At 65.4% G+C, this 56,041-nt stretch carries 54 protein-coding genes (2 of these 54 cut by a window edge); 30 read left to right on the forward strand and 24 right to left on the reverse strand.

Annotated elements, in window-relative coordinates; translation table 11 throughout:
* Together RBB31_RS11865 and RBB31_RS11870 are read right to left on the reverse strand one after the other, a co-directional pair.
* On the reverse strand, window positions 1-48 hold the 5' portion of the coding sequence (locus RBB31_RS11865; protein WP_306129510.1) for an SDR family NAD(P)-dependent oxidoreductase. Its footprint begins 720 nt before the window's first position; 48 of the gene's 768 nt are visible here — the first part of the coding sequence; it begins with the start codon at window positions 46-48; its stop codon lies beyond the left edge, outside the window.
* The gene (locus RBB31_RS11870) at window positions 45-830 is read right to left on the reverse strand and encodes an MBL fold metallo-hydrolase (RefSeq protein ID WP_306129511.1); all 786 of its coding nucleotides are present in this window, start codon (window positions 828-830) and stop codon (window positions 45-47) included. The genes RBB31_RS11865 and RBB31_RS11870 overlap by 4 nt, the downstream gene beginning before the upstream one ends.
* A gap of 172 nt (window positions 831-1,002) precedes the next feature.
* Between RBB31_RS11870 and RBB31_RS11875 the strand changes: the two genes are divergently transcribed.
* From RBB31_RS11875 to RBB31_RS11885, 3 genes are all read left to right on the forward strand, one after another.
* A complete protein-coding gene (locus tag RBB31_RS11875) occupies window positions 1,003-1,935 on the forward strand; it encodes an ABC transporter substrate-binding protein (RefSeq protein ID WP_306129512.1) in 933 nt (310 codons plus the stop codon).
* Between the two features lie 78 nt (window positions 1,936-2,013).
* The gene (locus RBB31_RS11880) at window positions 2,014-3,096 is read left to right on the forward strand and encodes a glycine betaine/L-proline ABC transporter ATP-binding protein (RefSeq protein ID WP_306129513.1); all 1,083 of its coding nucleotides are present in this window, start codon (window positions 2,014-2,016) and stop codon (window positions 3,094-3,096) included.
* Window positions 3,093-5,156: an ABC transporter permease subunit gene (locus RBB31_RS11885; protein ID WP_306129514.1), complete on the forward strand. Its 2,064-nt coding sequence runs from the start codon at window positions 3,093-3,095 to the stop codon at window positions 5,154-5,156. Before RBB31_RS11880 ends, RBB31_RS11885 begins: the two co-directional genes overlap by 4 nt.
* Before the next feature lie 37 nt (window positions 5,157-5,193).
* Here the strand turns inward: RBB31_RS11885 and bchO are convergent, their stop codons facing one another.
* Genes bchO through crtA form a run of 4 tightly spaced genes read right to left on the reverse strand, consistent with a single transcriptional unit; the run spans window position 5,194 to window position 9,486 of the window.
* On the reverse strand, window positions 5,194-6,057 hold the full coding sequence (gene bchO / locus RBB31_RS11890; RefSeq protein WP_306129515.1) for an alpha/beta fold hydrolase BchO: 864 nt from the start codon (window positions 6,055-6,057) through the stop codon (window positions 5,194-5,196).
* Between the two features lie 5 nt (window positions 6,058-6,062).
* The gene (locus RBB31_RS11895) at window positions 6,063-7,733 is read right to left on the reverse strand and encodes a magnesium chelatase subunit D (protein WP_306129516.1); all 1,671 of its coding nucleotides are present in this window, start codon (window positions 7,731-7,733) and stop codon (window positions 6,063-6,065) included.
* A complete protein-coding gene (bchI, locus tag RBB31_RS11900) occupies window positions 7,730-8,734 on the reverse strand; it encodes a magnesium chelatase ATPase subunit I (protein WP_306129517.1) in 1,005 nt (334 codons plus the stop codon). Before bchI ends, RBB31_RS11895 begins: the two co-directional genes overlap by 4 nt.
* Window positions 8,731-9,486: a spheroidene monooxygenase gene (crtA, locus tag RBB31_RS11905; RefSeq protein WP_306129518.1), complete on the reverse strand. Its 756-nt coding sequence runs from the start codon at window positions 9,484-9,486 to the stop codon at window positions 8,731-8,733. The genes bchI and crtA overlap by 4 nt, the downstream gene beginning before the upstream one ends.
* Before the next feature lie 96 nt (window positions 9,487-9,582).
* On the opposite strand from crtA, the gene RBB31_RS11910 reads away from it, so the two are divergent.
* The 4 genes from RBB31_RS11910 to RBB31_RS11925 are packed head-to-tail and all read left to right on the forward strand — an operon-like array spanning window position 9,583 to window position 13,747.
* Window positions 9,583-11,136, forward strand: a complete 1,554-nt coding sequence (locus RBB31_RS11910) for a phytoene desaturase (RefSeq protein WP_306129519.1) — start codon at window positions 9,583-9,585, stop codon at window positions 11,134-11,136.
* Entirely contained in the window at window positions 11,133-12,191 is a 1,059-nt protein-coding gene (gene crtB, locus RBB31_RS11915) for a 15-cis-phytoene synthase (protein ID WP_306129520.1), read from the forward strand. The genes RBB31_RS11910 and crtB overlap by 4 nt, the downstream gene beginning before the upstream one ends.
* Complete coding sequence (locus RBB31_RS11920) at window positions 12,188-12,664, forward strand: TspO/MBR family protein (RefSeq protein ID WP_306129521.1); 477 nt, start codon at window positions 12,188-12,190, stop codon at window positions 12,662-12,664. Before crtB ends, RBB31_RS11920 begins: the two co-directional genes overlap by 4 nt.
* A gap of 51 nt (window positions 12,665-12,715) precedes the next feature.
* Window positions 12,716-13,747, forward strand: a complete 1,032-nt coding sequence (locus RBB31_RS11925; protein ID WP_306129522.1) for a sodium:calcium antiporter — start codon at window positions 12,716-12,718, stop codon at window positions 13,745-13,747.
* Between the two features lie 64 nt (window positions 13,748-13,811).
* Here RBB31_RS11925 and crtC read toward each other — a convergent pair whose 3' ends face one another.
* Together crtC and crtD are read right to left on the reverse strand one after the other, a co-directional pair.
* Window positions 13,812-14,693, reverse strand: a complete 882-nt coding sequence (gene crtC / locus RBB31_RS11930) for a carotenoid 1,2-hydratase (protein ID WP_306129591.1) — start codon at window positions 14,691-14,693, stop codon at window positions 13,812-13,814.
* Window positions 14,690-16,237 carry a 1-hydroxycarotenoid 3,4-desaturase CrtD gene (gene crtD / locus RBB31_RS11935; protein WP_306129523.1) on the reverse strand — a complete coding sequence of 516 codons (1,548 nt, stop codon included), beginning with the start codon at window positions 16,235-16,237 and terminating at the stop codon, window positions 14,690-14,692. The genes crtC and crtD overlap by 4 nt, the downstream gene beginning before the upstream one ends.
* Window positions 16,238-16,331: 94 nt before the next feature.
* On the opposite strand from crtD, the gene RBB31_RS11940 reads away from it, so the two are divergent.
* From RBB31_RS11940 to RBB31_RS12010, 15 genes are all read left to right on the forward strand, one after another.
* Window positions 16,332-17,201, forward strand: a complete 870-nt coding sequence (locus RBB31_RS11940) for a polyprenyl synthetase family protein (RefSeq protein WP_306129524.1) — start codon at window positions 16,332-16,334, stop codon at window positions 17,199-17,201.
* A 27-nt stretch (window positions 17,202-17,228) separates the two neighbouring features.
* Window positions 17,229-18,338 carry a methyltransferase gene (locus tag RBB31_RS11945; RefSeq protein ID WP_306129525.1) on the forward strand — a complete coding sequence of 370 codons (1,110 nt, stop codon included), beginning with the start codon at window positions 17,229-17,231 and terminating at the stop codon, window positions 18,336-18,338.
* A gap of 145 nt (window positions 18,339-18,483) precedes the next feature.
* A complete protein-coding gene (gene bchC / locus RBB31_RS11950; protein WP_306129526.1) occupies window positions 18,484-19,425 on the forward strand; it encodes a chlorophyll synthesis pathway protein BchC in 942 nt (313 codons plus the stop codon).
* Window positions 19,422-20,453, forward strand: coding sequence for a chlorophyllide a reductase iron protein subunit X (locus RBB31_RS11955; RefSeq protein WP_306129527.1), 1,032 nt, complete (start codon window positions 19,422-19,424; stop codon window positions 20,451-20,453). Before bchC ends, RBB31_RS11955 begins: the two co-directional genes overlap by 4 nt.
* On the forward strand, window positions 20,440-20,574 hold the full coding sequence (locus tag RBB31_RS11960) for a hypothetical protein (protein WP_306129528.1): 135 nt from the start codon (window positions 20,440-20,442) through the stop codon (window positions 20,572-20,574). The genes RBB31_RS11955 and RBB31_RS11960 overlap by 14 nt, the downstream gene beginning before the upstream one ends.
* Entirely contained in the window at window positions 20,571-22,133 is a 1,563-nt protein-coding gene (bchY, locus tag RBB31_RS11965; RefSeq protein WP_306129529.1) for a chlorophyllide a reductase subunit Y, read from the forward strand. Before RBB31_RS11960 ends, bchY begins: the two co-directional genes overlap by 4 nt.
* 154 nt (window positions 22,134-22,287) lie before the next feature.
* The gene (gene bchZ / locus RBB31_RS11970; RefSeq protein WP_306129530.1) at window positions 22,288-23,784 is read left to right on the forward strand and encodes a chlorophyllide a reductase subunit Z; all 1,497 of its coding nucleotides are present in this window, start codon (window positions 22,288-22,290) and stop codon (window positions 23,782-23,784) included.
* The gene (pufQ, locus tag RBB31_RS11975) at window positions 23,777-24,001 is read left to right on the forward strand and encodes a cytochrome PufQ (RefSeq protein ID WP_306129531.1); all 225 of its coding nucleotides are present in this window, start codon (window positions 23,777-23,779) and stop codon (window positions 23,999-24,001) included. Before bchZ ends, pufQ begins: the two co-directional genes overlap by 8 nt.
* A gap of 133 nt (window positions 24,002-24,134) precedes the next feature.
* Window positions 24,135-24,284, forward strand: coding sequence for a light-harvesting antenna LH1, beta subunit (pufB, locus tag RBB31_RS11980; protein ID WP_057794645.1), 150 nt, complete (start codon window positions 24,135-24,137; stop codon window positions 24,282-24,284).
* Between the two features lie 13 nt (window positions 24,285-24,297).
* Window positions 24,298-24,465: a light-harvesting antenna LH1, alpha subunit gene (pufA, locus tag RBB31_RS11985; RefSeq protein ID WP_152493186.1), complete on the forward strand. Its 168-nt coding sequence runs from the start codon at window positions 24,298-24,300 to the stop codon at window positions 24,463-24,465.
* A 110-nt stretch (window positions 24,466-24,575) separates the two neighbouring features.
* Window positions 24,576-25,415, forward strand: a complete 840-nt coding sequence (pufL, locus tag RBB31_RS11990) for a photosynthetic reaction center subunit L (protein WP_306129532.1) — start codon at window positions 24,576-24,578, stop codon at window positions 25,413-25,415.
* 3 nt (window positions 25,416-25,418) lie between these two features.
* Window positions 25,419-26,405: a photosynthetic reaction center subunit M gene (gene pufM, locus RBB31_RS11995; protein WP_306129533.1), complete on the forward strand. Its 987-nt coding sequence runs from the start codon at window positions 25,419-25,421 to the stop codon at window positions 26,403-26,405.
* Between the two features lie 3 nt (window positions 26,406-26,408).
* Complete coding sequence (gene pufC, locus RBB31_RS12000) at window positions 26,409-27,503, forward strand: photosynthetic reaction center cytochrome PufC (protein ID WP_306129534.1); 1,095 nt, start codon at window positions 26,409-26,411, stop codon at window positions 27,501-27,503.
* Between the two features lie 97 nt (window positions 27,504-27,600).
* Complete coding sequence (gene dxs, locus RBB31_RS12005; RefSeq protein ID WP_306129535.1) at window positions 27,601-29,529, forward strand: 1-deoxy-D-xylulose-5-phosphate synthase; 1,929 nt, start codon at window positions 27,601-27,603, stop codon at window positions 29,527-29,529.
* Window positions 29,530-29,766: 237 nt separating this feature from the next.
* Window positions 29,767-30,498, forward strand: a complete 732-nt coding sequence (locus RBB31_RS12010; protein ID WP_306129592.1) for a glutaredoxin — start codon at window positions 29,767-29,769, stop codon at window positions 30,496-30,498.
* Window positions 30,499-30,504: 6 nt separating this feature from the next.
* On the opposite strand, the gene RBB31_RS12015 is transcribed toward RBB31_RS12010, so the two are convergent.
* The 16 genes from RBB31_RS12015 to bchF all read right to left on the reverse strand — a co-directional run bounded on the left by RBB31_RS12015 (window position 30,505) and on the right by bchF (window position 47,269).
* On the reverse strand, window positions 30,505-31,041 hold the full coding sequence (locus RBB31_RS12015; protein ID WP_306129536.1) for a putative glycolipid-binding domain-containing protein: 537 nt from the start codon (window positions 31,039-31,041) through the stop codon (window positions 30,505-30,507).
* A 101-nt stretch (window positions 31,042-31,142) separates the two neighbouring features.
* A complete protein-coding gene (locus RBB31_RS12020; protein ID WP_306129537.1) occupies window positions 31,143-31,565 on the reverse strand; it encodes a cytochrome c family protein in 423 nt (140 codons plus the stop codon).
* A 126-nt stretch (window positions 31,566-31,691) separates the two neighbouring features.
* Window positions 31,692-32,906, reverse strand: coding sequence for a 5-aminolevulinate synthase (hemA, locus tag RBB31_RS12025; protein WP_306129538.1), 1,215 nt, complete (start codon window positions 32,904-32,906; stop codon window positions 31,692-31,694).
* On the reverse strand, window positions 32,896-33,714 hold the full coding sequence (gene puhE / locus RBB31_RS12030) for a putative photosynthetic complex assembly protein PuhE (RefSeq protein ID WP_306129539.1): 819 nt from the start codon (window positions 33,712-33,714) through the stop codon (window positions 32,896-32,898). The genes hemA and puhE overlap by 11 nt, the downstream gene beginning before the upstream one ends.
* 97 nt (window positions 33,715-33,811) lie before the next feature.
* A complete protein-coding gene (gene acsF, locus RBB31_RS12035; RefSeq protein WP_306129540.1) occupies window positions 33,812-34,942 on the reverse strand; it encodes a magnesium-protoporphyrin IX monomethyl ester (oxidative) cyclase in 1,131 nt (376 codons plus the stop codon).
* Window positions 34,939-35,235 (reverse strand): hypothetical protein, encoded by a 297-nt coding sequence (locus RBB31_RS12040; protein WP_306129541.1) that lies wholly within the window; start codon window positions 35,233-35,235, stop codon window positions 34,939-34,941. Before RBB31_RS12040 ends, acsF begins: the two co-directional genes overlap by 4 nt.
* Window positions 35,236-35,252: 17 nt before the next feature.
* Window positions 35,253-35,726 (reverse strand): photosynthetic complex assembly protein PuhC, encoded by a 474-nt coding sequence (gene puhC / locus RBB31_RS12045; protein WP_306129542.1) that lies wholly within the window; start codon window positions 35,724-35,726, stop codon window positions 35,253-35,255.
* A 17-nt stretch (window positions 35,727-35,743) separates the two neighbouring features.
* A complete protein-coding gene (gene puhB, locus RBB31_RS12050) occupies window positions 35,744-36,406 on the reverse strand; it encodes a photosynthetic complex putative assembly protein PuhB (protein ID WP_306129543.1) in 663 nt (220 codons plus the stop codon).
* A gap of 27 nt (window positions 36,407-36,433) precedes the next feature.
* The gene (gene puhA / locus RBB31_RS12055; protein WP_306129544.1) at window positions 36,434-37,207 is read right to left on the reverse strand and encodes a photosynthetic reaction center subunit H; all 774 of its coding nucleotides are present in this window, start codon (window positions 37,205-37,207) and stop codon (window positions 36,434-36,436) included.
* Window positions 37,208-37,234: 27 nt separating this feature from the next.
* Window positions 37,235-38,674 (reverse strand): PucC family protein, encoded by a 1,440-nt coding sequence (locus tag RBB31_RS12060; RefSeq protein WP_306129545.1) that lies wholly within the window; start codon window positions 38,672-38,674, stop codon window positions 37,235-37,237.
* Window positions 38,671-39,351: a magnesium protoporphyrin IX methyltransferase gene (bchM, locus tag RBB31_RS12065; RefSeq protein WP_306129546.1), complete on the reverse strand. Its 681-nt coding sequence runs from the start codon at window positions 39,349-39,351 to the stop codon at window positions 38,671-38,673. The genes RBB31_RS12060 and bchM overlap by 4 nt, the downstream gene beginning before the upstream one ends.
* Window positions 39,352-39,463: 112 nt before the next feature.
* Window positions 39,464-40,360 (reverse strand): ferredoxin:protochlorophyllide reductase (ATP-dependent) iron-sulfur ATP-binding protein, encoded by an 897-nt coding sequence (gene bchL / locus RBB31_RS12070; protein ID WP_306129547.1) that lies wholly within the window; start codon window positions 40,358-40,360, stop codon window positions 39,464-39,466.
* A gap of 28 nt (window positions 40,361-40,388) precedes the next feature.
* Window positions 40,389-43,952 (reverse strand): magnesium chelatase subunit H, encoded by a 3,564-nt coding sequence (locus RBB31_RS12075; RefSeq protein ID WP_306129548.1) that lies wholly within the window; start codon window positions 43,950-43,952, stop codon window positions 40,389-40,391.
* Window positions 43,942-45,489, reverse strand: coding sequence for a ferredoxin:protochlorophyllide reductase (ATP-dependent) subunit B (gene bchB, locus RBB31_RS12080; RefSeq protein ID WP_306129549.1), 1,548 nt, complete (start codon window positions 45,487-45,489; stop codon window positions 43,942-43,944). Before bchB ends, RBB31_RS12075 begins: the two co-directional genes overlap by 11 nt.
* Entirely contained in the window at window positions 45,486-46,772 is a 1,287-nt protein-coding gene (locus RBB31_RS12085; RefSeq protein ID WP_306129550.1) for a ferredoxin:protochlorophyllide reductase (ATP-dependent) subunit N, read from the reverse strand. The genes bchB and RBB31_RS12085 overlap by 4 nt, the downstream gene beginning before the upstream one ends.
* Window positions 46,769-47,269, reverse strand: a complete 501-nt coding sequence (bchF, locus tag RBB31_RS12090; protein ID WP_306129551.1) for a 2-vinyl bacteriochlorophyllide hydratase — start codon at window positions 47,267-47,269, stop codon at window positions 46,769-46,771. The genes RBB31_RS12085 and bchF overlap by 4 nt, the downstream gene beginning before the upstream one ends.
* A 334-nt stretch (window positions 47,270-47,603) precedes the next feature.
* On the opposite strand from bchF, the gene RBB31_RS12095 reads away from it, so the two are divergent.
* From RBB31_RS12095 to RBB31_RS12130, 8 genes are all read left to right on the forward strand, one after another.
* Complete coding sequence (locus RBB31_RS12095) at window positions 47,604-48,407, forward strand: B12-binding domain-containing protein (RefSeq protein ID WP_306129552.1); 804 nt, start codon at window positions 47,604-47,606, stop codon at window positions 48,405-48,407.
* Window positions 48,408-48,441: 34 nt separating this feature from the next.
* Entirely contained in the window at window positions 48,442-49,869 is a 1,428-nt protein-coding gene (ppsR, locus tag RBB31_RS12100; RefSeq protein ID WP_306129553.1) for a transcriptional regulator PpsR, read from the forward strand.
* Window positions 49,870-49,987: 118 nt separating this feature from the next.
* The gene (gene chlG, locus RBB31_RS12105; RefSeq protein ID WP_306129554.1) at window positions 49,988-50,890 is read left to right on the forward strand and encodes a chlorophyll synthase ChlG; all 903 of its coding nucleotides are present in this window, start codon (window positions 49,988-49,990) and stop codon (window positions 50,888-50,890) included.
* On the forward strand, window positions 50,887-52,137 hold the full coding sequence (locus tag RBB31_RS12110) for a BCD family MFS transporter (RefSeq protein WP_306129555.1): 1,251 nt from the start codon (window positions 50,887-50,889) through the stop codon (window positions 52,135-52,137). Before chlG ends, RBB31_RS12110 begins: the two co-directional genes overlap by 4 nt.
* Window positions 52,138-52,140: 3 nt before the next feature.
* Window positions 52,141-53,319, forward strand: a complete 1,179-nt coding sequence (locus tag RBB31_RS12115) for a geranylgeranyl diphosphate reductase (RefSeq protein ID WP_306129556.1) — start codon at window positions 52,141-52,143, stop codon at window positions 53,317-53,319.
* The gene (gene idi / locus RBB31_RS12120) at window positions 53,316-53,873 is read left to right on the forward strand and encodes an isopentenyl-diphosphate Delta-isomerase (protein ID WP_306129557.1); all 558 of its coding nucleotides are present in this window, start codon (window positions 53,316-53,318) and stop codon (window positions 53,871-53,873) included. Before RBB31_RS12115 ends, idi begins: the two co-directional genes overlap by 4 nt.
* 59 nt (window positions 53,874-53,932) lie before the next feature.
* Window positions 53,933-54,823: a LysR family transcriptional regulator gene (locus RBB31_RS12125; RefSeq protein WP_306129558.1), complete on the forward strand. Its 891-nt coding sequence runs from the start codon at window positions 53,933-53,935 to the stop codon at window positions 54,821-54,823.
* 86 nt (window positions 54,824-54,909) lie between these two features.
* Window positions 54,910-56,041, forward strand: partial view of an NAD(P)H-dependent oxidoreductase subunit E gene (locus RBB31_RS12130; RefSeq protein WP_306129559.1) — the 5' portion only. The gene runs 554 nt beyond the window's last position; 1,132 of the gene's 1,686 nt are visible here — the first part of the coding sequence; the start codon lies at window positions 54,910-54,912; its stop codon lies beyond the right edge, outside the window.

The raw sequence follows: 56,041 nt of genomic DNA on the forward strand, positions 1-56,041 counted from the left end.
GCCGATTCCGGCCAGCCCGCCCGTGATGATGGCCGTGCGTTGGGTCACTGCGGCTTGCTCCTTGCAATCTTGTCGGCGAGCCATGCGTCGGCATCGCCCAAGCGGCGGCCACCGTCGCGGTATTCGTCGAGGATTTCAATCAGCTTGTCGCGCCCGAAGGATGTGAAGTGGCCGGCGTGGACGGTGGTGACGTCAAGCTCGCGCAGGCGGGCGTGGGACTCGGCCAGCTTGTCGGGGTCGGAATGGTCCATGTCGTCGATGAGGTCGCCGTCATAGACCACGTCGCCGCTGAAGAGGAGGCCCGTGGCGGACTCGAACAGGGCGATGGAGCCGGGGCTGTGGCCAGGCAGGTGGAAGACGGTGAAGGCACGGTCGCCGAGATCGACCACGTCGCCTTCATCCAGCAGGGCGGAGAGGGGCGCGGGCGTTACCGTGTACTGTTCGTAGGAGAAGCCCTCGAACGGCAGGGCGGTGAAGGTCTCGGCCCGGACGAAGCCCGCGTCGGCGTAGGTGTTGGACGGTGTCGGGTTGGCGAGGATGTCGGATTCCGCAAGGTGGCCGCAACGGTGGTCAAACTCGTGCAACCCGCCGGAATGATCGAAATGCGTATGGGTGACAATGGCGCTGAGGGGGCGCTCGGTCAGCTGCGCCAGCTCGCGCGTCATGGGGCGCAGGCCCATGCCGGTGTCGATCACGAGATCGCGGTCGCGTCCTTGGATATGCCAGATATTGCAGCGCAACCATGGCGCGACATGCGGTTCCCATATGAGCGTGACGCCATCGCCCATGTCTCTGGTCTGAAACCACTTTTCGGCAATTTTCAACGGCACGGCATCCTCCCTTTCGCAATGCTCATGAAACCGGCAGCCGCGCCGCGGCCGCCCGTTCAGGAGCCTTGGTTTTATCACCGCATTGGTCAACGTACATTTCTGCTTGGGTCCACGTTGCGGACGTCGCATGATGGCGACCATGATCTGCATCAATAAAAACAGGGAGAGAACGATGAAGATGAATTCTGTCTTGTGGGCCGCGAGCCTTTCGCTGGCCGGGGCCGGGGTGGCGCAAGCCGAGACGGTCCGGATCCCGATCAACGAATGGACTGGTCAGCATATCTCGGCACATATCACCGGCACGCTGCTGGAAAAGGCCGGACATGACGTGGAATACGTGACCGCGGGCGCGGTGCCGCAATTCGCCGCCATCGCCAATGGCGATCTGCACTTGCAGCCCGAGGTCTGGACCAACAACGTGGGCGACATCTATCCCAAGGCGGTGGAATCGGGCGACATCACCGTGGTGGGGCAGCTGGGCCTGCAACCGCAGGAAGGCTGGATCTATCCGCCCTACATGAAGGAACAGTGTCCGGGTCTGCCGGATTACGAGGCGCTGTATGACTGCGCGCAGGCGTTTGCCGCCGCCGACACCTTTCCCAAGGGCCGGCTGATCACCTATCCCGCCGACTGGGGCACCCGGTCCAAGGACGTGGTTGCGATGATCGACATGCCGTTCGAACCGGTCGCGGGCGGATCGGAAGGGGCGATGATCGCCGAGCTGAAATCGGCGGTGGCGACGCAGGATCCGATCCTGATGATGTTCTGGCAGCCGCACTGGCTGTTTGCCGACATGGAGATGGAATGGGTCCAGTGGGACGCGGCCGACGGGGAATGCGTCGAGGAAGAGGGGCAGGAACGCGGGTCGGCCTGCGGCTTTCAGCAGGCCTCGATCGACAAGATCATCAATGCCGAGTTCGCCGAGGCGAACCCCGGCGTGGCGGCGGTGTTCGAGCAGATCTCGATCGACAACGAGGTGCAGAACGCGCTGATGCTGGAGATCGACCAGAAGGGCCGGGACCTGGAAGAAGTGGTGGCCGAATGGATCGACGCCAATGAAGAGACCTGGGCTCCCTGGGTCGAGGCCGGAAAGGCCGCGCAGTAGGGTGCGGCGGGACGCACCGGAAAGGCCGGGGGTTCTGACGCCCGGCCTTTCCGGTTTCCCAGCGGGGACAGGGGCAGCATGAGCGACACGCGCGAGGGCGATGGCGCCGGGACGGACCAGCCGAGGCTGTCCTGCCGCCACATCTGGAAAGTCTACGGCAAGAAACCGGAGCAGTATTTTCCCGGCGGCGAGCCGGCGGAAGAGACGCCGGCGCTGGCCGGGCGCATCCGCGAGGATGGCGCCATTCCTGCCGCCGCCGATGTGAGCTTTGACGTGGCGGTGGGCGAGATTTTCGTGATCATGGGCCTGTCGGGGTCGGGCAAGTCGACGGTGGTGCGCTGCCTGTCGCGGCTGGTGGAGCCGACCCATGGCGAGATCCTGTTGGACGGCGAGGACCTGCGCGCGAAATCCGACAAGGAGATGATCGAGGTGCGCCGCCACCAGATCGGCATGGTGTTCCAGAATTTCGGCCTGATGCCGCATCTGAGCGTGTGGGAGAACATCGCCTTTCCGCTGAGCTTGCAAGGCGCGGCGCAGGACCATACCCGCAAGCGGGTGGGGCAGGTGATCGGGCTGGTGGGGCTGGAAGGGCGCGAGAAGAGCTATCCGCACCAGCTGTCGGGCGGGCAGCAGCAGCGGGTGGGGATCGCGCGGTCGCTGGCCGTGGACCCGGATCTTTGGCTGCTGGACGAGCCGTTTTCGGCGCTCGATCCGTTGATCCGGCGGCAGATGCAGGACGAGTTCCTGCGGATTCAGAACGATCTGCACAAGTCGATCGTGTTCATCACGCATGATTTCTTGGAGGCGCTGCGGGTGGCAGACCGGATGATGATCATGCGCGGCGGGCGCGTGGTCCAGACCGGCACGCCAGCGCAATTGATCACCAATCCGGCGGATGACTATGTGGCCGAGTTCACCAATGACGTGCCGATGGTCCGCGTGCTGCGCGCCCATGAGGTGACGGACCCCGATGCCGGATCCGCCGAGGGGCGCGAGCGGGTGTCGGGGGGGCTGTCCGTCGAGGCGCTGTTGCCGATGCTGTCGGCGCATCCCGAGGGGCTGGCGGTGGAGCAGGGCGGCACGGTGACCGGCGTGGTCACGGCGCAAAGCGTGGTCCGGGCGCTGGCACGACTGTCGGACGCGGAGGAGGCCCGGGCATGAGCGGAGACCGCACGCACTGGGCGTGGTTCGCGCTGATAGGCCTGACTCTGGTGGCGCTGGGCTTTCGCGACCGGCTGGGCTGGCTAATGGAGTTTCCCGAGGCGTGGGAATGGCCGATGACCGAGTGGTTGAATACCGCGATGGGCTGGTTGGTCGATACGGCAGGGCCGGCATTTCGCGCGTTTTCGGACGTGATGGACCATCCCATGTCGTGGGTGCGCGGCCTGCTGCACTGGATGCCCTGGGCGCTGACGGTGGGATTGCTGGTGATCGCGTCCTTCGCGGTGTCGGGCTGGAAGCTGGCCGTGTTCACGTTTCTGGCGATGTTCTACATGGTCGTGATCGGGTACTGGCACGAGTCGATGAACTCGCTGGCGCTGGTCATGGTATCGGTGCCGCTGGCGGTGGCGATCGGGTTCTGCGTGGGGACCTGGGCGTTCTATTCCGACCGGGCCGAGCGGGTCATCACGCCCACGATGGACACGTTGCAGACGATCCCGGTCTTTGCCTATCTCTTGCCGATCCTGCTCCTCTTTGGTTTCGGGCCGGTTGTGGGGCTGATCGCCTCGGTTCTTTACGCGGTGCCACCGATGGTGCGGAACACGACGCTTGGGCTGGCCCGTGTCGACGAAGAGGTGATCGAGGCGGGCATGATGGCGGGGGCCACGGCGGGCCAGATGTTCTGGCGGGTGCGGGTGCCGAGCGCGCTGCGCCAGATCCTGCTGGGGGTGAACCAGACGATGCTGGCGGCGTTTTCGATGATCATCATCGCGTCGATCATCGGGGGGACGTCGGATATCGGGTGGGAGGTGTTGACCCATATCCGCAAGGCGAACGTAGCCGAGGCGATCCTGGCGGGCGTGGTGATCGCGCTGATGGCGATGGTCATGGACCGGATCACGGCGCGGGCCGCGATGGGGCGGTCGCCGGACGCAGGCGAGGACGAGAGTTTCATTGCCCGCTATCGCTACTGGATCGTGGCGGCGGTGTTCACGGGCGTGATGCTGGTTCTGGCGCGGGTTTTTCCGTTCCTGCAGGAGTATCCGCGGGCCTGGGAGCTCTACCCGGCGGACGCGATGAACGATGCGTTCAACTGGCTGCTGGTGGAATACGCGGGCGCGATCAAGGCGATCAAGACGACGGCGCTGTTTTACCTGATGCTGCCGGTGAAGATGGGGCTGGAGCAAACGGTCAGCCCGTTCTCCTGGGGGTTCGAGTTCACCCTGCCGATGAAGATCGGCTACGCCGTGGCGATGGCGGCGTTGGCCGGGTGGTTGCTGGTGCGGCGGCAGATGCGGGCGGCCATCGGTGTCGCGCTGCTGGCGATGCTGCTTTATTTCGGGATCACGGGCCTGCCGTGGCTGTCGATCGCCGGAGTGATGGTGTTGCTGGCGTGGCAGGCGGGCGGGCGGCGGCTGGCGATTGGCACGGCGCTGGGGCTGTCCTTCCTGATGCTGGCGGGGGTCTGGGCCGAGGCGACGATTTCGTTCTACCTGTGCGGGCTGGCGGTGGCGCTGTCGTTTTTGCTGGGCACGACGCTGGGAGTGATCGCGTCGGAGAACGATGCGGTGTCGGCCTTTCTGCGGCCCATAAGCGACACGTTGCAGACGATGCCGCTGTTCGTGATCCTGATCCCCTTCGTGATGTTCTTCAAGCTGGGAGATTTCACGGCGCTGCTGGCGATCATGGCCTATGCCATCGTGCCGGCGATACGCTATGCCGAGCACGGGTTGCGCGGCGTCAGCCCGGAGGTGATCGAGGCGGCCAAGGCTTGTGGGTCGACCCGGTGGCAGATGCTGTGGCGGGTGCGGTTGCCGCTGGCTTTGCCGCAACTGTTGTTGGGATTGAACCAGACGATCATGTTCGGGGTCGCGATGCTGGTGATCACGGCGCTGGTCGGCACGAGCGATTTGGGCCAGGAGATCTATATCGGCCTCAACAACGGGGATTTCGGCGTGGGGATGATTGCCGGGATCGGGATGGCGACGCTGGCGATGATCGCGGACCGGATGACGCGGGGCTACAGCCGGAAGGGGCAAAAGGCGCTCGGGCAGGGGTGAGGCCAAAAGCTTTGAGAAAGCTTTTGGCAAATCTTTTCTAAAAAGATTTGCCCTGGAGCCAATCCAGCATGATGTCGCAAAGGCGGCCGGGGGCTTCCTCGTGGGCGAGGTGGCCCAGGCCCTCCAGCGTGATCCGCTCAGCATGGGGCAAAAGTGCGGCGGCGCGGTCCGACACCTGTGGCGACACGGCTGTGTCGCGGTCGCCGGTGATCAGCAGCACGTCACTTTCGATTTCGGGCAGGCGGTCGAGCAACGCGTCGGTGCTCCAGCGGGACATCATCTGCAACGTGCCGTCCACATGGGCGCGGTCGGCGAGGAGGCGGCTGTAATAGCCGAGCCCCTCTTCGGAGAGTGTGGAGCCGGTGGCGCGGATGACGTTGCGGGCGCGGTTCGGGCGGGCGCCGCCGGCCGAGAAGGCGATGGCGGTGAGCGGGTTCAGCGCCAGCAGCTTGGCCAGCATCGGGAATATCCAGCCCGCCATGCCCTCGAACCGGTCGAGTGCGGCGTTGAGGCCGATGACCGCGGGGGCGCCGGGCAGGCGCGTGCCGAGGTCGAGAGCGACGGCGGCACCGGCGGAGTGGCCGATGAGCGCTATCGGCTGCCAGTTCCGGTCGGCGCAGAGGGCGGCGATATCTTCCGCGGTGGTGGCGAGACCGAGGCGCGAAACGCTGCCCGCACGGGTGAAGCCGTGGCCGGGCAGGTCGAGGGCGACGACGTGGTGATGTTCAGACAAGCGCGGGATGAGTTCGCGCCATGTGTGCGTGCTGGCGCCCGCGCCGTGCAGCAGCAGGAGCGTGGGGCCGGTGCCCCATTCCTGCACATGCCAGTCGTGCGGGCGGTGGCGGACGCGGCGCGAGGCGTCGGCGTGGGGCCAGTCGGGCAGGTCGCGAGCCCAGTCCATGGCACTCAGGCTCCGAGCGCCGTGGTGACGGCGGTGCTGATCCCGTGGGCGTCGGCACGGGGCAGGGCGAGGTAGCGCGCGCCGAGCGCGGCGGCGATGGTGCGGGCCGTGTCGGTGGGGCGGTTGGAGGTGTCGACGAGGACGCCGGACAGGCGCTGGGCGCGCAGGCTGGCGGCGATGCGGGTGGCGTCGTCGTTCGCGGTGACGCGGTCGGGGTCGCCGGTGAGCGGGATGTTGGCGCGGCCATCGGTCAGGAGGACAAGCATAGGGGTGAGGCCGCGGCCCCGGGCCAGTTGGGCGAGGTCTCCGGCGGCCATCAGGCCGGAGGCCAACGGCGTGCCGCCGCCGCCGGGCAGCGAGGCGAGGCGGCGCTTGGCCTGCACCAGCGAGCGGGTGGGCGGCAGGAGCGTCTCCGTTCCGGTGCCGCGAAAAGCCAGCAGCGCGACCTGGTCGCGGCGGGCATAGGCCTGGGCCAGCATGAGTTCGACCGCGCCTTTCGCTTCGGCCAGCCGGGCGACGGCGGCGGAGCCGGACGCATCGACGGTGAAGATGAGCAGGCGGTCGGAGCGGTCCTCGAACCGCTTGATGCGGATGTCCGAGGGCAGGATCACAAGCTCGCGGTCGGCGTTGCGCCCGGTGCGGCGCAGGATCTGCCAGGGGGCGGCGGCGCGGAGCGTTGCGATGGGGTCGATCCGGGCCTCGGCCGAGGGGCGGCCCGGGCGCGACGGCAGGGGGCGGCCCCGGCGATTACCGCGGCGGCGGTCGCCCGCGCCGCTGCCCGCCGCATTGGCGGGGCGGGTAAACTTGGCGGCGAGGCGGTCGAGGATGTCGGACGGCAGGAGTGCTGCAATCGCGGAGACGAGGATGTCGTCGGGCAGGTCGGTAAGGGACTGCTCGCCGGATTCCGCCGCGTTGTCGGCCTGGTCCGGTTCGGGCGCGTCGGGCGGCGTTTGGCCCTCGGCCTTGGAGGGCATCATGGTGGCACGGGAGGGGTAGACCAGTTCGGTGGCTTCCTGGAGGTGGCCGCGGGTAATCGTCATCTCGGCATCGAGCGCGGCGAGAGCGCGGGCGGCGCGCAGGGCGAGGCTGGGCGCGCGCAGGCTGTGAATGACGAAGCGGGCAGCGAGGGTGACAAGCAGCGGCAGGGCGTCGTTGGGGACCTGTACGGCGGCCAAGCGCTCGCGGGCCGCGTCGAGTTCGGCGGCGGCTGGCAATCGGACAGGGGTGGCGGCCTCTGGCGGCTCGATATGAAAGGCGAGGCGGTCAAGCAGCGCTTGCGGCGCGCCTTCGTCCGCGCTGGCGGCCTCGTCGAGCAGGATTAGGGCGTGGCCGTGATCCGCGTCGAGGAGTTGGGCGAGGCGGGCGGCGAGGCCGGGGGGCGTGCGCTCGGCCATGGTGAAGGTGAGCGTGGCAGGAAGGTAGGCAAGGCCGGGCGCGCGGACGGGGCGGCCTTCGGCCAGCGAGGCAGCGATGTTGAGACCGCCGAACAACTGGTCGTCGGTGATGGCGGGGTGGATGCGGTGCTGCGGGCCGGGAAGTTTGCGCAGGGCGGTCTCGAACGCCTGCCGGGCGGGGCCCATGCGGGCGCGGAACGTCAGGCCCTTGAGGCCGCCCGGGTCCACGGCCAGAGCCGCGAGGGCGCGCTGGGTGCGGGCGGTGTCGGCCCCGTCTGTCATCCGAAGGTTTCGGCGACGGTGCGGGTGACGCGGGTGGTGGAGCCGGCCTCGTCCAGCGGGTCGCGGCGCAGGCGGTGGCTGAGCGCGAGGGGGGCGACGGTGGCGAGGTGGTCGCGGGAGATGGCCTTGTCGCCTTGATAGGCGGCGAGGGCGCGGGCGGCGCGGAGCAGGGTCAACTCGCCGCGCAGGCCGTCGGCGCCGAGGGCCACGGCGAGGGCGGCGCAGTCGCGCAGTATGGTGTCTGTCGCGTCGAGTTCGCGGAGTGCTTTGCGGCCGGCGAGGATGGCGTCGCGGATTTTTGCGTCCTCGGGTTGCCACTTGGCGGTGAAGGCCTCGGAGTTCATGTCAAAGGCGTCGCGGCGGCGGACGACCTCGATCCGCTCGTCGATATCGGTGGGGGAGGTGACCTCGACCGAGAGGCCGAAGCGGTCGAGAAGCTGCGGGCGCAACTCGCCCTCTTCGGGATTGCCGGAGCCCACGAGCACGAAGCGGGCGGGGTGGCGGATGGAGAGGCCTTCGCGCTCGACCGCGTTGACGCCGGACTGGGCGACGTCGAGCAGGAGGTCGACGATGTGATCCTCCAGCAGGTTGACCTCGTCGATATAGAGATAGCCACGGTTGGCGCGGGCCAGAAGGCCCGGCTCGAACGCCTTTTCGCCGCGGGTCAAGGCACGTTCGATATCGAGCGCACCGGTGACGCGGTCCTCGGTGACGCCCAGGGGCAGGTCGACGACGGGGGTGGGGCGTTCCACCAGATCGGTGTCGGGGACGGTGGCCCAGTCGGGGCAGTCCTCGGGGCGCTCGGAATTGACCGGACAGCCCTTTACGGCGGTGATCGGCGGCAGGAGCGCGGCGAGGGCGCGGACGGCGGTGGACTTGCCGGTGCCACGGTCGCCGAAAACCAGAACGCCGCCCAGTCCCGGGTCGATGGCCGTCAGGATCAACGCTTGTTTCATGGTGTCCTGTCCGACGATGGCGGAGAACGGAAAGGCGAGGCTCATGCGCCGACCCCCAGGTGTTTAAGTGGCTTGGCACCCTGCCACGTGCCGCATTCGGCAACGATGTTGAAGCGGGCGTAGAGTTCTTCTCGAAACCAGTCGCCGTCGCGCACGGCCTTGATCGCGCGGGCGTGGGGGCCGTCGTGGCGGGCGAAGGCGGCCATGTCCGCCGTGTCGGGCCAGACGGAGAAGGTGACCTGGTGCAGAAGCGGCAGCTCGCCGATGCCGATCTTGAAGGCGACGTTGGGGTCGGCGCCGATGACGGTGCTGATGTCGGGCACGCGGCGCCAGAATTTCAACGCGACAAGGGGCTTGATCGTGGCGCGGGTGAGGGCTGCGACGGGGCCGGTGCCGGCTGTTCCTTCGGGTTCGAAAGGGGTCGTACCGGACCATGCACCGCGCACGGAAGTGGTCTGCATGAAGAGCGTGTAGCATTCGAAGGCACGCCGGGCGTAGCGCCGGAATATCGGGGCCTCGGCGGTCTGACGCTGCGCGGTGGCGAGATCGGGCCAGGTGGCGAGAATGGCATAGACGCCGGTGTTGGGTTTCGGCGTGAAGCCCTCGCCGGTGCCCGAGCCGCAGAGCTTCCAGAAGCCGATGCCGGGGACGCGGGCCAAAGCGGGACGGGCAAGGCCCATCATGGCGAAGGCCCAAAGCCTTGAGAGGCCCGGCGCGAAGCGGAAAAAGCTGAGGCTGACGATTTGGATGACCCTGTCCCCCCTTCGGCCAACGAGAGCGTCGGCAGTCCCATTCATGCCAATCGCGACGTCCGGTTGTCCAGCGCGTTCCGGCCCATAAAAGAACTTCACTCGGCGATTGTCAACTTAACTTGACACATGTAGTCTGAGTACATGTTGACACGTTTGGATCCTGCGCTTCGTGAGCAGGCCGAGAAGGCCTCGCGGCCGCATGCGGTGGTGATCGGGGCAGGGCTGGGCGGTCTAGCCTCGGCCATGCGCCTGGGCGCGAAGGGCTATCGCGTGACGGTGCTGGACCGACTGGATGGCCCCGGCGGACGCGGGTCGAGCCTGTGGCGCGACGGGCATCGGTTCGATCTGGGGCCCACCATCGTGACGGTGCCGGAGGTATTTGAGGATCTGTGGACGGCCTGTGGACGGCGGTTTCGTGATGACGTGGATCTGCGCGCGCTGGACCCGTTCTACGAGATCCGCTGGCCTGACGGCAGCCGCTTTACCGCGCGGCAGGATACCGATGCGATGCGGGCAGAGGTGGCGCGGCTGAGCCCCGGTGACGTAAAAGGGTACGAGCGGTTCCTGAAGGACAGCGAGCGGCGCTATCGCTTCGGGTTCGAGGATCTGGGGCGGCGGTCGATGCACCGGCTGTGGGACCTTGTGAAGGTCTTGCCGAGATTCGGAATTATGCGTGCGCACAGGTCGGTCTATGCCCATGCGGCGCGGCGGTTCAAGGACGAACGGCTGCGCATGGCATTCTCGTTTCATCCGCTGTTCATCGGGGGGGATCCGTTCAACGTCACGTCGATGTATATCCTTGTCAGTCATCTGGAAAAGGCGTTCGGCGTGCATTACGCCATGGGCGGTGTCGACGCCATCGCGCGGGCCATGGCCGATGTCGTGGCCGATCAGGGCGGGCTGGTCCGGCAAGGCGCGGAAGTGGACGAGATACTGGTGCGTGACAGGCGCGCGACGGGAGTGCGCCTGACCGGCGGCAAAGTTCTGGAAGCGGACATGGTCGTGTCGAACGCCGATGCGGGGCACACCTATGACCGGCTGATGCGCAGCGTGCCGAAGCGGCGCTGGACCGGACCGAAGCTGAAGCGGTCGCGGTGGTCGATGGGACTATTCGTGTGGTATTTCGGCACGAAGGGCACGCGTGGGAAATGGGCGGATGCGGGGCACCATACGATCCTGAACGGGCCGCGTTACAGGGGGCTGGTCGAGGACATATTCCTGAAGGGCAGGCTGGCCGAGGACATGAGCCTTTATGTGCATCGGCCCACGGTGACGGACCCGAGTGCCGCGCCGGAGGGGGACGACACGTTCTATGCGCTGAGCCCGGTGCCGCATCTGGGGTTCGACGATCCGGTCGACTGGGGCACGATGGCGGAGACCTATCGCCGGAAGGTGCAGGCGGTTCTGGAAGAGCAGTTGCTGCCGGGGCTGGGGGATCATCTGACCGCCTCGGAAGTGTTTACGCCCGAGACCTTCCGGGACCGGTACCTGAGCCCGCACGGGTCGGGCTTTTCGCTGGAACCACGGATTCTTCAGAGCGCTTATTTTCGGCCGCACAACGTGAGCGAGGAAGTGCGGGGCCTCTATCTCGTGGGGGCGGGCACGCATCCCGGCGCGGGGCTGCCGGGTGTTGTGTCTAGCGCCGAGGTGCTGGGCAAGCTGGTGCCGGATGCGGACGAGGTGCGGGTGACATGAGACTGACGCGCACGGAAGCCGCCGACATGGCGCATTGCCGCGAGGCGATCCGGGACGGGTCGCGGTCGTTCCATGCGGCCTCGAAGCTGTTGCCGAGGCGTGTCCGCGATCCGGCGCTGGCGCTATATGCGTTCTGTCGGCTGGCGGACGACTCGGTGGATCTGCATTCGGAGAAGGCCGAGGCGGTGCAGCGGTTGCAGGACCGTTTGGACCTGGCCTATCGCGGGGTGCCGCGGAATGCGCCTGCGGATCGAGCCTTTGCCGCCATGGTCGCACGGTTCGACATGCCGCGGGCACTGCCCGAGGCGCTGCTGGAGGGGCTGGCCTGGGACGCGGATGGCAGGCGGTATGACAGCCTGTCGGAGCTGCGCGCCTATGCGGCGCGGGTGGCGTCGTCCGTTGGGGTGATGATGTGCGTGTTGATGGAAATGCGCGAGGCCGACGGGCTGGCGCGGGCGTGCGACCTGGGCGTGGCGATGCAGCTGACCAACATTGCCCGCGACGTGGGCGAGGATGCCCGCGAGGGGCGGCTGTATCTGCCGCGTGACTGGATGGAGGACGAGGGGCTGGACGAGGCGGGGTTCCTGGCGGGTCCGCAGATGTCGCCGGCGTTGCACCGTGTGATCGCGCGGCTGTTGCGCGAGGCCGAAGGCCTTTATGCCCGATCCGAGGCGGGAGTGGCGACGCTGCCAGCGAGCGCTCGGCCGGGGATTTTCGCGGCGCGGTATATCTATGCCGGGATCGGGCGGCAGCTGCGGCGGCTGGAGCATGATTCCATCGCGCACCGGGCGCGGACGACCGGCACGCAGAAGCTGGGCTGGCTGATGCTGGCGAGCTTGAGGGCGGCGGGGACGGTGATGATGCCGCGCTCGGCGGTGCTGCACGCGCGGCCCTTGCCGGAGGTCGCCTTCCTGGTGGAGGCGGCGGCGGAGAACCCGGCGCCCGGGCGCGACTGGAGCGACGCGCTGTGTTCCACGATGGCGACGCTGAAAGCGCGGGATCTGGACGATCCGACCTTGCCGGTATCGGGGCGGCGCGCTAGGTCGAGGTCATGATCTGGCTTTGCTTTGTCATTTTTCTTGCAGCCTGCTTTGCGGCGGGTGCGACGGGGGCGCTGTTCCCGCCGGGCAAGTGGTACGAGGACCTCAACAAACCGGCATGGACGCCGCCGAACTGGTTGTTCCCGGTGGCGTGGACGACGCTGTACCTGCTGATGGCCGGGGCGGGCGCACGCGCCGCGGTGAGCCCCGACAATTCCGTGGCGATGGCGCTTTGGGCGCTGCAGATCGCGCTGAACGGATTGTGGACGCCGGTTTTCTTCGGCTTGCGCCGGATCCGGCTGGGGCTGGGCGTGCTGGTTCTGCTGTGGATTGCGGTGTTCTGGAGCATGGTCGAGCTGTGGCAGGTGGACTGGCTGGCCGGGCTGATGTTCGTGCCCTACCTGGCGTGGGTGAGCGTCGCGGGCGCGCTGAACCTTTCAGTGATGCGGCTCAATCCCGAGGTGGTGCGCGCTGAGGCGCGGCGCTGAACGTGGCTTGCATTTATGGAACCTGACCAATGACAGCGCGGTTAGGCCGGTATGCTCACTGACCTTTCCCTGACCGCCAATCTGGTCGTCTTCGCCGTGGCGGGTCTGGTCATTCTTGTCGCCGGCACGAAAATGACGGGCATGGCGGACCGGATCGCGGACCGCACAGGGCTGGGCGAGGCGGTGACGGGGGGGCTGCTGCTGGGCGCGGCGACGTCGCTGTCGGGCACCGTGGTTTCCATGACGTCCGCGCTGGATGGTCATGCGAGCCTAGCGTTTTCCAACGGGGTCGGCGGGATCGCGGCACAGACGGCCTTCCTGGCGCTGGCGGATCTGATCTATCGCCGGGCGAACCTGGAACATGCGGCGGCGGACCTGGCGAACCTGTTTCAAAGCACGCTGCTGATGTTGATGATGGTGGTGCCGCTGGCGGCCTTCGTGATGCCCGAGATGGCGTTCTGGTCGGTGCATCCGGCCTCGGTGGTGCTCGTGGGCATCTACCTGTTCGGCGCGTATGCCAGTGTAGGTGTTCAGCAGAGTCCGATGTGGAGGGCGGTGGACACTCAGGAAACGCGGGCCGACCAGCCGGAAGACAAGGAAGACGCGCAGAAAAGCGTGGTGTCGCTGCTGGTGCCGTTCCTGGCGCTGATGCTGCTGCTGGGGCTGGCGGGGTATGCGATCGCGCGGTCGGCGGCTGCGCTGACCGGGCAGCTGGGGCTGTCCTCGGCATTGGTGGGTGCGTTGATGACGGCTGTCGTCACCTCGCTGCCGGAGCTTGTCACGACATTGGCCGCAGTGCGGCGCGGGGCGTTGCAGCTGGCCGTGGGCGGGATCATCGGGGGCAACACGTTCGATGTGCTGTTCCTGACGCTGTCGGATGTCAGCTATCGCGAAGGGTCGCTGTATCACGCCATCGGCACGGGCGACTTGTTCTGGGTCGTGGTGGGGCTGGCGATGACGGCGGTGTTGCTGATCGGGCTGATCCTGCGCCAGAAGTCGGGGCCGGTGAACATAGGGTGGGAGAGCCTGACGATGCTGGGGATCTATGGCGGCGCCGTGGGGTTCCAGGCCTGGAGCGGGTAGAGGACGTCTCACGGCACCGATTTCTTGAGAAGAAATCGGATTGAAATCTTTTCAAGATTTCGGCTTAGCGGTCGGCCGCGAAAGTCCAGCGCGCGCGGCGTGGTACGCGGACGGCCAGTATGGGTTTCAGCAACGGGGAGCGGAACCGCTTGAGGTCGAGCGCCTCGTGCACGCCCGTGGTTTCTTCCCCGTCAATTACGCTGCGCACGGCGGCGCGGGCGTAAAAGGGCGCGTCGAGCATGGGTTGAATTTGAGTGGGGGTGTGGCCCGGGTCCGCCCGGCCCTCGCGGTAGAGACCCCAGGCGGTGCGCTTCATGCGCATTTTCGGCGGGGGTGTGATGATCTTTGACTTGCCTTGATCGTCGAAGCGGATCCCGAGGCCCAGTTCCGATCCGTCGAGGCGGGTGGCGTCGTAGAAACAGGTGCTGCCCATGCCGGTGGGAAACCGCGCCCAGGTCCAGTAGGTGAAATCCTGCTCCAGAGCCCGCGTGCCGAAATTGGCGTCGAAATAGCCGTGGCCGTCCCATTGCCAGCCGGGCGCGTCGAGATCGACGCTGATCCGTGCGGTGGGGGCGAAGGGGCGCCAGACATGGGCGCCGTCGGGTGTGAGGGACAGTTCCACATTCGTCATGGCCGAGGGCGTGACGGTGACGCGGCCGCGAACGCGGGACACCAGCGGCGGGGCTCCGATCTCGTTTATGTCGATGACAAGCTGGCCGTTTGTCCAGTGCAGCGAAGAGGGGCCGACAGTGAAGCTGTCCGTTGTCTGGCGCAGCGCGCTGGTGCCGCGGTCGGTCATGGTGAAGCGCCCGCCGGGACCGTAGGTGGCGACGTTGATGCAGACATGATTTTCGGGATTGCGCCGGCCGGACCAGGCGTACCACGGAGAGAAGACCGAGCCGATGAAGGCGATGATCGAAATGGCGCGGCCGCCGCCATCCTTCAGCCCGTCGATATACCACCATGCGTAGCCGTTGGGCGGGACGGCGAGGTTGAAATTGGGTCCGCCAGTATCGCCTCGGCCGCATGCCTGCCGGAGAGGGCCGCCATCGGCACCCCCGCCCCCGGATGCACCCCGCCGCCCGCCAGGTAGAGGCCCTTGACCGGCGTCCGGGCCGTGGGGCGCTGAAAGGTTGCCATCGTGCCGTGCGGGCTTTGCCCGTAGAGGGATCCTTTGCTCTCGGGAAACAGTTGATCGAAGCCCGAGGGCGTGGTCAGCGCGCCCGGCCCCGGCAGGGGATCGAGGGCGACGCCGAAGCGGGCCAGCGTCTGGAAGGTGCGGGTCTGACATGCGGTGAACTCCTCTGGGCCCGCGGGGACGTGCAGGGGGGGTGCGTTGGCGATGACCTCGAAGCGTTCGAGGGCGGGCGGGGCGACAGGCAGGCCGCGATCCATGGCGCAGACATAGAGCGTGGGGTCGGGGATGTGGCGGCCTTGCATCAGCGCGTCGAACTCGGGCTTGGGGTCGGCGCGGAAGAAGACGTTGTGATGGGCAAGCTCGGGTCCTGTCGGCGTGGCGGCGAAGGCCCAGACTTCGGCAGAAAGGCTGCCGGGGATTTCGGCGCTTTGCGGCGCCACGCGGTCGAGGCCGGGGCCGAGTGCACCGGTGGCGAGCGCTCGCGGGTCACCGTTGAAGACGACCGCGTCGGCCGGCAGGTATGTGCCGCCCTGAAGGGTGACACCGATGGCGCGGCCCTTCTCGGTGAAGATGCGGTCGACATGGGTGTCAAAGAGGAGTTTGCCGCCGCGGGCCGTGATGGCGTCGGCCAATGCCTGCGCCAGCCGGTGCATACCTCCCTCGACCACCCAGACGCCTGAAACCTCGGCTTGCCAGATCAGAGCCAGAAGGGCGGGCACGTGGTAGGGCGAGCCGCCGACATAGGTGGCGTAGCGGCCGAATAGCTGGATCAGGCGCGGGTCGTCGAAACTGGACTCCAACAACTGCGCGAGAGTCTTGTTCGGGGCCATCTGGCGGATCAGGCGGGGGTGGCGCAGCACGTGGGAGGTGAGGGCCGCGAGGGTCGGTTCGGGGGATTGCATGACGGGCGCGTCGAACCCTTCGAAAAGGGCGCGGGCGCGGTCGGAGAATTGGCGCATCTGTCGGCCCGCGCGGGCGCCGGCAAAGGCGGTGACTGCGTCGATATTGCGTTGCGGGTCGTCGAAGAGGTCGAGGGTGCTGCTGTCGGGCCAGAAATGGCGGACGAGGAGGTGCTGACGGTGCAGGGTGACGTGATCGGCCAGCCGGGTGCCGAGCGCGGCGAAGAGATCCTCGAAGACCGGGCGCAGGGTGAGAACGGTGGGACCGGTATCGACCGGGCCGGCGGGCGTGGGCAGGGTGCGCATCTTGCCGCCGGGATGGCTGTGCCGTTCCAGAATGGTGACGCGCAACCCCGCGCCAGCAAGCCGCGCGGCGGTGGCAAGCCCGCCAATCCCCGCGCCGATGATGACGGCGTGGGGCACGTCTGAGCCCGGATGTCGTGACGATGTCATGGCAGGATAGTTGACTCGAAACGGCGAAGTGTCCAGTATGATTTACACTATGATTGTCTCCATATGGTGACATTTGTCTGATCAGGAGCGTCCCATGCCCCTTTCGCAGAGAATCGAAGCCGCCGTCTTGCGTGCACTGGACCTGACGCAGGGACGGCAGGCTCCGGCGCAACTCAGCGAGGCTTTGGGATACGCCTGCCTGCCAGGCGGTGCGCGCATACGGCCGACGATACTCATCTCGGTGGCGATGGCCTGCGGCGACGATCGGCCTGACGTGAGCGATGCCGCAGCGGCAGCGCTGGAGGTGATCCATTGCGCCAGCCTCGTACATGACGACCTGCCCTGTTTCGACGATGCCGATCTGCGGCGCGGCAAGCCGTCTGTGCACAAGGCCTATTCGCAGCCCCTGGCGGTGCTGACGGGGGACAGCCTGATTATCCTGGCGTTCGATGTTCTGGCACGGGTCGCAGAGACCGACCCGTTGCGCGCGGCCCGGCTGATGCAGGCGCTGGCGAGGCGCACGGGGATGCCAAGCGGGATTTGCGCGGGGCAGGGCTGGGAAAGCGAGCGGGAGGTGGACCTTGTGGCCTATCACCGCTCGAAGACGGCGGCGCTGTTCATCGCGGCCACGGAAATGGGCGCGATTTCGGCGGGGCATGATGCGGAACCCTGGGGCGACCTCGGGGCGTTGATCGGCGAGGCGTTCCAGGTGGCGGATGATCTGCGCGATGCCGTGCTGGACGAAAAGACATTGGGCAAGCCGGTGGGTCAGGACGACCTGCACGGACGGCCCAACGCGGTGGCGGAATACGGCGTCGAAGGCGCGGTGGCGCGGCTGAAGGATATCCTGGCGGGGGCGATCGCCTCGATCCCGTCCTGCCCGGGCGAGGCGGCGCTGGCCGAGATGGTACGCTTGCAGGCGCAGGCGATCATGCCGAAGCTGCCCGCACGTTATCGGGCGTAACGCGCCGTGGCGGTGCAGGAGCCTCGGGTGCCGCGCCGCGCCGGACTGACGGGATGGATCAACCGGCAGATCGCAAAGCCGGGATTTCAGTATTTCGCCAGCGCCTTGCCCTTCGGCAGGAGTATGGCGCGCCGCGACGGCGCGGATATTTTCGATCTTTTGCAGGGGTTCGTGGCCGCCCAGGTGCTGGGCGCGCTGGTCGAGACCGGGATTCTGCGTGCGTTGCTGGACGGACCGCGCAGTGCCGAGGCGCTGGGCTTTCGGCATGACGTGCCCGCTGATCGGATGGCTCAGTTGCTACGCGCGGGCGCGGCGCTGGGGCTGTTGAAGCGGCGTCGTGATGGAGCCTATGCGCTGGCCCGGAAGGGGGCTGCTATCCTGGGTGTGCCGGGGTTGGAGAATATGATCCGGCACAATTCCGAATTCTATGCCGACATGGCCGATCCGATGGCGCTGTTGCGCGGCGAAAGTGAGACGCGCCTGGCGCGGTTCTGGCCTTACGTGTTCGGCAGCAAGGGCGAGGTCGCGCCGGAGGCGGCGGACAGGTACTCGACATTGATGGCGGAAAGCCAGGTGCTGGTCGCCCGTGACACGCTGAAAATGCTGCCCCTGAAGGGCAAACAAAGGGTGATGGACGTGGGGGGCGGATCGGGCGTGTTCCTGTTCGAAGTGCTGCGGCGGAACAAGGCGGCGCGGGGAATCCTGTTCGATTTGCCCGAGGTGATGCCGCAGGCCGAAAGCCGGTTGGCCGCGCTTGGGATCAAGGACCGTATCACGCTGTATAGCGGCAGTTTCCGCGATGGTTCCTTGCCCGACGGGGCGGACACGATCTGCCTGATCCGTGTGCTTTACGATCATGCGGACGAAACGGTCGAGGACCTCTTGCGCAAGGCATTTGCCGCTTTGCCGCCGGGCGGGCGGCTGATCGTGTCGGAGCCGATGTCGGGTGGCGATGCGCCCGAGCGGGCGGGCGACGTCTATTTCGCTTTCTATACCATGGCGATGGGCACCGGGCGCGTGCGGTCGCAGGCGCGGATCGCCGAGATGTGTCGCGCGGCGGGTTTCGAGGATGTGGTCATGCCGAAGCCGATCCGCCCCTTTATCACCACCGCGCTGGCCTGCCGCAAGCCCGGCTGACCGGCGCATGGCGGTGTTAAGGAGCCGATTCGCTGTAAAGTGTAAAGTTTAGTTGACACAAAGTGCTGTCGTAATAGACTGACATGTAACCGGATCGCGCCCTGCGTCGGCGCGACTCACACAATAGCCGGGGGAGTTCAGACAGTTGGAGACGCGCGCCGTATTCCTGAATGGTCCGAAAGACCTGCACCTGGACACACTGCAGCTCAAGCAGCCGGGCCCTGCGGATATCGTGGTGGACATTGCCCATTCCGGGATCTCGACCGGCACGGAAAAACTGTTCTGGACCGGTGAGATGCCTCCCTTCCCGGGGTCGGGTTATCCGCTGGTGCCGGGATATGAGGCCGCGGGTGAAGTGGTCGAGGCCGGGCCGGACAGCGGCTTCAAGACTGGCGAGACGGTGTTCGTGCCGGGGGCGGATTGCTTTGACGGTGCGTTTGGCCTGTTCGGCGGCGCGGCGAGCCGGTTGGTGACACCCGCCGACAGGGTTACGCGAATCGATTCGACGCTGAGAGCGGAAGGCGCATTGCTGGCCTTGGCCGCGACCGCGCGGCACGCGATGGCCGGATTGGACAAGCGCGTGCCGGAGCTGATTGTCGGGCACGGTGTGCTGGGCCGGCTTCTGGCGCGCCTGACAATTGCCGCCGGAGCGCCGGCGCCTGTGGTCTGGGAAGCCGACTTGGCGCGGCGCGGTGGCGCGGAGGGCTATGATGTGATCGCACCCGAAGCCGACGAGCGTCGCGACTACCGCGCGATTTACGATGCCTCGGGCGATGCAAGCATTCTGAACGACCTGATCGGACGGCTGACCAAGGGCGGCGAGATCGTGCTGGCGGGGTTCTATCCCGGCGGCCTGAGCTTTGCCTTTCCGCCCGCCTTTATGCGCGAGGCGCGGTTGCGCATCGCCGCGGAATGGGCGCGCGAGGACCTCGCCGCCGTGGGCGCGCTGCTGGACAGCGGTGCACTGAGCCTGGGTGGGTTGATCACTCACAACGCTCCGGCCGAGCGGGCCGAGGACGCCTATCGGACGGCCTTTGAGGAGGCCGGCTGTTTGAAAATGATACTCAATTGGAAGGACGCCGCGTGAAGGACGATGTCGACAAGCGCGCGGAAACGCGCGACATCCCGAACCTGAAGGACTTCGACAAACGCCTGCGGGACGAGGCCGGCGAAGAGCCGAGCCTGGAAGTGCCACAGGGCGAGCCCACCAGCAAGACGCAGATCATCGCGATCTATGGCAAGGGGGGGATCGGCAAGTCGTTCACCCTGGCCAACCTGAGCCACATGATGGCCGAACAGGGCAAGCGCGTGCTGCTGATCGGGTGCGACCCGAAATCGGACACGACCAGCCTGTTGTTCGGCGGCAAGGCGTGCCCGACGATCATCGAGACCTCGACCAAGAAGAACCTGGCCGGCGAGCAGGTGAAGATCGGCGACGTGTGTTTCAAGCGCGGCGGCGTCTTTGCCATGGAGCTGGGTGGCCCGGAAGTGGGGCGCGGCTGTGGCGGTCGCGGGATCATCCACGGGTTCGAACTGCTTGAGAAGCTCGGCTTCCATGACTGGGACTTCGACTATGTCCTGCTGGATTTCCTGGGTGACGTGGTCTGCGGCGGCTTCGGCCTGCCGATTGCCCGCGACATGGCGCAGAAGGTGATCCTCGTGGCGTCGAACGACCTGCAGTCGCTTTACGTGGCCAACAACGTGTGCTCGGCGGTGGAGTATTTCCGCAAGCTGGGCGGCAACGTCGGCGTCGCGGGGCTGGTGGTCAACAAGGACGACCATTCGGGCGAGGCGCAGGCCTTTGCCAAGGCGGTGAACATTCCCGTGCTGGCCGCGATCCCGCAGGACGACGATTTGCGCAAGAAATCGGCCAATTACCAGATCGTCGGCACCGACAAGAGCCAGTGGGGGAGCCTTTTTGCCGGGCTGGCCGAGGCGGTGTCGCTGGCCCCGCCGGTGCGTCCCGCGCCGCTGGACCAGGATGGGTTGCTGGGGTTGTTCGACGACTCCGAGACGGGCGGCAGCGTCACGCTGGAGCCTGCGACGGACGAGGACATGCGCGGCAAGAACGCCGCGCCGAAGGAAAGCCTGGAGGTGGTCTATGACGACGCCTGAGCCAACCCAGACACAGCAGTTGATCCGGGCCTGCCGGATGGTCGCGGAGGCGCGGCCCGAGCAGATCGCCCGGCTTTTGAAGGATATCGCGGCCCGGGGCGGGTCGGAAAGGGCTCTATGAGCGATGAAGTCACATATGACGATGCCGGCAAGGCGGAGGTCATCCGCGGCAAGGCGCGCGAGGACGCGCCGGAGCTGACGGGCGATCCGGGACTGGGATGCCATTCCGGCAACGAGATGGACAAGGCCGCGCGCATGGCCGGGCAGAGCGATCTGCTGGACCAATATGCGCGCGACTATCCGCAGGGTCCGCACGACAAGCCGCAAAGCATGTGTCCCGCTTTCGGCAGCTTGCGTGTGGGCCTTCGGATGAAACGTGTGGCCACCGTGCTGAGCGGCTCGGCCTGTTGTGTCTACGGCCTGACCTTCGTGAGCCATTTCTACGGCGCGCGGCGGTCGGTGGGCTATGTGCCGTTCAATTCCGAGACGCTGGTCACCGGCAAGCTTTTCGAGGACATCCGGGATTCAGTGCATGAGCTGGCCGATCCGGACCGGTTCGATGCGGTCGTGGTGACGAACCTGTGCGTGCCGACGGCGAGCGGCGTGCCGCTGCGGCTGTTGCCGAAGGAAATCAACGGTGTGCGGATCGTGGGGATCGACGTGCCGGGCTTCGGCATTCCGACCCATGCAGAGGCCAAGGATGTGCTGGCCGGCGCAATGCTGAACTACGCTCGGCAAGAGATCGAGGCGGGGCCGGTTGCCGCGCCCGAGGGAGGTCTCTCCGACAGGCCGACGGTGAGCTTGCTGGGCGAGATGTTCCCGGCCGATCCGGTGATGATCGGCCAGATGCTGGCACCGATGGGGCTGGCGGCGGGGCCAGTCGTGCCGTGCCGCGAGTGGCGCGAGCTTTATGCCGCGCTGGATTGCGGTGCGGTGGCGGCGATCCACCCGTTCTATACCGCCGCGGTGCGGGAATTCGAGGCCGCCGGGCGGCCTGTCGTGGGGTCTGCGCCCGTGGGGCGGGACGGGACGGCGGCGTGGCTGAGCGCCATCGGGGATGCCTTTGGCGTGCCTGCCGACAAGGTGGGGCAGGCGCAGAACGCGTTCCTGCCGGCGATCGAGGCGGCCTTGGGTGCCCGGCAGATCGATGGGACGATCATGCTGTCGGGGTACGAGGGCAGCGAATTGTTGGTGGCCCGCCTGCTGATCGAGAGCGGGGCGGATGTGCCTTATGTGGGGACGGCCTGTGCCAGGAGCCCGTGGTCGGTGGAGGATGCCGCTTGGCTGGAGTCCAAGGGCACCAAGGTTCAGTACCGCGCGTCGCTGGAAGACGATTGCGCGGCGATGGAAGCCATCCGGCCGGACCTGGCCATCGGCACGACGCCGGTGGTGCAGAAGGCCAAGGAACTGGGCGTTCCGGGGCTTTACTTTACCAACCTGATTTCCGCGCGTCCCCTGATGGGGCCGGCCGGGGCCGGGAGCCTGGCGGAAGTGGCCAATGCGGCCATCGCCAACAAGGGGCGGATGGACCGAATGCGCGAATTCTTCGAGGGCGTGGGCAGCGGCGATACCGCCGGGGTCTGGGAAGGCCAGCCCAACGTGCGCGAGGATTTCCGGGCGACGAACCTCAAGAAGCTGGAAAAGCAGCAGAGGGCTAGGAAAGCGCAGGAGATGATATGACGGCGAAGTATGCACATATTTCGCCGCGCCGTGGAGCATTCCGGGCGCAGAGGTCCTGGATCAAGTCCGGGACGGGGGTGGGTTGTGCGCCCACGCCGTGGAGCATTCTGGCGTCCATGGCGGGGTGGAACCCCGCCCTACGGGAGGGTGCGTCGTGTTGATCCAGGATCATGATCGCGCGGGAGGATACTGGGGGGCGGTTTACGCTTTCTGCGCCGTCAAGGGCCTGCAGGTGGTGATCGACGGCCCCGTGGGCTGCGAGAACCTGCCGGTGACGTCCGTGCTGCATTACACCGACGCGTTGCCGCCGCATGAGTTGCCGATCGTGGTGACCGGCCTGGGCGAGGAAGAGCTGGGCCGCGAAGGCACGGAAGGTGCGATGAAGCGGGCCTGGGGTACGCTCGATCCGGCGCTGCCGGCGGTCGTCGTTACCGGTTCGATAGCCGAGATGATCGGCGGGGGTGTGACGCCGCAGGGCACCAATATCCAGCGGTTCCTGCCGCGCACCATCGACGAGGACCAGTGGGAAGCCGCCGACCGGGCGATGACCTGGATCTTCACCGAGTTCGGGATGACCAAGGGCCGTATGCCGCCTGAGAAGAAGCGGGCGGAGGATGCCAAGCCGCGGGTCAATATCCTTGGGCCGATGTACGGCACGTTCAACATGCCCAGTGATCTGGCCGAGATCCGGCGGCTGGTCGAGGGAATCGGCGCCGAGGTCAACATGGTGATGCCGCTGGGCGCGCACCTGGCCGAGATGCGCGACCTTGTGAATGCCGATGTGAACATCTGCATGTATCGCGAATTCGGGCGCGGCCTGTGCGAAGTGCTGGACAAGCCGTACCTGCAAGCGCCGATCGGCATCGACAGTACGACGAAATTCCTGCGCAAGCTGGGCGAATTGCTGGAGCTGGACGCGGAACCCTTTATCGAGCGCGAGAAGCATTCGACGATCAAGCCGGTGTGGGACCTGTGGCGCTCGGTGACGCAGGATTTCTTTGCCACGGCCAGCTTTGGCATCGTGGCGAACGAGACCTATGCGCGGGGCATCCGCAATTTCCTGGAAAACGACATGGGGCTGCCCTGCGGGTTCGCGGTGGCGCGCTGTGCGGGCACCAAGACCAACAACGAGGAAGTGCGGTCGCTGGTGCATTCCAAGCGCCCGCTGATCCTGATGGGATCGATCAACGAAAAGATGTACCTGGCCGAGATGAGTGCGGGGCATGGGCCGAAGCCGGCCTTTATCCCGGCGAGTTTTCCGGGCGCGGCCATCCGACGGGCCACCGGCACGCCCTTCATGGGATATGCCGGAGCGACGTATCTAATACAGGAAGTGTGCAACGGGCTCTTCGATGCGCTGTTTCACATCCTGCCGCTGGGCTCCGAGATGGATGCGGGGGCCGCAACGCCGACGCCGTTGCGCCGGGATTTCCCGTGGGATGCCGATGCGCAGGCCGAGCTGAACCGGATCGTGGAAAGCCATCCGGTTCTGACCCGCATTTCCGCCGCCAAGACGCTGCGCGATGCCGCCGAGGAGGCCGCCCTGAGAGAGGGCGCCGAGCGGGTCGTGCTGGAAACCGTACAAGCCCTTTCGCCCGTGGCCCAATCCGCCGCGGCGAATGTCCAAGAGGAGGACAACACACATGACTGACATGACGTCCAACCCGCCGAGACGCAGCACCACGGGACGCCGCAGAACCGCGGAGTTCTGGGTTTATTTCACGCTGATCTTCTTTTGCGCGGTGCCGTTCACGACGTTCCGCTGGGTCCGCGAGATCGCGGAACGCCACACGTTGAACGTGCGTGGCCCGCTGGCGCGCGCCTGGTCCGAGGCGGACCGGATCACGCCGCTGATTTTCTCGGTCTGAGGCATGCCTGCCCGACCGAAACCAGAGCTGTATCCGCCCGACTGGGCGTGCAGACCCCCGAAGGCCGGCAAGGCCCGAGGGAAACCCGGCCGCGGGGTTCGCGGCGTCAGCATAACGTTCCGGAGGAAAGTTCATGGCTGATAACACCGACCTGTCCTTTACAGGTCTTACCGACGAGCAAGCCCAGGAGTTGCATTCGGTGTACATGAGCGGCCTTACGCTCTTCACACTGGTTGCGGTCATCGCGCACATCGCGACGTACATCTGGGCGCCTTGGTTCTGAGGAAGGAAAGAAAATGTCGAAGTTCTACAAGATCTGGCTCATTTTCGATCCGCGCCGCGTGTTCGTAGCACAAGGCGTGTTTCTGTTCCTTTTGGCCGTCATGATCCACCTGGTGGTTCTGTCGAACGGCGTCAACTGGTTCGAGAATGCAGCAGCGTCCCGCGCTGCGGCGTCCGAGTGATCCAAGACAATCGTCAGACATCGTTGCGGGCGGGTCGGCCCGCCCGCAACAAACCGAACGAAGAGTGACGGCCGGGCATCGCTGGCCGGCCGGAAACGCGGAGAGAAACAATGGCGTTGCTCAGCTTTGAGAGAAAATACCGGGTCCGTGGGGGGACACTGATTGGAGGCGACCTGTTCGACTTCTGGGTCGGGCCGTTCTACGTGGGCTTTTTCGGCGTGCTGGGCGCGTTCTTTGCGCTTCTTGGCACCATCCTGATCTTCTGGGGGGCGGCCCACCAGGGCACGTGGAACCCATGGCTGATCAACATCGCGCCGCCCGACCTGTCCTACGGCCTGGGCGCGGCGCCGCTGATGGAGGGCGGTCTGTGGCAGATCATCACGATCTGCGCGATCGGGGCCTTCTGCAGCTGGGCGCTGCGCGAGGTCGAGATCTGCCGCAAGCTGGGGATCGGGTATCATGTGCCCTTCGCCTTCGGCGTAGCGATCTTCGCCTATGTCACGCTGGTGGTGTTCCGGCCCGTGCTGATGGGCGCTTGGGGGCATGGGTTCCCGTACGGGATCTTCAGCCACCTCGATTGGGTCAGCAACACCGGCTACGCGTACCTGCACTTCCATTACAACCCGGCGCACATGCTGGCGGTGACGTTCTTTTTCACCACCACGCTGGCCCTCGCGCTGCATGGCGGTCTGATCCTGTCGGCGGCCAACCCGGAAAAGGGCGAGGTCATGAAGACGCCGGACCACGAGGACACGTTTTTCCGTGATTTCATCGGCTACTCGGTCGGCACGCTGGGCATCCACCGCCTCGGCCTGCTGCTGGCGCTGAACGCGGGTTTCTGGTCGGCGATTTGCATCATCATCAGCGGCCCGGTCTGGACCAAGGGCTGGCCCGAATGGTGGGACTGGTGGCTCGAACTGCCGATCTGGCCATCGCAGATGGGAGTATAAGAGATGATCGAGTATCAGAACATATTCACGCAGGTCCAGGTCCGGGGAAATCCCGAATGGGGCATGGACAACGACAATCACATGATGGACGAGCGGGGGTTCAGGCCGCGGTTCAGCAACCTGGTGGGCTGGTTGGGTAATGCTCAGATCGGGCCGATCTACCTGGGCTGGACGGGGCTTGTCAGCACGGTCACCTTCATCCTGGCGCTCAACATCGTCGGCTTCAACATGCTGGCGCAGGTCGACTGGTCGATCCCGGAATTCCTGCGCCAGGGCTTTTGGCTGGCGCTGGAGCCGCCGGGGCCTGAACATGGCCTGTCGATCCCGCCGCTGAATGACGGGGGCTGGTTCATCATCGCCAGTTTCCTTCTGCTGGTCAGCGTGATGACATGGCTTATCCGCAGCTACCTGCTGGCGGCGCAGCACAAGATGGGCAAGCACGTCTTCTGGGCCTTCGCGAGTGCGATCTGGCTGATGCTGGTGCTGAACCTCTTCCGCCCGATCCTGATGGGATCGTGGAGCGAGGCGGTGCCTTACGGCATCTTCCCGCACCTTGACTGGACCACGGCGTTCTCGATCCGGTACGGCAACCTTTACTACAACCCGTTCCACTGTCTGAGCATCGTGTTCCTTTACGGCTCGACGCTGCTGTTCGCGATGCACGGCGCGACCATCCTGGCGGTCACGCGCTATGGCGGCGACCGGGAGCTGGAGCAGATCGTCGACCGGGGCACGGCCACGGAACGCGCGGCGCTTTTCTGGCGCTGGACCATGGGCTTCAACGCCACGATGGAAGGCATTCACCGCTGGGCGTGGTGGTTCGCGGTGCTGACGCCAGTGACCGGCGGGATCGGCATCCTGCTGACCGGGACGGTTGTGGACAACTGGTTCATCTGGGCGCAGGAGCACAACTTTGCACCGGCTTACGATGGCTCTTACGGCTACGAGGCCTACGGGTCTTACGAAGCCTTCATCGGCGAGGAGGACTGAGCCATGCTACCGAACTGGTTCAACAAGTGGAACTCCGACAACCCCACGAACATCTACGGCCCCGCCATTGCGGTCGGCATCGTGGGGGCGGCGGTCCTGGTGGCGGCCTGGCTGGTCTCGGCCGACAAGTCGAGCGCGGTCGACAGCCTTCAGACGGGACCACGAGGCACCGGCATGTCGGTGCCTGAGTTCAAGTCGGAGCTTGCCGCGCGCGATCCGGGCATCGAGGGCTACATGGCCATGCGCTCGGACCCGGTGGTGCCACAGGGTGGAGAAGAACTGGCCGGCGATGCGCGTGAGAACGTGCCGCCGGGGCTGGAGGGGCTGACGGTCGAGAACTACGACCGCCTTCTGGCGGCGATGCAGCAGTGGACGGGAATTCCCGACCTCTTCGAGGACATGGACAGCTACCAGACCTCGGTGGGGTATACCATGATTGCGATGACCCAGAACCTGAACGAGAACTGGGATGCGCACGTCAATGCAAACGCGGAGGTGGGCGTGACCTGTTACACCTGCCACCGCGGTCAGCCGGTTCCGACCGACGTATGGTTCAATATCAGCCCGGTTAACGAGCGGGTCGAAGGCTGGGGTGCGGTACAGAACCGGGTGACGCCGTTGTCGAGCTATACCTCGCTGCCGTCGGACGCGTTGCAGACCTACCTGGTCGACGGCGATTCCATCAAGGTGCACGACCTGGAGAGCCGTGTCGAAGGCGTGCCGGGCGTCGACGGCTACCCCGGTATCCAGCATACCGAACGCACCTACGCCTTCATGAACTACATTTCCAACTCGTTGGGTGTGAACTGTGTCTTCTGCCACAACTCCCGCGCGTTCTATGACGGGGCCCAGGTGACCCCGCAATGGGCCACGGAGTTGCTGGGTATCCAGATGGTGCAAGAACTGAACAACGACTACCTGATCCCGCTGGAAGGGCTGTTGCCGGAACACCGGCTGGGTCCGAAGTACGGCGATGCGCCCAAGGCCGCGTGCCGGACATGCCATAAGGGCTATCAGAAGCCGCTTCAGGGGACGAACGTCATTCAGGACTGGCCGGAGCTGGCCACGACTTCGGGCAAGCCGGATTACGGACAATAAAACGAAAGGCCGGGCGACACGCATCGCCCGGCCTGTCACACTGCGCTGCTTGCAGCCGTTTGCGTGCCGCGCCGGAACTCACCTTGAGGGGGGTGCGATGCAACAGACCACACCACACACACCGATACTGGACCGCGTGGCGGGGCCGCAGGACTTGCGGCAGATGCCCGATGAGGATCTGGCCGCGCTGGCCGATGAGTTGCGCGCCGAAGTCATTTCCGCCGTCTCGCAGACGGGCGGGCATTTGGGGTCGTCGCTGGGCGTCGTGGAACTGGCGGTGGCGATCCATTCGGTCTTCAACACGCCGATGGACAAGCTGGTGTGGGATGTCGGGCACCAATGCTATCCGCACAAGATTTTGACCGGCCGGCGGGATCGTATCCGGACGCTGCGGCAGAAGGATGGTCTGAGCGGGTTCACCAAGCGCAAGGAGAGCGAGTACGACCCGTTCGGAGCAGCGCATAGCTCGACCTCGATCAGTGCGGCGCTGGGATTTGCGGTGGGGCGCGACATGGGGCGATCGACGGGCGATGCGATTGCCGTAATCGGGGACGGGGCGATCAGTGCGGGCATGGCCTATGAGGCGATGAACAACGCGGGCGCCGAGGGGCGGCGGATGTTCGTGATCCTGAATGACAACGAGATGAGCATCGCGCCGCCCGTGGGGGCGATGTCGTCGTACCTGAGCGGGCTTTACGCCAACGAGCCTTTAGCGCGGGTGAAAAGCCTTGCCGAGGGGTTCGAGGCGGCGCTGCCAGCGCCGATGCGCGAAGGTGCGAAGCGGGCGCGGCAGCTTGTGACGGGCGTGAGCCAGTCCGGGACGCTGTTCGAGGAACTGGGGTTCGAATATGTGGGCCCGCTCAACGGGCATGACATGGGGCAACTTCTGCCGGTCCTGCGCGCGGCGCGGACACGGGCCACTGGGCCGGTGCTGATCCATGTCTGCACGGTGAAGGGCAAGGGATACGCGCCCGCAGAGACCAGCGCGGATTGCGGGCACGGGGTGGCGAAATTCGACCCCGAGACCGGCGTGCAGACCAAGAAATCGGGCGGGGCGCCGTCCTATACCTCGGTCTTCGGCAAGGCGCTGACGGAGGAGGCGGCGCGCGATCCGAGCATCGTTGCGGTGACGGCGGCGATGCCGTCGGGCACTGGCGTGAACATCATGGCCGAGCGGTTTCCCAGTCGCGTTTTCGACGTGGGTATCGCGGAACAGCACGCGGTGACCTTTGCCGCCGGGATGGCGGCAAGCGGGCTGCGGCCGTTCTGCGCGATCTATTCGACCTTCCTGCAACGGGGTTATGACCAGGTGGTACATGACGTGGCGTTGCAAGGCCTGCCGGTTAGGTTCGCGATCGACCGGGCGGGACTGGTGGGGGCCGATGGGCCGACCCATGCAGGTGCATTCGATGTCGGGTATCTTGGCGCTTTGCCCAGGATGGTCTGCATGGCCGCAGCCGACGAGGCGGAGCTGACCCATATGGTAGCGACGGCGGCGGCGCATGACGAAGGACCGATTGCCTTTCGCTATCCGCGCGGGGCGGGCACGGGGGTTGATCTGCCCGCACGCGGCGAGGTGCTGGAGATCGGCAAGGGCCGCGTGCTGCAGAACGGCGACGACGTGGCGATCCTGTCCTACGGCGCGCATTTGACGGAGTGCCAGGCTGCAGCCGCCGCGTTGGAGGCTGACGGCCTGTCGGTCACGCTGGCCGATGCACGCTTTGCCAAGCCGCTGGACATGGAGTTGATCCGCCATTTGGCCAGGCATCATAGGGCGTTGATCACGGTGGAGGAGGGCGCAATGGCCGGTTTCGGGGCGATGGTGCTTCAGGCGCTGGCCGCGGAGGGCGCGTTCGACCGGGGACTGGCGGTGCGCACAATGCATTTGCCGGACCGCTATATCGACCAGGCGAGCCCCGAGGACATGTATGCCGAAGCGGGCCTGACACCAGCAGATATCGCCGCAACCGCGCGGGCCGCTGTGGGCCAGGCGGCGGAGGTCGTGTCGCTGAACGCGGTGGGCTGACGCAGTATTCTTAAATCGGCGCGTCGTGCGTCCGGCGGTGACGGTCGGAACCGACCGCCTGTCTTTCCGTTGAGTCAGAGAGTGGCAAGGCGACCGCGTGCATCGCGGGGTAGCGCTTTTCATTGGAGAAGAAGCACCCGAAGGGCTTTTACGATGACGGCAACGGACACAATCGACGGCCCCGACACGGCCCGCGCCAAGAGCGAGGGCGGCAAGAAGACCGCGTCGCTCTACCGGATGGTGATGCCGGGGCATTTGTGCCCGTATGGGCTGAAGTCGTTGTCGATGCTGAAACGGCGGGGGTACGAGATTGACGACAATCCCCTGACGACGCGCGAGGAGACCGATGCCTTCATGTCAGCGCACGGGGTCGAGACAACGCCGCAGACGTTCATCGACGGCGAACGTATCGGCGGTTACAGCGAACTGAAAGCGCATTTCGGCTATCGCGTTCTGGAAGAAGGCGAGACGACATACATCCCCGTCATCGCGATTTTTGCCAGCACGGCGCTGATGGCATTGGCGATCGTGCTGAACCTTTATGACGGCTTTCCGGTGCTGACCTGGCTGAAATGGTTCTTTGCAGGATCGATGGTCGCCCTGGCAATCCAGAAGTTGCAGGATGTCGAAGGTTTCGTGAACGGCTTTCTGGGTTATGACCTGCTGGCGCAGAGCTATGTGCCTTATGGCTATGCGTATCCTTTTGCCGAGCTTTACGCCGGCGTGGGGATGATGGCGCTGATCGGTACGGGCAGCGCCCTGATATGGTTGGTGGCGCCTGTGGCGATCTTCATCGGGGCCGTCGGCGGGTGGAGCGTGTTCAAGGCTGTCTATATTGACAAGCGGGAACTGACCTGCGCCTGCGTCGGCGGTGGATCGAACGTGCCTCTGGGTGTTATCTCGCTGACCGAGAACCTGGTGATGCTGGGCATGGGGATCTGGATGCTGTCTGTTCAGATCGCGGGATAGATCGTCTCAGGCTTGCGCGGTCCAGCGGCCCGGTTGCGATCGAACTATACCCTGATCGTCGACAGAAACCCGGGTGGTTGCGCCCGTTTCGGCTGTTTCGATCTCGTAGGCGTCGTCCGAGAGGCGGAGGAATACCAGATGGAGCGGGCTGAGCTTTTCGGTGGAGACGTCCAATCTTGCCGCCATGATTTCGGACTGGTCACCAGGCCTGAGCGCAAGGCGGCGGATCGGCGGCGTGAAGGTCGCCGGCGTGAAATCGAGCATGATGTCCGTCGCCCCTTGCACATCGGGCACGGGCGTGTCGTTGTGCGTCCAGCTGCCGTCTTTCTTGCGGCGCAGTTCGAGGCGGGATTTTCTGCCGATGCGGACGCGGCGTGTGGTGCCGTCTTCGCGCGCGCGGATGCGGTATCGCAGCACGCCTCCTTCCGCGTCGGTCGACGAGCCGTCGATCAGGTAGCCCCCCTCGGCATCGGCAAAGCGGCAGGCGTCATTGCCCGAGCCGTCCTCGCGCAGCCACAGAATTGCGTGTGCCCCTGCGATCATGGCGCATCTCCCTGTTGCGAGCCTATCCTAGCACGTCGCGTAGGCCACGGCACAAAAAAGGCCGCCCCTATGGGCGGCCTTTCGAAACGCGGGATTATTGATCAGTTTTCGGGGCCGACCGAGGCGAGAAAGGCCCAGATATCCGCGGCATCCTCTTCCTTGCGCAACTGATAGGTCATCTTGCCGCGACCATCTTCGCCGGTGTATTCCTGGAGCCATGGTGTCGGGTCCTGGACGTAGCCTGTAAAGCTTTCCTGATCCCACTCCAGCCCGGCTTCGCCGGCGGCGACCAGAAGGTCAGAATAGTTGAAGTCCTCGACGGAGCCTGCGGTGCGGCCGGCAAGCCCATACAGGTTGGGGCCGACCTGGCCGCCCTTGACGATGGCCTCGCCCGAGTCGTCAACGACAACGTGGCAGGCCTTGCACTGGCGAAAGGCTTTTTCGCCGGCTTCGGCGTCACCGTCTTGCGAGAAGGCAGGTGCGGCGAGGCTGGCAAGAGCGATGGCTGTAACGTGGATCTTCATGATATCCTCCAAACGTTTGGCTGAAGTGTCGAGATAGCGTGGATCGGGTGGCGTCAAGAGGCCATGGATCGAGAAACGACCGCATCGAACGGCCCTGTGTTGCATGTTGGCGCGTCGTTTCATGAATCAGGCCACGGCATGGGCGATGGCGCATTGCTTCCAAAGCACGCCGAGCGCCTCGACCAGGTGGTCGATATCCTCGTAGCTGTGCAGCGGGCCGGGGGTGAAGCGCAGCCGTTCGGTGCCCTTGGGCACGGTGGGATAGTTGATCGGTTGCACGTAGATGCCCCAGTCCTGCATCAGGATGTCAGACAGCATCCGGCACTTGACCGGGTCCTTGATCATCACGGGGATGATGTGGCTGGGATTGTCCATGTGCGGGATGCCGCGCCTGTTGAGCTGGGCACGCAGATAGGTGACGCGGTCGCGCTGGGCGGTGCGTTCGGCCCGGCTCTGCTTGAGATAGGCCACCGAGGCCTGCGCGGCGGCGGCCACCGCAGGCGGCAGGGCGGTGGTGAAGATGAAGCCCGAGGAAAAGCTGCGGACAAAGTCGCACATCGCAGCCGAGCCGGTGATGTAGCCGCCCATGCAGCCATATGCCTTGCCCAGAGTGCCCTCGATCAGGGTGATGCGGTCCGCCAGTCCCTCGCGTTCGCTGACGCCCCCGCCGCGCGGGCCGTAGAGGCCCACGGCATGGACCTCGTCGAGATAGGTCATGGCGCCATGCTTCTCGGCCACCTCGACGATCTCCTTCATTGGACAGATGTCGCCGTCCATGGAGTAGACTGATTCAAAAGCCACGATCTTGGGCGCGTTGGCGGGCAGCTTGGCCAACTGGCGGTCGAGGTCTTCGGGGTCGTTGTGCTTCCAGATGCGTTTCTGCGCGCGTGAGTGGCGGATGCCTTCGATCATCGAGGCGTGGTTCAGCTCGTCCGAGAGGATCACGGCATCCGGCAGGCGGGCGCCCAGCGTGCCGAGCGCGGCCCAGTTGGACACGTAGCCGGAGGTGAAGAGCAGGGCGCTTTCCTTGCCGTGCAGGTCGGCCAGTTCGTGTTCAAGCGCAACGTGATACTTGTTTGTGCCCGAGATATTGCGGGTGCCGCCCGCGCCGGTGCCACACTGGTCGATGGCGTCCTTCATCACCTGGCGGATGTGGTCGTTCTGGCCCATCCCCAGATAGTCGTTCGAGCACCAGACGGTGACCTCGTCGGGGGTGTCGGCGTCATGGCTGCGCGCCCGGGGGAAATCGCCGCAGCGGCGTTCAAGTTCGGCGAAGATGCGGTAGTTGCCCTCTTTCTTGAGTGCGCCGAGCTGCGCGTTGAACATGGCATCAAAATCCATGGGATTCCTCCGGTCTTTTTGCTTTGTCGTTTTGGGTCTTGGGCGCGGGTAGCATCCAGCGCCAGAGCTTGGCATCGGGCAATGGCAGCACCATCAGCCAATGTTCGAGAAGAGCGAGGCCAGCGAGGGCGGCCAGCAAGGCGAAGCCCACGATTTCGGCGCCGGTCTGCGCGGCGTAAAGCCGCTCGAGCCAGCAGGCGACGGCAAAGGTCAGGGCCGAAATGGAAAACGGGAAGACCCAGTTCAGTCGCTGGATGCGGAAATGGCTGGCGAGGTGGCCAAGCGCCTTGGGCAAGAACTCGGTATTGATCCGTGGCACGCCGAAATAGAGGTTCAGCTTGGCCGAGATGCGCGCGAAATAGAGGATCGTGAAGGTCCAGAGGCCGACGGTGTTCGCCGCGCCGGTGGCAAATATCCACATCGCGAGGAAGATCATCGTCAGCAGGGTTTCGTGATAGGCCACGGTGCCCCAGGCCCGGATGAAACGTTCCCATTCCGGCAGGCCGTCGGGGCAGTTGCGCAGGTTGGGGCCGGTGATCATGCCGGTCAGGAACGTGAGTTCCACCCAGCCCCAGACCGCCAGTGCGGCGAGGAACGCCCCGTAGGCGGCAAGCAGAGAGGTCTGAGGCAAGGTGGCCGCGAAGCCCCAGAGCCCCAGCCCCAGGATCGGCAGCGAGGACAATAGGCAGAACATGCGCGCCCGGCCGCCCGCCCGGTCGGCGTGGCGCACCACCATGAGGATCGCCCCGGTGGAGAACCACCAGAGGAAAAGGGCCGCGAGGGCCGCGATCCAGGGCGAGGTCAGCATCGGGCCTCACCGTCCCGGGCCTGACCCGGGACCTCTGTCGCCGAGAGGCCCCGGATCAAGTCCGGGGCGGGTTGGTGGATATGTCGAAACCTGCGCATCAGTAGGCCGGCTCCAGCCGCACGTTTTTCGGCACCTTGTGCGACTTCGCCGGGATCAGCATCAGCCGCACGAAGGCAGTCCCCGCGCGGGCCTGCGCCGACAGACGCTTGACGAAGCCCATCGGTCCGCCCTCTTTACGCGCGGTGTCGAGATCGACATTGGCCTTTTGCAGTTTCTCGAGCAGTGGCTGCCATTTCGGGCTTTCGATATCCAGCGTGATCGGAAAGATCTGCTTGGACAGTTCCGACGTCTTGGTGAAGACCTCGTGCGCGTACCAGTCGGGGTCGACGCCGAGGGCCTTGTGGAAGGCCGGGCGCTGGTGGTCGCGCACGTACATCGTGGCGTAAACGGCTGTCAGGAAGAACTTGATCCAGTAGACGTTTCTGCCGGAGGTCAGCCGGGGGTCGGTCTTCATCAGCAGGGCGAAGGCCTCGCCATGGCTGAACTCGTCATTGCACCATTCGCGGAACCACTTGAAGATCGGGTGGAAGCGATGCTCGGGGTTGGCCTCGAGGTGGCGGTAGATGGTGATGTAGCGTGCGTAGCCGATCTTTTCCGACAGGTACGTGGCGTAGTAGATGAACTTGGGCCGGAAGTAGGTGTATTTCTTCTTCTGCGTCAGGAAGCCGAGGTTCACGCGCAGACCGGCCTCGCGCAATGCGTCGTTGATGAAGCCGGCGTGCCGGGCCTCGTCGCGGGCCATCAGCTGGAAAAGCTGGGTGATGTCGCGGTTGTTGCCGCGGCGCTTCATTTCCTTGTAGAGCACGCAGCCCGAGAATTCGGCGGTGCAGCTTGAGATCAGGAAGTCGATGAATTCCTTCTTCAGGGCAGGGTCCATCCCCTCCCAGTCGACGTGGTCCCAGTCCTCGTTCTTCTTGAAATGGCCCTTGTTGGGGTCGGCTTCCATCTGGTCGATCAGCTTGTCCCAGTCGGCGCGCACGGGGCTGACGTCGATGGCGTCAAGCTCGTCGAAATCCGTGGTGTAGAAACGCGGCGTGAGCAGCGTGTTGGACATGGCCGTTTCGGTCGCCATTTCATCGTTGTACTGGCGATCCTGCGCTTCGGCGATCGCGAGCCCCTCTTCAACGGTGGTGGCGTCGGCGGTGTGCTTCGTGGTTTGCATGTTCATAGCGTGACCTCCTCGGAGAAGGAAAACTCGCACAGCTCCATCACCTCGAAATCACCCGTGAGGCGGGTCCACAGCTGTTCCAGCTTGCTGGCGCGAAGGATGGTGGCCTCGCGCTCCTCGCTGACCACTTCGCCGAAGGGCGCCATGATCTCGGGTCCGTGGACCTTCACCTCGTCGCCGGGGTGGATCACGGCCCCGTTGTTGAACCGCACATGCGCGTGCAGGGAGTCAAAGCAATGCGATACTTCGACCGTGCAGGGCGCCCTTTCTATGTCTTTGGTCAGCCATCCCATTTTGGCGTCTCCTTTTGCTATTGTGCCAGGAGCCTTGCAAAGGCCTTGGCGTTGTCGATGCCGAACCCCATGAGGTCGGCATTCCAGCCCGTGGACGGGTCGTGGATCGCGATGCGTCCGTTGTCGTACCGGACGAGTGTCAGCGGGCCTGTCAGGGCTACGCGGTGTTTGGTGCGCTCGCGCTGGATCACGCGCCAGACGCCCGAGATGAACCCGCCCTCTTTCGGGTTCAGCTCGGCGATGAGCGTGCCGTCCAGTGCGGTGACGGTGGCTCTGCCGGACATGTCGCCGGACAAGTTGAACGTGCGTTCGTGGGTGATCGCGCCGGTGGGCGGCGTGTAGGTGACCGGCTGGCCCGACAGGCGCGACCACGTGACCAGCGCCAGAACGATCAGCACGAAGGCGCAGACCGCGAAGACCAGCACGCGCGGGACAAGCTCCTTGTCGTGGCCGTCCTGGGGGTGGGCGTGGATGTGATCGGTCTGGGCCATGCGGTGTCAGGTCCTTTTCATTCCGCCGGTACGGCGCCGGGCGCGATATCGTTGGCGCCGGTGTCGGTTGCGGCCGGTCTGCGGGCGAGTTTCGGCGTGTCGAGCTGCGCCTCGGCGGCCTCGGCGAAGAGGCGGGCGATGCGGGCCGCATCGTCGATTGCGCGCAAGGCCGGCTGCGGCCTGCGTACGTGCCAGGGCCGCACGTGGGGCCAGCAGGTGAGAAAGCTGAGCGGCGGCGGGTCCATCAGGTCGAGCGCGATGGTGCCGTTGCCAGACCGGCGCAGCGCGAGGTCGGCGCTGGCGATGCGGCTGAAAGGCAGGTTGAGCGTGACGGTCAGCGCCGCGCCGACGCGCATCGCCACGCGCCGGTTGGTGATGGTGTAGATGGTGGCGCGGGCCTGCACCGCTCCGATCGCCAGAAGCAGCGCCGCCGCCACCGCACCGATGACCAGGAACGGAAAGGACACCCGAAACGCGTGAGCCATGCCCACCTGGTCGAAGAGTGTGACGAAGCGCCAGGCGAAAAGAATAACGAAATAGCCCACCACCCAGTAGAGGTTGAGCGATTGCACCGTCAGCGCCCACCAGTTGGGCCGGCCCTGCCACAGGATATGTTCACCCTCGGGCGGGCGCTCTGGCAGGCCGGGGACCGGTTCCACTTGGAAATCGTCATGGGGCATCGTCATCTCCTTCGTCCGCCTGTCCGCTCAGCCCAGCTTGGGGTTGAGGCGGGCGTCGTCGGCGTAGATCGTGCCGCCGCCGTAATAGGCCGAGATCTTGTCTTCCTCGAGCTTGGTCACCTGGTTCGGTGAGGCGTGTTTCGGTACGCCGGCGAAGTGCTTGCCGTAGAGCTTGAGCACCTTGACGTGGTTGCTCTTGATCCGTGTGAGGGTCATCGGCACCAGCCGCTTGCCCGCGCCGTGATCGCCATCGAGTTCGATCTCGAGGTAGCGGACAAGCTGTTCGGGCTCGTCGACCCAGAGGTCGGTGATCATGCCCACGACCTCGCCGTCGCCGGCCACCACGGGAAGGCCGCGCGGGTCACGGCCCGCAGCCACGTGAAAGTGCTCGTTCGCGCCCATCGGCACGATCTTGGGGTGACCGTGGCCGTCGAGTTCCGGCACGTCCTCGCGGTTGGCCCACGACGCCGGCCCGACGCCATCGGCGAGCGGATCGCCAGTGGGTTCGAACGGAAAGCCGTTGCCTGCGGCGGTCTTTTGCAGGGCGATGTTCGGGCGGTCGCTGCGCTGGCCCGACGGGACGGTCAGTTCGCCCCGGCCGTGGGGCAGGACGAAGGTCTTGTCGCCGGGGACGGGAAACAAGCCCTGGTTGGCGGAGACGTTGCCGTCGTCATCTTCCAGAGGGTAGCCTTCGCGCATGTTCTCGCGCTGGATGTAGATGATCAGCCCGGCGAAGAAGATCCAGAAGAGCCAGATCGAAAGGCTGGCGAGATCGAAATTGGCGAAGAAAGCGTTACTCATGGCATATCCTTTCCATGGATCGGCACATCATGTCGGGAAGTCGGCCAGGCCGATGCGGGCCGCCTCCGATGGGGTGGGATGGGACGCGGCGCGCGGGTTGCGCACAAGTGGCCCGATCACGGCAAGCGTGACGAAAAGCAGGGCAATCTCGGTGTGATAGACGAAGGTGTAGCCGGTAGCCGGCGTGTTCAGCACCTCGCCCCAGGCGCCGGAGGTGGCCGCGGCATTGACCGCGTCGCGGATGCCGCCGCCGAAGGCGATGGCCAGTCCCGCTGCGGTGGCCTGCGCGGCGCCCCAGGCCCCGAGTGCCAGGCCGTGGCCGGCCTTGCCTTGCGTGGTGATGGTCATGGCGGCCGTCAGGGTCGAGACGGCGAAAACGCCGCCGCCCAGCCCGATCAGGCAGGCCCCGGCAAAGAAGAGCGCGGTCGAGTTCATCGGTGCGGCGAAGACGACGATGGCAAAGGCTGCGATGCCGATCAGCACGCCGAGCGCCGCCAGCCGGTGCGCGTTACGGCCTTGGGCCAATGAGCGCCCGGTCCAGACGAAGCCCGCCAGAGCGCCTGCCGCCCAGAGCGCTGTCAGGAGCGTGGTCGAGGAGACCGAAAGGCCGAGGATTTCGCCGCCGTAAGGTTCCAGCAGGACATCCTGCATGTTGAAGGCCATGGTGCCGATGAAGACCACCGCCAGGAGCCGCCCGGCCTGACCGCCCGCCATAAGGTCGGCCCAGGCCTCGGCGAAACGGGGCCGGGGGACGGCGCGCTCGGCACGTGTCATCGGCGCCATCTTTTCCTGTTTCCAGAGCGCTATGAGGTTGAGGACGATGCCCACGAGCGCCGCGCCTTGTACTACCCGGATCAGGGCCAGTTCGCTGAAGTCGCGCAGCAGCCAGCCGATGACGATGGCCGAGACGCCCATGCCCAAGAGGAACATCACGTAAAGCAGCGCCACGACACGCGGGCGGTTTTTCTCGTCGGCGCGGTCGGTAGCCAGCGCCAGACCGGCGGTCTGCGTCATGTGCAGGCCAAGGCCGGTCATCAGGAAGGCGAGTGCCGCCAGCACCTCGCCTGCGAAGGGCACGTCGTGGACCGTGTTGCCCGACAGGACCAGCAGCGCGAACGGCATGACCGCAAGACCGCCCATTTGCCAGAGCGAGCCGAACCAGAGGTAGGGCACGCGCTTCCAGCCGATCGCGCTGCGGTAGGTGTCCGAGCGAAATCCGAGAAGCGTGCGGAACGGGGCAATCAGAACCGGCAAGGCGATCATCACGGCGACGATGGTGGCCGGGACGGAAAGCTCGACGATCATGACGCGGTTGAGTGTGCCCAGCAGCATCACCGTGGCCATGCCCACCGACACCTGAAAGAGCGACAGGCGCAGTAGCTCGCCGATCGGCAACCCCTCGCTGGCCGCGTCCGCAAAGGGCAGGGCGCGCAGGCTGAGATGCTTGAGGGGCGACGGACGGCTCATGCAGTCACCTCCATCGCGTGGGAAATGTAGAAACCCGAGGTCACGCGCTGGAGCGGTGCGAGCCTGCCGATGCCTTCGGCCCGCGCATAGGCGCGCGACAGGCGCGCGGGGCTGTGCGGGATCATCGTGGGCGACCGGTCCGAGCGCGGGAAAAGCTTGCCCGCGTACCACATGCCCATCAGCAGCGGCGTGCGCGGGGCGATGGTGAAGACGATCCGGCCCGAGGTGCGCGCCATGAGCGTCGCCAGCGACCGGGCGATATCGGCATCGCGGTAGTAGATCAGGCTGTCCATCGCCAGAACGTGGTCGAACCGGCCCAGCCCCTCGTCCAGCATGTCGCCGGCGTGAAAGGTCACGCGGTGTGCCAGCGTTTCGGGCAGGCGCCGTTGCGCGATGCCTACGAGCGAGGGCGAAATGTCGACGGCCACCACGTCGGCCCCGCGCGCGGCGAGTTCGGTGGTCATGGCGCCGGTGCCGCAGCCCGCGTCGAGGATGCGCGCGCCGCGCAGGTCATTGGGCAGGCGCGACAGCATCTGTTCGCGCATCGCGTCCCGCCCGCGCCGCACGGTTTCCCGGATCTTGGAAACCGGCGCGTCGCTGGTCAGCGCCTCCCACGTGCGGGTGGCGGTCTTGTCGAAATAGGTCTCGACCCGGGTCAATGTGCGGTCGTAGGTCATGCCGTGCCCCCTGCACGCGTCGCGCCCCGGACTTGATCCGGGTCCTCCACGCTGGCCGGGAGGTCCGGGCTCAGGGCCGGGACGGCGGTGCGATATGTTCCGGCGTTGTTCATCAATCGAAACCAAGCAGCTCGAAGATGTCACGGTCTTCCATCGGGGCGGGGGCCAGCGGTTCGGTGCCGCGCCATAGGGTCTCGGCCAGTTGGACGTATTCCTTGCGGGCCATGACGATGTCTTCCTCGTCGGGCATCTCGAAGAGGGTTTTCTTCTTCAGACGCGAGCGGCGGATGGCGTCGTAATCGGGCATATGCGCGATGCGGTTGAAGCCGACCTTGGCGCAATAGCGGTCGACCTCGTCGGTCTCGCGCGAGCGGTTGGCGACGCAGCCCGCCAGCCGCACCTTATAGTTGGCCGATTTGGCCTGCACCGCGGCGATGATGCGGTTCATGGCGTAGATGCTGTCGAAATCGTTGGCGGTGACGATCACCGCGCGGTCGGCATGTTGCAGGGGGGCCGCGAAACCGCCGCAGACCACGTCGCCCAGCACATCGAAGATCACCACGTCGGTGTCTTCCAGCATGTGGTGCTGTTTCAGCAGCTTGACGGTCTGGCCCACGACATAGCCGCCGCAGCCGGTGCCGGCGGGCGGACCGCCCGCCTCGACGCATTTGACTCCGCCCCAGCCATCGGCCACGAAATCCTCGGGGCGCAGTTCCTCGGGGTGGAAATCGACCTCCTTCAGGATGTCGATCACCGTGGGCTGCAGGCGGCCGGTCAGGGTGAAGGTGCTGTCATGCTTGGGATCGCAGCCGATCTGAAGCACGCGCTTGCCCATCCTGGCGAAGGCGGCGGAGAGGTTCGAGGACGTGGTCGACTTGCCGATCCCGCCCTTGCCGTAGACCGAGAAGACCTTGGCCCCTTCGATCTTCATCGATGGGTCCTGGTGAACCTGAACCGATCCTTCGCCGTCTTGGCCCCTAAGGGCCGGGATGTCGTCGCGAGGGCTCATGTGTCGCCTGTCCTTTCGGGATTGCGTGTCATTCTGCGGCGACTCCTTCGAGGTGGTCTTCGAGGGAGTCTGCGGCGTTGCGCAGGGCCGAGAGAGTGTTCTCGTCGGGCTGCCAATAGGCGCGGTCATGCGCTTCGAGCAGGCGGTTGGCCATGCGGGAAGAGGCGGTCGGGTTGAGATCCGACAGCCGCTGGCGCATGTCCGCGTCCAGGATGAAGGTCTCGGACAATCGCTGGTAAACCCAGGGCTCGACCTGGCCGGTGGTGGCGGACCAGCCCATCGTGTTGGTGAAGGCGCTTTCGATCTGGCGGACGCCTTCGGCGCCGTGTTGCAGAAGCGCCTCGTGAAACTTGGGGTTCAGGGCGCGGGAGCGGCTTTCGAGCGAGACCTGGTCGGCCAGCGTGCGCACCTTGCCCGCCCCACGCGTGGTGTCGGAGATGTAGATCGCAGCTTCTTCGCCGCCCCGTGCACGTTTCACCGCGCGCGAGATGCCGCCCAGCGTGTCGAAATAATGATCGACGGTGGTGACGCCCAGTTCGACGGATTCGAGGTTCTGGTAGGCCAGTTCCACGTCACCAAGCGCGGTTTGCAGCAGTTTGTCGTTGGCCGCGGCCTTGCCGTCGACACCGTAGGCGAAGGATTTGCGCGACAGGTAGGCGTCGGCCAGTTCGTCCTCGTCGTCGAAGGCGGAGCTGTCGACCATCATGTTGACGTTCGAGCCATAGGCGCCCTCGGCATTAGAGAAAACGCGCAAGGCAGCGGTTTGCAGGTTGCAGCCGATCTTCTCGGCATAGGCGAGCGCGTGGGCGCGGATGAAGTTCTGTTCGACCGGCTCGTCGGCCTGCGCGGCCTTGAGTGCGGCCTCGGCCAGCAGCTTGGTTTGCAGGGGGAGAAGGTCGCGGAAGATGCCGGAGAGGGTCATGATGACGTCGATGCGGGGGCGGCCCAGTTCGGCGAGTGGGATCAGGTCCGCGCCGCAGAGGCGGCCGAAACTGTCGAAGCGGGGTTTGGCGCCCATGAGCGCCAGCGCTTGTGCCAGTTGAGAACCGTCGGACTTAATGTTGTCGGAGCCCCAGAGGACGATCGCCACGGTGCGAGGCAGGATCTTGTGCGTGTCCAGCAGAAGCTGGGCCTGTGCCGCGCCTTCGCGGCAGGCAAATTCGCTGGGCATCCGAAACGGGTCGAACGCGTGGATGTTGCGGCCGGTGGGCAGTATATCGGGCGAGCGGATCAGGTCACCGCCATGAACCGTGGGCGTGAACCCGCCCGCCAGCGCGTGCAGGATGGCAGGGATCTCGGTGCTTTCTCGCAGGTGTTTGTCGGCGGCGGTGCGGGTCTCGGCATCCGCGTCGGCCATGAGGTCGAGATACTCGGCGCGGGCCGTGTCTGACATGGGCCGCCCCACGACGTGCAGGCCCTCGGGGATCAGCGCGTCCTCGGTTTCCAAGAGTTTCAGCCAGAGCGTTTCGGGATCGGTATCGCCCAGATCCACCGCCTCGGCCTGTTCGGCGATGAGCGTTTCCAGATCGGTGCGTTCGGACGCGCCGGGGCGCGTGGCGCGCCAGCGGGTGAGGCTGTCTTTCAGCTCGGCCAGGCCCTTGTAGAGGCCGGCGGTGGCCAGGGGCGGGGTGAGGTGTGAAATGGTGACGGCGCCCGAGCGGCGCTTGGCGAGGCTGGCCTCGGACGGGTTGTTGGCGGCGTAGAGGTAGATATTGGGCATCTCGCCAATCAGGCGGTCGGGCCAGTCGCGGGGGCCAAGACCCGCCTGCTTGCCGGGCATGAATTCCAGTGCGCCATGCATCCCGAAATGCAAGATGGCGTCGGCCTGGTAGGTGTTGCGCAGCCACTGGTAGAACTGCACGAAGGCATGGGTGGGTGCGAAGCCGCGCTCGAACAGGAGGCGCATCGGGTCGCCCTCGTAGCCGAATGCGGGCTGGACGCCGACGAAGATGTTGCCGAAGTCCTGACCCAGCACGAAGACGCCGCGCCCGTCGGATTGCACCTTGCCGGGAGCGGGGCCCCAAACCTCTTCGACTTCGGCCAGGTGGGGCGTGTTTGCCACGATAGTGTCGGCGCTGACATGGGCGGCGACATTGGCCTCTTGCCCGTATTGGGCGGCGTTGCCTTGCAGGACGGCGGCGCGCAGGGCGTCGACGGTCTCGGGGACCTCGATGTCGTAGCCTTGGGCCTGCATTTCCCGCATGGTGTTGTGCAGGCTCTCGAACACGGACAAATAGGCGGCGGTGCCTACGGCGCCCGCGTTGGGCGGGAAGCCGAAAAGCACGATGGCGACCTTCTTTTCGGCCAGCTTGCGGCGGCGCAGGCGGATCAGCCGCTCGGTTTTCTCGACCAGGCTGTCGATGCGCTCGGGGCAGGGGGCCATGGACTTGGCGTCGGGCGCGGCGCGGCATTTGTGACGGCAGCCGTCGCAGCCCTCGGGGCCGTGGCGGCCGGCAAAGACCGTCGGGCAGGTTGCGCCGTCGAGTTCCGGCAGGGCGATCAGCATCGTGGTCTCGATCGGGCCGAGGCCCTGGGGCGAGGCCGCCCATTGGCCCAGCGTCTGGAACTCCAGCGGGTGGGCCGCGATGTAGGGCAGATCGAGGTCCTTGAGCACGGAAATGGCCGCGTCGTTGTCGTTATAGGCCGGACCGCCGACGAGGCTGAAGCCGGTCAGCGAAACCAGCGCGTCGATCTTGGGGCCACGCTCGGTGCGGAAGAAAGCGTCGATGGCCGGGCGTCCGTCGAGACCGCCTGCAAAGGCGGGAAGGACGTTAAGCCCACGCGCGTTGAGGGTGCGGATGACGGCGTCATAATGCGCCGTGTCGCCCGAGAGCACGTAGGAGCGCATCATCAGCAGGCCCACGGTGGATGCGCCGGGGATGTGGCCGGGCAGGTCGGCGGGGTCGGTGGTGATGCGGTCGGGCAGGTCGGGATGGTAAAGCCCGGTATCGGGGTATTCGACCGGCAGGGCAACGCGGGCACCGCGCCACTCGTCATGGCGGCAGTAGCGCGAGACGAGGAAGCGGATCAGGCCTTCGACGTTCTCGTCCGACGCGCCCAGCCAGTATTGCATCGTCAGAAACCATGCGCGCAGGTCCTGGGCCTTGCCCGGGATCAGCTTGAGGATGCGCGGCAGGCGGCGCAGCATCTTCATCTTCTTGGCGCCGCTGTCGACATTCTGCTTGGTCTGGCCTCGCAGCTTTTTCATCAGCTTTCGGGTGCCGGATTCGGGCGCCTGCATGTCGAGCGTGCCCATACGGGTCAGACGCACGATCTTGGCGTCGGCGATGATGCCCGCCAGCGCGTCGCAATCCTCGCGCCGCGCCTCGAGGTCGGGCAGGATCGCGTTGATGTGGTCTTCGAGGAAAAGGAGATTTGCGATGAGGATGTCGCCCGTGGCGATATCGGCGCGTGCGGCGGCCAGGGCGGCGTCGCTTTCGCCCCACTCGGCGGCGGCATGGACCTTGAGCTCCAGCCCCGGGAAATCCATGCCGAGATTGAGCGCCGCGCGTTCGCAGGACCCGGCGGCGTGGCTGTCCAGCGTCAGGATCACGACCTTGTAAGGCCGGGCTATCATGGCGTCATCGCGCATAATGGGCCTTCGCCTCGTACAGAGTATCGAGGCTGATCTGCGTCATGCCGCGTTCGGCGGCGAAGGTTTCGGTGTTGCGGCGGGCCTTGCCGCGCACGAAGAAGGGGATCTTCTTCAGTTCTTTTTCCGCGTCGGCGAGCCAGGTGATGGAGGTGTTGTCATTGGCGGGCTGCGGTTCCTCGACCGGATTGGCGGGAGGTCCCGGGTCAAGCCCGGGACGGTCGACCGCCTTGTGCCCGTGATGGCTGGCGCCCGCGTCGTCGTGGAACTCGAAATCGTCGCGGAACATGTGCAGCAGGTGCTCTTCCAGCCCCATGACCAGCGGGTGCACCCAGGTGTCGAAGATGACGTTCGCGCCCTCGATGCCCATTTGCGGGCTGTAGCGTGCGGGGAAATCCTGCACGTGGACGGGAGCGGAGATGACGGCGCAGGGGATGCCGAGGCGCTTGCCGATATGGCGTTCCATTTGCGTTCCGAGAATCATCTCGGGCGCCAGTTCCTCGATCCGCTGTTCGACGTCGAGATAATCGTCGGTGATCAGCGCCTCGACGCCGTAGTCCCTGGCCAGGCCGCGGATCGGGCGGGCCATCTCGCGGTTGTAGCAGCCAAGGCCCACCACCTCGAACCCCATCTCGTCGCGGGCGACGCGGGCGGCGGCGGCGACATGCGTGCCGTCGCCAAAGAGGAACACGCGCTTGCCGGTCAGATAGGTGGAATCGACCGAGGCCGAATACCACGGCAGGCGCAGGCGGCTGTCGTCGAGCTTTGGCTCTTGCCCTGTGATCTCGGCAACCTCGGCGATGAAATCCCGGGTGGCGCCGACGCCGATCGGAACGGTCTTGGTGAACGGCTGATCCAGTTCACGTTCCATCCAGCGGCAGGCGGCCTCGCCGGTTTCGGGATACATCAGGACGTTGAAATGCGCCGCGCCCAACCGGGTGAGATCCTCGGGCGTGGCATTGAACGGCGCGCAGACATTGACCGAGATGCCCATGTCTTCGAGCAGGGCGGTGACCTCGGTGATGTCGTCGCGATGGCGAAAGCCGAGCGCGGTGGGGCCGATCAGGTTGGCGGTGACATGGCCCGTGCGCTCCATCGGGCGGGCCAGATTGCGCACCAGCTGGAACAGGGTTTCGTCCGCGCCGAAGTTTTCCTTGCGCTGGTAGCTGGGCAGGTCCAGCGCAATCACGGGGCAGGGCAGACCCATCTGTTCGGCCATGCCGCCGGGATCGTCCTGGATCAGTTCGGCGGTGCAGGAGGCGCCGACGATCATCGCCTGGGGCTGAAACCGGTCATAGGCCGCCTGAGCCGCGGTTTTGAAAAGGTTTGCGGTGTCTGCGCCCAGATCTCGGGCCTGAAATGTTGTATAAGTGACAGGCGGCCGATGCTTGCGCCGCTCGATCATGGTGAAGAGCAGGTCGGCATAGGTGTCGCCCTGCGGCGCGTGCAGGACGTAGTGCAGCCTCTTCATCGCGGTGGCGACGCGCAATGCGCCGACATGCGGCGGGCCTTCGTATGTCCAGACCGACAGCTTCATTCCGCCGCCTCCAGCCGCAGCTTGGCGCGGCGATTCAGCGGGCGCGAGAAGAGACCGGCAAGGTCACCGGCCTGTTCGTAGAAATGCACCGGCGTGAACACGAGTTCGATGGCCCACTTGGTGGCCAGCCCCTCTGCCTCCAGCGGGTTGGCGAGGCCAAGGCCGCAGACCGTCAGGTCGGGCTGGGCGGCGCGGCAGCGGTCGAGCTGCATCTCGACATCCTGGCCTTCGGAGAGCGTCGGTCCCTCTTCCAGCAGGTCGAGATCGGGGCCGACGACGCCCTTGTGGATATAGGGCGCGCCGACTTCGACGGCGGTCATCCCGCATTCGCGGGTGAGAAACCGGGCCAGCGGAATCTCAAGCTGGCTGTCGGGGAAAAAGAAGACGGACTTGCCGTCCAGTTTCTCCGACGCCTGTGAGATCGCTTTTCTGGCCCGTGCGCGGGGCGCGCGTGTTACAGTGTCGAACAGGGTGATGTCGACACTGAACTCCATTGCCACGGCGCGAAGCCACGCGGTGGTGCCTTCTTCGCCGAACGGGAAAGGCGCAAGAATGTGACGCGCCCCGCGCTTTCCAAGTGCGGCGAGGGTGCCGCCGAGGAAAGGCTGGGTAAGGATGAAAGAGGTGTTGGGACCAACCGCGAGAGTGCTGTCGGCGCGGCGCGCTGGCAGCACTTTCACGGTGTCGATGCCCATTTTGGACAGAAGGTCGAGCATCTGGTCCTCGACAACGTCGGGCAGGGCGCCGACAACGAGAAGCTGACGCTCGTTCGTCTCCGGCAAGACAGGGACCATCGAGGCGAGGCAGGCATCCTCGCCCTCGGTAAAGGTCGTTTCGATGCCAGAGCCCGAGTAGTTCAGCACCCGCACATGCGGCGCATATTGCAGCGAGAGCTTTTCGGCGGCGCGGGCAAGATCCAGCTTGATTACTTCGGACGGGCAGGAGCCGACGAGGAAAAGCTGGCGGATATCCTTGCGGCGCTCCAGCAGGCGGGCAACCTCGCGCTCAAGTTCGGCCTGGGCATCGGCAAGGCCGGCAAGATCGGTCTCCTCGAGAATGGCGGTGCCGAAACGCGGCTCGGCGAAGATCATCACGCCGGCGGCGGATTGCAGCAGATGGGCGCAGGTGCGGCTGCCCACGACAAGGAAAAACGCGTCCTGCATCTTGCGGTGCAGCCAGATGATTCCCGTCAGGCCGCAAAAGACCTCGTGCTGACCGCGCTGTTTCAGGACCGGGGCGTCGCGGCATCCGGCGGCCGGAAGAGTCGTGGAGACGTCCGTCATGCCGGGACCTCGGACAGGCCCGCCGATTGCAGTCGAGCTGCACGCAGTTTGAGCAGGAATTGGGCGGCGTTGAAGGCGTAGGCGGCATAGGCGGCGAGCGCCAGGATCATCAGGCCTTGGGGCGTGAGGGAGGCCGTGAACAGTGCCCAGAGATACGCGGTGTGAAGCGCGATGACGGCAAAGCTGAAGACATCCTCCCAGAAGAAGGAAGCCGCGAAAAGATACTGACCAAAAACAACTTTTTCCCAGATCGCGCCAGTTATCATGATCACGTAGAGGAATCCGGTCTTCATCAGGATAGACCAGGTGGCGAGCATGTAGCCTTCGCCGGTTGACAGGTAGCGGATCACCAGGCCGAGCGAGATCAGGAAAACGAGGAATTGGGCGGGGGCGAGGATGCCCTGCACGGTGGTCCAGATACTGGCGTCGCGGCGGACGCGCTGCTCGGGTGTGTAGAGCAGGGCGCGGTTCGCGTTTGATGACGCTCGAAGCGACATGGACTCCCCCTCTCAGGCCATGAGATTCTGGTTTGATGCTAGGGCGCGGCCTACTAAAGTGTCAATTAAAATTTACACTTTGCGGCGTCGCGTGGCGTCAACACTATGTGGTGGTTGGGTAACCCGAATCACGGAAGTCGGTTAGGTCCATTCAATGGAGCCTTGGCATATTTCAGGTGGAGATTGCCGTTAGGAAACATGGGGTTGAGGTTTCGTGTTATGCGTGTGTGTCAGGAAAAATTGACATTGAAGAGCCGCCGGCGCACACTATCCTCGTCAGCGAATTTTCCGATCGCTTGCGGATCGTGACGGTGACGACGCGGGGGAGAGACGCGTGACAGAGTCCTGGGACAAAAAAGGCTCCGGCCTATCGACAGTGCAACAGCCAGCCATACGGTTTCTGGTCGAGTCGGCGCTCAGAACGGTGATTTCCAACACGGCCAAAGCCGAACCGCGAACCCGCGAGCAATGGATCGAGCGCCTGGTCGAGGCGCTGATGTCCGAGTCCGACAGCAGCTATCGCGCGGTCGTGGCGTCGCTGATGGCCAGCGGTGTGAGCACCCAAGAGATCTTTCAGTCATACATCCCGACTGCCTCGGCCTATCTGGGCGAGCTCTGGGTCAGCGATCGGGCGAGCTTCGTGGACGTTACGGTCGGCGCTTCGCGGCTGCAGGGCCTGTTTCGCAACAAGCCGGCCGACGCGCCGGCCCGGTGGAGCGATCGGAGCATACCGCTCGGCCAATCTGTGCTCATGGTCGTGCCGCAGTTCGAGCAGCACGCGCTGGGCGCCTTCGTGGCGGCCGATAATTTGCGCCGGCATGGACTTTGGGTGCATATGGCCATCGGCCTCAGGCAAGAGGAATTAGCTGAACTTGCGGGCAGTCGCCGGTTCGCCATGATCGGAATATCGGTCGCCACGCGGAATTCGGTTGAAAAAACCACCGGACTTGTAGATTACGTGCGTTCAAATACGGACTATCTGCCGCCTATCGTGATCGGGGGGCGCGCCGTGGAGGCCGATCCGAAAGCCGTTTCAAAGACCGGCGCGGATTTCTCGGTACGCACGGCACGGGAGGCGATAGAGAAGTGTGGTTTGTCGAGCGTCTCGGAAGCTCTTCCGTTCAGCGGTGTTCTGTGACGCTTATTGGTTTGGGGAAGATCGGAGTGGTCTGATGACCCGTGAGACTCGGAAGTCGGAGAGACTGCGCGCCGGTGCCTTGCCCGATCCCACTGGGGTGGAAAACATCGTAGAGCAGGCCGGCGATCTGGCCGTCTATATCTCGGCCGACGGCGAAGTTGCCGGCATTTCCGTCAATCCCGATTGCCCGTCGCTGGGGTGTCTGGACCACTGGGTCGGTCGGCCGTTCGAGAATTTCCTGACCGTCGAGAGCAAGGATAAGTTCGACCGGCGCGTGGCAAAGATGCAAGCCGATCCGGATGTGACGCCGCGGGCGCTGGAACTGAACCACGTCGACAACGCCACCTGGGAATTTCCGATCCGGTACACGCTTCACCGTGTCTATGAGGGGGGCGGTCTGCTGCTGCTCGGTCGGGATATGCAGCCCATCGCCGAGGTTCAGCAGCGCCTTGTCGCGGAGCAGACGGCGCGCGAGCGCGATCAGCAACGGCTGCGCGGCGAGCAGACATTTTATCATGTCGTCCTCGAGGCGTCGGAAACCCCGCTGATTCTGGTGGAACCGGAAAAAGGTCGCATTCGCGACCTGAACAGCGCGGCGGCGGTTCTTCTGGGAACGACGCCCGAAACGCTGAGCGGGTCGTCGCTGGCGCAGGCGTTCGATGGACGCAAGCGCGAGGAGCTGATCGAGGCGATGCGCAGTGCGGCAGGATCGCGCGAGGCGCGCGGTATCGACCTGGTGGCGCGGCGCAACGAGCGCGATCTGAAGCTCTACCCCGAATTCTTCCGCGCCGCGGGCGAACTTTTCATTCTGTGCCGTGTGCGGCCCGTAGATGGCGAGGCCGGGGACTCGATCGAGGTGGCGCAGGTCATGGGCGCGCTTTTTGCAGCCGCCAGCGATGCTATCGTGATCACCGACGGCAAAGGCGTTATCCGGGATGCGAACGAAGCATTTCTGACCATCGCGGATGCCGCGCAACTGCGCGATGTCAGGGACACCAATCTTGCCGATTTCCTCGTGCGAGGAGCGGTCGATACCAAGCTGATGCTGGAGACAGCGTCCAAGCAGGGGCGGCTGCGGGCCTACGCGACGCAGATTGCAAGCGTGGTCGGCACGCGCGCCAGTGTCGAGGCCTCGGTGACGCGGCTGCGCGACCCGTCCGGTGATTTCGGCTACGGTTTCATCCTGCGCAACACGGCGCTGAGCGAAAGCGCGGATGCTGAAGTGACCAGCGTGGTCAGCGAAGAGGCCATGAAGAATGTCATGGACCTGGTCGGAACAGCGTCGTTGAAGGAGCTTGTTTCCGCCACTTCGGACGTGATCGAAAAGCTGTGCATCGAGACGGCGGTTCAGTTGACCGGGAACAACCGGGTCGCGGCGGCGGAGATGCTGGGGCTCTCGCGGCAGAGCCTGTACGTAAAGCTCCGCAAACACGGCCTGATCAACGCGACTGCGGACGAGTAGGCGGCCGAAAGCTTTGAGAAGCTTTGGGAGTCCTATCTGAAAGGATTTCCGCTCGGCAGCGAGTGGCGGGCCAAAAAAGACCTTTCCCGAATCCGATATGTAAACCATACTTGACACCATGAGTGTCTCCTTGGGCATACGGGTGTCGCGTCGCTGGCCTGAACCGCGCGCCATCTTGACCTTGATCAAGCCGATCACGTGGTTCCCTCCGGTCTGGGCGTATCTTTGCGGCGTCGTTTCCAGCGGCATTCCGGTGATGTCGGCGCCGTGGCTGGTCCTAATAGGCGTTGTGCTGGCAGGACCCGTTGTATGCGGCATGAGCCAGGCGGCCAACGACTGGTGCGACCGGCATGTGGACGCCATCAACGAGCCGCACCGCCCGATCCCCTCTGGGCGCATTCCGGGCCGATGGGGTCTTTGGATCGCCCTGGTCATGAGCGGCATGGCGATGGCGCTCGGGGCGACGCTGGGCCCGTGGGGCTTTGGCGCGACGGTATTTGGCGTGCTGGCGGCCTGGGCCTATTCGGCCGAGCCTGTCCGGCTCAAGAAATCGGGCTGGTGGGGGCCGGGCCTGGTGGCGCTGTGTTATGAAGGTCTGCCGTGGTTCACCGGCGCCGCGGTGCTGTCGGCAGGTGCGCCGACCTGGCAAATCGTGGTGCTGGCGCTGCTTTATGCCGTGGGCGCACACGGGATCATGACACTCAACGATTTCAAGGCGCTGGAGGGCGACAGGCAGACGGGCGTGAACTCCCTGCCTGTCACGCTGGGGCCGGAGCGTGCGGCGCGCGTGGCGTGCTGGGTCATGGCAGTGCCGCAGGTTGCAGTGATCGCTCTGCTGGCGGGGTGGGGGCAGGTGTCTCACGCCGCTGCCATCGCGGCATTGCTGGTGGTACAGCTTTGGGCAATGCGCGTGATGCTGGCCGAACCCAAGGGCCGCGCGCCCTGGTACAACGGCACGGGCGTGACCCTGTACGTCAGTGGCATGATGGTTGCAGCCTTCGCAGTGAGGGGGCTGGTATGACACTGGGATGGGGCGGTATCGCACGGCTTTGCCTCGCCAACATGGCGATCGGCGGGATGGCCGCACTGCCGGTGAACCTGTTCAACCGGCTGATGACGGTGGAACTTGCCCTGCCCGCGCTGCTCCCCGGGTTTCTGGTGGCGCTGCATTATGCCGTACAACTGTCGCGGCCTGTCTGGGGGCACAGGTCGGATGCGCGAGGCGGGCGGACGCCTTTCATCCTGGGCGGAACACTTGTGGTGGGAGCAGGGTTGGTCCTGACGGCTTGGGCGATTGCCTTTGCGCCGAGCATGCAGGTTGCGATTGCGGTGTGGATCCTGGCCTATGCGCTGATCGGATTCGGGATCGGCGCGGCTGGCACGTCGTTTTTGGCGCTGCTGGCGACGGCGGCACCGGACGAGAAGAAGGGGGCGGCTGCCACCTTTGCATGGCTTATGCTGATCGCGGGGGCGATTGCGGCCTCGGTTGGGGCGGGGATCGCGCTGAAACCATACAGCCCGGAGCGCCTGATGATGGTGGTGCCGGTCGTGGCGGCGGCCTGTTTCGTGGCTGCGCTGATCGCGACGTGGGGCGTCGAGCGGCGGCTGGGGTCTGTGCCTGCGCCGCAGGAGACCAAATTGGTCCCGGCCCTGCGGGCAACGTGGGAAGACCCGGCGGCGCGGGCCTTTACCGGGTTCGTGTTCCTGTCGATCCTTGCATTCTACCTGAGCGAACTGGTGCTGGAGCCTTTCGCAGGACATATTCATGGTCTGAGCCCGGATGAATCGACCAAGCTGTCGGGCGGCAAGGATGGCGCCGCGCTTCTGGGCATGCTGTTAGCGGGGGCCTTTTCGACCTTCGGGATGGGCGGTCTCAGGGCATGGGCCGTGACAGGCTGCGTCGTTTCGGCTTTGGGCTTGCTGGGGCTTGGCGCAGGGGGCGCGCTGGTACCGTTCACGGTGATCCTGGGGCTTGGCAACGGCCTTTTTGTGGTGGGGGCCATCGGGTCGATGATGCGGCTGGCGGCGGCGCAGGAAGGGGCGACCGGCACGCGGATGGGCGTCTTCGGCGCGGCGCAGGCCGTCGCCGCCGGACTGGCCGGGCTGATTGCCACGGGTACGCTGGACGCGGCCCGTACGATGATGAGCGACGGGGCGGCCTATGCTGCCGTTTTTGGCCTTGAGGCCGTCCTTTTCTTGGCCGCCGCGCTGGTGGCGGTGCGCATCCTGCACCGGCCGCCCGCGCCGCTGCTGCAACCGGGAGAATGAACCATGTATGACGTTGTGGTGGTGGGAGGCGGGCCGAGCGGGGCCACGGCGGCCGAAGACCTGGCGCGGTCGGGCCACAAGGTGGCGCTGCTGGACAGGGCCGGACGGATCAAGCCTTGCGGAGGAGCGATCCCGCCGCGGCTGATTGCGGATTTTGACATTCCCGAGGCTCTGCTGGTGGCCAAGATCACCACCGCGCGGATGATCTCGCCTACCGGGCGCAAGGTGGATATCCCGATCGAGAACGGGTTCGTCGGCATGGTGGATCGCGAGGATTTCGATGAGTTCCTTCGTGCCCGGGCCGAGGAGGCCGGCGCAGTGTGCGCCACCGGGACTTACCGGCGCATCGCGCGGGAGGACGGACAAACCCGGGTGATCTATCGTGACAAGGTCAGCGGCAACGAGCGGGAGCTGCCCTGCAGGCTGGTAATCGGCGCCGACGGGGCGCGGTCGAACGTCGCGCGGGACGAGGTCGAGGGCGGGGACCGAATTCCCTATGTCATCGCCTATCACGAGATCATCGCCGCCCCGGTTGCGGTGGGAGAATACGACCCGACTCGCTGCGACGTCATCTATGACGGCAGGATTTCCCCGGATTTCTATGGCTGGGTCTTCCCGCATGGCAAGTCGGCCAGTGTCGGCATGGGCTCGATGGTGCGGGAGGTGGACGTGAAACAGGCCACCGCCGATCTGCGTTTGGCGAGTGGGCTGGCGGGGTGCGAGACGATCCGCAAGGAAGGTGCGCCAATTCCTCTGAAACCACTTGACCGTTGGGACAACGGTCGCGACGTGGTGCTGGCCGGGGATGCGGCCGGCGTGGTCGCGCCCAGTTCCGGTGAAGGCATCTACTATGCCATGGCAGGCGGGCGCGTTGCGGCCACGGCAGCGGCGGCGACACTGGCCTCGGGGCGGGTCAAGGATCTGCGGCTGGCGCGGCAGCTGTTCATGAAAGAGCACAAGACGGTGTTCCGGGTGCTGGCCTCCATGCAGAATGCCTATTACAAGTCGGACGAGCGGCGCGAACGGTTCGTGTCGCTGTGCCATGATATCGACGTGCAGCGTCTGACCTTCGAGGCGTATATGAACAAGAAACTGGTAAAGGCCCGGCCCATGGCCCACCTGAAGATCGGGTTGAAGAACCTGGCACATCTAACGCGGCTGGTGCCGGCGGCCTATACATGAGCGTGATGATCCCGACATGGGTCGGCGCCGATCTGGTGGCCGTCGAGAAGCTGGAAGCACATGAGCGCGGGTTGCGGCACAAGGCGGTGTCGGTTTTCGTGCTGTGCGGCAACGAGGTGCTGATCCAGCGGCGGGCGTTGGGCAAGTACCATACGCCGGGTCTTTGGGCGAACACCTGCTGCACCCATCCGCATTGGGGCGAGGACCCGGAAGCCTGCGCGCATCGCCGGCTGAAGGAGGAACTGGCCATCGAGGGCCTGGCGCTGGATTATCGCGACCAGCTGGAATATCGCGCCGATGTGGGCAACGGAATGGTAGAGCACGAGGTTGTCGACGTGTTCGTGGCCTCGGTCCCGGAACGGATTGCCGCGCGGCCGAATCCGTCGGAAGTGATGGACACCGCCTGGGCCGATCTTGACGCGCTGGCGGAGTGGGCGCGCAGTATGCCGGAGATCTACACGCCGTGGCTTCGCATCTACCTCGAAGAACATGCAGCGCAGATCTTCGGGAGGGCGGAGAGCTGGTCTGATCCGGCAAGGGTTCGTTTCAAATAGACATCCGGCGCGCGTCTTGATTTAGTCCGGCGCGATTGGCGGCCGAAGATGGAGCGCACGTGCTTGACCTCAAAGACCTGCAATTTCTGACCGCGCTGGCGCGGCAGAAGCATTTTGCCCGCGCCGCCGAGGAATGCGGCGTGTCGCAGCCTGCATTCTCAATGCGGATCGCCAAGCTGGAAGAGCATCTGGAGACAAAGATCGTTCACCGGGGCAATCGGTTTCAGGGGCTGACGCCGGACGGGGAAAGCATTGTGCGCCATGCGCTTCAGATCCTTGAGGACGTCAAGCGGCTGGAAACCGAGTTCAGCGCCGAGCCGGGCGACGTCACGGGCGTGCTGTCGCTGGCGGCGATACCGACAGCTGCGGCGCTTGCGGCGAAGACGGTGATCCGGCTGCGAGAGGCAAACCCAGGCATCACGGTGCGGGTCAAGACGATGAACTCGCTGGCGATTCTGCACGGGCTTGAGGCTGGCACCTACGATGCCGGGATAACCTATACCGACAGCGCCAATTCCGAGAGCGCGATCCACAGCTTTTTGAGCGTGACGCCGATTGACGACGAGCAATACGTGCTGCTGGTGCCCGCCGGGATGGTCGAGGAGGGCAAGACAGAGATCACCTGGAAGGAGGCCGGCGCCTTGCCGCTGTGCCTGCTGGAGCCGGGAATGCAGAACCGGCATATCATCGACACGGTGTTCCAGGAGGTGGGCACGCGTCCGCGAGTCGTGGCGGAATTGTCGGGCCTGACCGCGGGGGTTGTGATGGCCATCCAGGGCGCGGCGGCAACGGTGGTTCCCAAGGTGCTGGTCGAGAATACCGGTGCGCCGCGGTCGGTGCGCATCCTGCCGCTGGTGGAGCCTGAGGTGCACAAATCGCTCAGCCTGGTGACCGCGGACAGAGGTCCGGCGCTGCGCACGGTACAGGCCCTGAAAGAGGTCCTGCAATAAGGCCTGCTTATCGTGGGTTTGAATCATACGATTTTTGATTGCGTAATGCATGCTTTAGTATCCCGGAAGCAACGGGAGGACCGATCATGGCATTGGACGATCGCAGCGGCGTATGGAAATCTGGCAAGGGCAAGGGGCGGCATACGCCCAAGGGCCGGCAGCTGGAAGACCAGGCCTGGGAAGAAGTACGCGACCTTCTGGGGGATGCGCCCCGGCGGCGTGACCTGCTGATAGAATACCTGCACCTGATTCAGGACAAATATGGCCACCTTTCGGCGGCGCATCTGCGCGCGCTGGCAGAGGAAATGCGCATCTCGCAGGCCGAAGTCTATGAAGTCGCAACATTTTACGCGCATTTCGACGTGATCAAGGAAGGCGAGGTTCCACCCCCTGCGCTGACCATCCGGGTCTGCGATTCGCTCTCGTGCGAGCTGGCCGGGGCACAGCAGCTTAAAGCGGCGCTGGAGGATGGCATGGACCCTTCCGAAGTCCGCGTTTTGCGCGCGCCCTGCATGGGCCGCTGCGACACGGCCCCGGTGCTGGAACTGGGCCACAATCACATCGACAACGCGACGGTTGAAAAGGTAGAGGCCGCGATCGCCGCGGATGACACCCACGCGCACATCCCCGATTACGAAGATTTCGCGGCCTACAAGGCCGATGGCGGCTATGAAAAGCTGGCGGAAATCCGCAAGAATGGCGATTTCGAGACCATTCAGCAGACCCTGCTCGATTCGGGGCTGCGCGGTCTGGGCGGCGCTGGTTTCCCTTCGGGCAAAAAATGGGGCTTCGTGCGGGCCGAAGCCGGGCCGCGATACCTGGCCGTCAACGGCGACGAGGGCGAGCCCGGCACGTTCAAGGACCGTTACTATCTGGAGCGTACGCCGCACCTTTTCCTTGAGGGGATGCTGATCGCCGCCTGGGCGGTCGAGGCGAAGACCTGCTTCATCTACATGCGCGACGAATATCCCGCCGTGCTCAAGATCCTCGCCAAGGAGATCAAGGCGCTGGAAGAGGCGGGCATTGTCGAGGAAGGCTATATCGAACTGCGCCGCGGCGCGGGGGCCTATATCTGCGGCGAAGAAAGCGCGATGATCGAATCGATCGAAGGCAAGCGCGGCCTGCCGCGACACCGCCCGCCTTTCGTGGCGCAGGTCGGCGTCTACAACAAGCCGACGCTGGTGAACAATGTCGAGACGCTCTACTGGGTGACCCGCG

Source organism: Roseovarius sp. MMSF_3350 (assembly GCF_030733425.1).
GTDB lineage: Bacteria > Pseudomonadota > Alphaproteobacteria > Rhodobacterales > Rhodobacteraceae > Roseovarius.

What these genes read in the sequence shown, in the direction of transcription:
- RBB31_RS11875 (WP_306129512.1), top strand. Translation starts at nt 1,003, where the DNA reads ATGAAGATGAATTCTGTCTTGTGGGCCGCGAGCCTTTCGCTGGCCGGG.
- RBB31_RS11880 (WP_306129513.1), top strand. Translation starts at nt 2,014, where the DNA reads ATGAGCGACACGCGCGAGGGCGATGGCGCCGGGACGGACCAGCCGAGG.
- RBB31_RS11885 (WP_306129514.1), top strand. Translation starts at nt 3,093, where the DNA reads ATGAGCGGAGACCGCACGCACTGGGCGTGGTTCGCGCTGATAGGCCTG.
- bchO (WP_306129515.1), bottom strand. Translation starts at nt 6,057, where the DNA reads ATGGACTGGGCTCGCGACCTGCCCGACTGGCCCCACGCCGACGCCTCG.
- RBB31_RS11895 (WP_306129516.1), bottom strand. Translation starts at nt 7,733, where the DNA reads ATGACAGACGGGGCCGACACCGCCCGCACCCAGCGCGCCCTCGCGGCT.
- bchI (WP_306129517.1), bottom strand. Translation starts at nt 8,734, where the DNA reads ATGAGCCTCGCCTTTCCGTTCTCCGCCATCGTCGGACAGGACACCATG.
- crtA (WP_306129518.1), bottom strand. Translation starts at nt 9,486, where the DNA reads ATGAATGGGACTGCCGACGCTCTCGTTGGCCGAAGGGGGGACAGGGTC.
- RBB31_RS11910 (WP_306129519.1), top strand. Translation starts at nt 9,583, where the DNA reads ATGTTGACACGTTTGGATCCTGCGCTTCGTGAGCAGGCCGAGAAGGCC.
- crtB (WP_306129520.1), top strand. Translation starts at nt 11,133, where the DNA reads ATGAGACTGACGCGCACGGAAGCCGCCGACATGGCGCATTGCCGCGAG.
- RBB31_RS11920 (WP_306129521.1), top strand. Translation starts at nt 12,188, where the DNA reads ATGATCTGGCTTTGCTTTGTCATTTTTCTTGCAGCCTGCTTTGCGGCG.
- RBB31_RS11925 (WP_306129522.1), top strand. Translation starts at nt 12,716, where the DNA reads ATGCTCACTGACCTTTCCCTGACCGCCAATCTGGTCGTCTTCGCCGTG.
- crtD (WP_306129523.1), bottom strand. Translation starts at nt 16,237, where the DNA reads ATGACATCGTCACGACATCCGGGCTCAGACGTGCCCCACGCCGTCATC.
- RBB31_RS11940 (WP_306129524.1), top strand. Translation starts at nt 16,332, where the DNA reads ATGCCCCTTTCGCAGAGAATCGAAGCCGCCGTCTTGCGTGCACTGGAC.
- RBB31_RS11960 (WP_306129528.1), top strand. Translation starts at nt 20,440, where the DNA reads ATGACGACGCCTGAGCCAACCCAGACACAGCAGTTGATCCGGGCCTGC.
- bchY (WP_306129529.1), top strand. Translation starts at nt 20,571, where the DNA reads ATGAGCGATGAAGTCACATATGACGATGCCGGCAAGGCGGAGGTCATC.
- pufQ (WP_306129531.1), top strand. Translation starts at nt 23,777, where the DNA reads ATGACTGACATGACGTCCAACCCGCCGAGACGCAGCACCACGGGACGC.
- pufB (WP_057794645.1), top strand. Translation starts at nt 24,135, where the DNA reads ATGGCTGATAACACCGACCTGTCCTTTACAGGTCTTACCGACGAGCAA.
- pufA (WP_152493186.1), top strand. Translation starts at nt 24,298, where the DNA reads ATGTCGAAGTTCTACAAGATCTGGCTCATTTTCGATCCGCGCCGCGTG.
- pufL (WP_306129532.1), top strand. Translation starts at nt 24,576, where the DNA reads ATGGCGTTGCTCAGCTTTGAGAGAAAATACCGGGTCCGTGGGGGGACA.
- pufM (WP_306129533.1), top strand. Translation starts at nt 25,419, where the DNA reads ATGATCGAGTATCAGAACATATTCACGCAGGTCCAGGTCCGGGGAAAT.
- pufC (WP_306129534.1), top strand. Translation starts at nt 26,409, where the DNA reads ATGCTACCGAACTGGTTCAACAAGTGGAACTCCGACAACCCCACGAAC.
- dxs (WP_306129535.1), top strand. Translation starts at nt 27,601, where the DNA reads ATGCAACAGACCACACCACACACACCGATACTGGACCGCGTGGCGGGG.
- RBB31_RS12010 (WP_306129592.1), top strand. Translation starts at nt 29,767, where the DNA reads ATGGTGATGCCGGGGCATTTGTGCCCGTATGGGCTGAAGTCGTTGTCG.
- RBB31_RS12015 (WP_306129536.1), bottom strand. Translation starts at nt 31,041, where the DNA reads ATGATCGCAGGGGCACACGCAATTCTGTGGCTGCGCGAGGACGGCTCG.
- RBB31_RS12020 (WP_306129537.1), bottom strand. Translation starts at nt 31,565, where the DNA reads ATGAAGATCCACGTTACAGCCATCGCTCTTGCCAGCCTCGCCGCACCT.
- hemA (WP_306129538.1), bottom strand. Translation starts at nt 32,906, where the DNA reads ATGGATTTTGATGCCATGTTCAACGCGCAGCTCGGCGCACTCAAGAAA.
- puhE (WP_306129539.1), bottom strand. Translation starts at nt 33,714, where the DNA reads ATGCTGACCTCGCCCTGGATCGCGGCCCTCGCGGCCCTTTTCCTCTGG.
- acsF (WP_306129540.1), bottom strand. Translation starts at nt 34,942, where the DNA reads ATGAACATGCAAACCACGAAGCACACCGCCGACGCCACCACCGTTGAA.
- RBB31_RS12040 (WP_306129541.1), bottom strand. Translation starts at nt 35,235, where the DNA reads ATGGGATGGCTGACCAAAGACATAGAAAGGGCGCCCTGCACGGTCGAA.
- puhC (WP_306129542.1), bottom strand. Translation starts at nt 35,726, where the DNA reads ATGGCCCAGACCGATCACATCCACGCCCACCCCCAGGACGGCCACGAC.
- puhB (WP_306129543.1), bottom strand. Translation starts at nt 36,406, where the DNA reads ATGCCCCATGACGATTTCCAAGTGGAACCGGTCCCCGGCCTGCCAGAG.
- puhA (WP_306129544.1), bottom strand. Translation starts at nt 37,207, where the DNA reads ATGAGTAACGCTTTCTTCGCCAATTTCGATCTCGCCAGCCTTTCGATC.
- RBB31_RS12060 (WP_306129545.1), bottom strand. Translation starts at nt 38,674, where the DNA reads ATGAGCCGTCCGTCGCCCCTCAAGCATCTCAGCCTGCGCGCCCTGCCC.
- bchM (WP_306129546.1), bottom strand. Translation starts at nt 39,351, where the DNA reads ATGACCTACGACCGCACATTGACCCGGGTCGAGACCTATTTCGACAAG.
- bchL (WP_306129547.1), bottom strand. Translation starts at nt 40,360, where the DNA reads ATGAGCCCTCGCGACGACATCCCGGCCCTTAGGGGCCAAGACGGCGAA.
- RBB31_RS12075 (WP_306129548.1), bottom strand. Translation starts at nt 43,952, where the DNA reads ATGCGCGATGACGCCATGATAGCCCGGCCTTACAAGGTCGTGATCCTG.
- bchB (WP_306129549.1), bottom strand. Translation starts at nt 45,489, where the DNA reads ATGAAGCTGTCGGTCTGGACATACGAAGGCCCGCCGCATGTCGGCGCA.
- RBB31_RS12085 (WP_306129550.1), bottom strand. Translation starts at nt 46,772, where the DNA reads ATGACGGACGTCTCCACGACTCTTCCGGCCGCCGGATGCCGCGACGCC.
- bchF (WP_306129551.1), bottom strand. Translation starts at nt 47,269, where the DNA reads ATGTCGCTTCGAGCGTCATCAAACGCGAACCGCGCCCTGCTCTACACA.
- ppsR (WP_306129553.1), top strand. Translation starts at nt 48,442, where the DNA reads ATGACCCGTGAGACTCGGAAGTCGGAGAGACTGCGCGCCGGTGCCTTG.
- chlG (WP_306129554.1), top strand. Translation starts at nt 49,988, where the DNA reads ATGAGTGTCTCCTTGGGCATACGGGTGTCGCGTCGCTGGCCTGAACCG.
- RBB31_RS12110 (WP_306129555.1), top strand. Translation starts at nt 50,887, where the DNA reads ATGACACTGGGATGGGGCGGTATCGCACGGCTTTGCCTCGCCAACATG.
- RBB31_RS12115 (WP_306129556.1), top strand. Translation starts at nt 52,141, where the DNA reads ATGTATGACGTTGTGGTGGTGGGAGGCGGGCCGAGCGGGGCCACGGCG.
- idi (WP_306129557.1), top strand. Translation starts at nt 53,316, where the DNA reads ATGAGCGTGATGATCCCGACATGGGTCGGCGCCGATCTGGTGGCCGTC.